We start from the raw sequence: 57,671 nt of genomic DNA on the forward strand, positions 1-57,671 counted from the left end.
CGCTTCGCCGCTTCTTCGCTTTCCTCGCCGACGAAGGCCACCGTGCCGACGATCCTGGCGCCGCACTGCCTCGCCCGGGGGCGCAGCGCCCCTTGCCCAAGGTGCTCGGCCATGACGATGTCGATCGGCTGTTCGCCGTGATCGCGGCGCGGATCGCGCGCGTGCCGCCCGATCCCAACGACCTGCGGCTCTCCGCCCTGGTCGAACTGCTCTACGGGTCGGGCCTGCGCGCGACCGAGCTGGTTTCGCTCCCGCGCAACGCCATCGCGCCCGACCGGCCCTATCTGATCCTGCGCGGCAAGGGCGGGCGTGAGCGGTTGGTGCCGATCTCGGATCGCGCCCGCGCGGCGGTGGCGGCGTGGCGCGCTCATGTCGCGCCCGACCGCCTGTGGCTCTTCCCTTCGGGCAAGAGTTTCCTGTCGCGCGTGCGACTCTATCAATTGCTCAAGGGGCTGGCGGCCGAAGCCGGCATTCCGCCCGATCGGGTCAGCCCCCACGTCCTGCGCCACGCTTTCGCGACTCACCTGCTGGCGGGCGGCGCTGACCTGCGGGCGCTGCAATCGATGCTGGGCCATGCCGACATCGCCACGACCGAGATCTACACCCATGTCGATGCCAGTCGCCTGGTCGAACTGGTCAACACCCGCCATCCTCTCGTTGACGTGAAGAGGCGCGGGGCCTAACCGACGCGACCGATGGCAAGCTTCCTCGATTTCGAGAAACCGATCGCCGAGCTCCAGGGCCGGATCGACCAACTCCGCGAGACCGCAGCCGATGGCGCGGTCGATATCGATTCGGAGGTCGCCCGGCTCCAGGCCAAGTCCGACAAGCTCCTGCGCGAAACCTATTCCAGGCTGACCCCGTGGCAGAAGACGTTGGTCGCCCGCCACGGCGAGCGCCCGCACTTCAAGGACTATGTCGCCGGACTGTTCGATGATTTCATGCCGCTGGCCGGCGACCGGGCGTTCGGCGACGATCAGGCGATTCTCGGCGGCTTCGCGCAGTTCCGCGGCCGCAAGGTGATGGTGATCGGCCATGAAAAGGGCGACGACACCGCCAGCCGCCTCCGCCACAATTTCGGCATGGGCAAGCCGGAGGGCTATCGCAAGGCGATCCGCCTGATGCAGCTCGCCGACAGGTTCGGCCTGCCGGTGCTCACCCTGGTCGACACCTCGGGCGCCTTTCCCGGCGTCCAGGCCGAGGAACGCGGTCAGGCCGAAGCCATTGCCCGCTCGACCGAACAGTGCCTCGCGCTCGGCGTGCCGCTGATCTCGGCGGTGGTGGGGGAGGGCGGCTCGGGCGGCGCGATCGCACTCGCCGCCGGCAACAAGGTGCTGATGTTCGAGCATGCGGTCTATTCGGTGATCTCGCCCGAGGGCTGCGCGTCGATTCTGTGGCGCACCGCCGACAAGGCGGCCGAGGCGGCCGAAGCGATGAAGGTCACGGCGCAGGACCTGAAGGAACTTGGCGTGATCGATGCGATCGTGTCGGAGCCGCTGGGCGGCGCGCACCGCGACCCGGCGTTGGCCATCGCCAATCTGGGCGACGCACTCGATGGGGCGCTGGCGGAACTGGACAATCAGGGTGCCGATCAGCTGCGCCGTGGGCGCCGCGACAAATTCCTGGCGATCGGCAGGCTCTGACGAAGATGGAAGCGCCGGCGGACTCCGGGGGGAGGTGCCGCCGGCGCACTCCCGACTACGATGCTTTCATGTTCGACGAGACATTCTCGAAGGTGGTCTTCAGCTGATTGCCCAGACCCTGCATCGCCGCGATGGCGGCGACGGCGATCAAGGCGGCGATCAGACCATATTCGATGGCGGTTGCGCCCTTCTTGTTGCGCAACAGCTTCCGTACAACGTTCATCGTTTCTTCCCCGGCAGGCGCCGGAAGACGAACGCCGCCGCCCGTTCCGCCTGCGCAACGGTTTTGCGCGCCGATCTGTTAACGCGATCATCTAACTCAGGGGTAACAGGGCGGAAACCAAACCGTTTCGGTTGCGTTTCTTTTTCGGGCGGGCACGAAAAGGGCGGCGGAACCGAAGTTCCGCCGCCCCGATCTCGTTAGCTGGTGAGAGCTTACGAAGCCTTCATGTTCGAAGAAACGTTCGAGAAGGTCGTCTTCAGCTGGTTGCCCAGGCCCTGCATCGCGGCGATCGCGGCGACGGCGATCAGAGCGGCGATCAGGCCGTACTCGATTGCGGTGGCGCCCTTGCTGTTCTTGATGAACTTGCGGATGGTCTGCATGATTCCGGTCTCCAATGGTTCTAAAGCTTCAGTACCCGGCTGAACCGGTTGGAACCGGACCAGCAGACTCAGGTCTAGGTGCGCTAGGTTGAGAAAAGTTTAAGCTGAGCCGAGGAATTTTACGGAACCAATCAGCCGCCCGTGCGTGCGACCTCGATTTTGGTATTGACGTTGCCCCACATGCCCGTCGTCACGTTCGCCAGTTCGACGAACGAGGCGACCATCGTGATCACGACCAGCGCGGCGATCAGGCCATATTCGATCGCGGTTCCGCCCTTGCGGTCCTTCGCCAGCTTTCTGATCATGGTGAACAGCATCAAGGGTTCGTCCCGGCCCGAATTTGTTGCCGAATGCTAATCTGGGAGCGTTAATGAATGGCGAAGACCAACCAAGACCCTGCGATTTCAACGCTTTTCCCAGTGGTCGCGGTGGCGCTGGTCGATCGTGAAAGGCGAGTGCTGGTGCAGCGGCGCCCTCCGGGCAAGATGATGGCAGGGTTATGGGAATTCCCCGGCGGCAAGGTCGAGCCCGATGAGACGCCGGAGGCCGCACTGATCCGCGAACTCGCCGAGGAATTGGGGATCGCGGTGAGCCCTGCCGCGCTCGAGCCCGCTGCCTTCGCCAGCGAACCGCTCGCCGGCCGCCATCTGTTGCTGCTGCTCTATATCTGTCGCGTCTGGCAGGGCACGCCTCATGCGCTCCATGCCGAGGAGCTTCGCTGGTGCCTGCCCGAGGCGCTGTACGACCTCGCCATGCCGCCGGCCGATCTGCCGCTGATCGCCCGATTGAAGGCGCTGGTCTGAGTCGGGGGGTCTGAATCGGGGTCCGAAACTGGGGCTGGCAGGGATTCTGTGATACGCCGACGGGGGGCGAAACGGGGGGACGGAGAATGGCGGGACGGCCGTTGCTCAAGGGGCTGCGCGCAAAGGCCTGGGTGATCCTGCCCGGGCTCGCCGTGCTGGCGGTCATGCTTGCCCTGCAGATGGTCGGGGTGCCGGCGATCGACCGCGTCGGATCGCTGCTGTTCGATAGCTATCAGCGCGCCAAGCCGCGCGCCTATCAGGATGCCGGCGTCCGCATCGTCGACATCGACGACGAGACGCTGCGCCGGCTCGGTCAATGGCCCTGGCCGCGCACCGACGTCGCCGATCTTACCCGGCGCCTCACCGAGGCCGGCGCCGCCACCGTCGCCTTCGATATCGTCTTTTCGGAGCCCGACCGCACCTCGCCCACGCGGTTGGCCGAGCGGATGAAGCGCCAGGGCGGCAATGAGGCAGCCATCGCCGCGCTTGATACGCTGCCCGACAATGATGCCGTGCTCGCCGAGACGTTCAGGAATTCGAACGTCGCGCTCGCCTTTTTCCTGACCGACGACAAAAAGGGGGGGCAAGTCGAACCGAAGATGGGCTTCGCGGTCGCCGGTTCGCCGCCGAGCACCGGCAAGGCGACCTATACCGGTGCGATCCAGCCGCTTCCCGCGCTCCGCGACGCGGCGGCCGGCCTGGGTTTCGTCAGCCTGCCGCCGGACAGCGACGGTATCGTGCGCAAGGCGCCGCTGATCTCGACCCAGAATGGCCAGTTGCTGCCGTCGCTCTCGCTGGAGGCGCTGCGCACCGCCTATCGGACCCAGTCGGTGATCGTGAAATCAAGCGATGCCAGCGGCGAATTCAGCGGCGACGGTTCCAATGTGGTATCGCTCAAGGTCGGCGATTCGGAGGTGCCGACGACCCGGTCGGGCCAGCTCGTCATGTATTTCACGGCGCCACATCCCGAGCGCATCGTGCCGGCATGGAAGGTCCTGACGGGCCAGATGTCGGCGGCTGAGATGCAGCGCAATTTCGAGGGGCAGGTGGTCTTTATCGGCACCAGCGCGCAGGGCCTGTACGATCTGAAATCGACCCCGATCGCGCAGACCGAGCTTGGCGTGGTGGTCCATGCCCAGGCGCTCGAACAGATCATCACGAAGAGCTTCCTGCGCCAGCCCGACTGGGCGAGCGGCGCCGAGCGGACCGCTTTGCTCCTGCTCGGCCTGATCATGGCCTTTTCGCTGCCCTGGCTCGGCGCGACGCGCGGTGCGATCCTTGGCCTGGTCATGGTCGGCGGCATGGCGGGCGGAAGCTGGCTGGCGTTCAGCCGTGAACAGATGCTGCTCGATCCGACCTGGCCGGTGCTCGGCCTCACCCTCGTCTATGTCATCGAGACGGCGCTGACCTATTATCGCGAGGAACGGCAGCGCGCGTACATCCACCAGGCGTTCGACCGCTATCTCTCGCCCGAGATGGTGAAGCGCATCGTCGACGATCCCGGCAGCCTGAAGCTCGGCGGCGAGGAGCGCGAGATGACCGTGCTGTTCTGCGATATCCGCGGCTTCTCGCGCCTGTCGGAGAAGCTTACCCCGCAGGAGATCATCCAGTTCCTGATCGCCTTCCTCACCCCGATGTGCGACATCTTGCTCGCCCGCAAGGCGACGATCGACAAGTTCATCGGCGATGCGGTGCTGGCCTTCTGGAACGCCCCGCTCGACGACCCCGATCAATATGCCAATGCCGCACGCGGCGCGCTCGGCATGACCAGGCGGCTGCGCGAGATCAATGTCGAGATGCGCGGGCGGAGCGGCGGCGTCTGGCCGGGCGAAGTCAGCATCGGCATCGGCCTGAACGCGGGGCCGTGCTGCGTCGGCAATATGGGTTCGGCGCAGCGGCTCAATTATTCGCTGATCGGCGACACGGTGAACCTTGCCTCGCGGATCGAAGGCATGACCAAATATTACGGCCTGCAGATCGCGATCGGCGAGGATCTCAGGCGGCACCTGCCCCAGTTCGCGATCGTCGCGCTCGACCATGTCCGCGTCGTCGGCCGCGACGCGCCGGAGGAGATATTCGCCCTGCTCGGCGACGAAAGCCTCGAGCAGGAACCGTCGTTCCGCGACTTCGCGCTGCGCCATCAGGCGATGCTCGACGCCTATCGCGCGCAGGACTGGGCCAGGGCCGACGCGCTGGCCGGGGCGGGCCAAGCGGCGGCGACCGGCTACGGCCTGCGCAAATTCTACCTGCTGATGCGCGAGCGGGTGGCGCATTTCGCCGCGAACCCCCCGGGCGAGGGATGGGACGGGGTATTCTCAGCGACGGAGAAGTAGCCGTAAAAAAAGGGGTCAGAGTGATTTATCACCGGAGCCCTGGATCAATAAATCACTCTGACCCCTTTTTTCACGGCACGCCCAAGGCGCCAGCCTCGGCCTGCAGCCGCGCCTCTTCCCCCGGATTGGCCGCCACCGCCGCCTTCAGCGCCGCGCTTGCTTTGGCCGGCTCGCCCAGGGTCATCCGGCTGCGCATCAGCATGATCCAGCCGTCGGCATTGCCCGGATTGGCCTGGAGCTTTGCCTCGAGGCTGGCGACCATGCCCTGCACCATCGCATCCTGCTCGTGCGGGGGCAGGGCGGCGGCGGCACGCATCTGCTCGGCGTTCGGCCTGGGGATCGGCGCCGCGGCGGTCGAGCCGCCCGGCACCAGCGGATGCGGCGCCGGCTGCTTCACCGCGGCCAGCCGTTCGGCCACCTCGATCGTGTTGATCTTGCCGACCTGCTCGATCGTCCGGCGCAGGTCCCGCTCCCAGGGCGCCCCCGGCGGCGTGTCCTGCAGCAGCGCGAACCAGTCGCCGATCGCGCCCCGGTGATCGCCGGCCAGGTCGCGCGCCACGGCCAGGAAATAGCGCGCCCGAGGATCCTTCGGGTCGATCGCCGCCGCCTTGCGGAAGGCTGCCAGCGCGGGGGCCGGCATCGGGCTGTCGGCGCTGGCCATCACGCGTGCTTCCCCGAGCGCGGACCAGATATCGGCACGCCCGCCGGCGACCGCTGTCCCACGCTCGTACGCGCGCGCCGCTTCGGCATAGCGGCCGGCATCGAACTGCGCCTGGCCGAGCGCGAGCCATGCGTCGGGATTACTGGGTTCGGCCCGGGTGCGTTCCTCGATCGTCGCCAGAGTGGCTGGCTGGCCGGGCAGGGGCGAAGCTGCGGGAGACGCAGTGTTTTTCTCGGGATCGGCGCCCCGGAGTGCTGCCCATGACACGGCCGCGACCAGAATCAGGCCCGCGAATACCAGCAGGATCAGTCCGGTCCTCGACTTTTGCTTGGCCGCTTCCATCGCTTTCCTTGGCTTTACCTCGTTGAGGCTGGCGCCCCACGTCCACGATGCTAGTGTGTACGCGCCGGCGGCAAATGCAATCCTGAACGGGGGCGCACCGTCCGCGGCGCGGGGTATAGGGGACAGGGCGTGACGGACAGGGTCCGCATCGCGATCATCGGTTCGGGCCCCGCGGGGCTGAGCGCCGCCGCGCGTGCCGCACAGCTCAAGCTCAGCCATGTCCTGCTGGAAAAGACCGACCACCTCTCGGATACGATCTTCAAATACCAGAAGGGCAAGCACGTCATGGCGACGCCCAGCCAGCTCGTGCTCCGCTCCGACATGCAATTTGACGCGGGCAAGCGCGAGGCGATCCTCGGCATCTGGGACAAGCTCGCCGCGAGCCATGGCATCAATGTCCGCTATCGCAGCGAGGTGAAGGCGATCGAGGGGGAGCGCGGCGATTTCCGCATCGCGCTGACCGACGGATCGACCGTCACGGCCGAGACGGTGGTGCTGGCGATCGGCACGCAGGGCAATCCGAACCTGATGCGCTGCACCGGATCGACCCTGCCGCACGTCCAGTATCAGCTCGACGATCCCGGCGAATATGTCGACGAGCATATCACGGTGATCGGCTCGGGCGACGCCGGCATCGAGAATGCGCTCGGCCTCGCTGCCGATATGGCGCAGGGCAATGTCGTCACCATCCTCAACCGCTCGGCCGATTTCGCCCGGTCAAAGGGCGCCAACGTCAAACTACTCAACGAGGCGGCGGATGCCGGGCGCATCTCGATCCGCCTGGAAACCACGCCTGCGGAGGTCCGCCCCGGCGAGCTGGTGCTCGAAACCCGCGACGGTCAGGAGACGATCCGCTGCGACCGGATCATCGCTCGCATGGGCTCGGCTGCCCCGCGCGCCTTCGTCGAAAGCTGCGGCATCGAGTTCAGCAGCGCTGACCGGGAGGCATTCCCCAAGCTCTCGCCCGTGTTTGAATCGACCAAGCCCGGCATCTTCGTCATCGGCGCGCTCGCCGGCTATCCGCTGATCAAGCATTGCATGAACCAGGGCTATGACGTCGTCGAGTTCATCAACGGCAATACCAGCCTGAAGCCCGCCGACGAACCGATCCTCGCGGCCAAATTCGCCCGCTTCAAGGCGAAGCGCTCGGTCGACGAATGGCTCGAAATGCTCCGCGCCAACGTCACCATCCTGAACGAGCTGTCGCCGCTGCAGATGCGCGAATTCATGCTCGATTCCGAGGTACGTTCCTACAAGGCGGGCGAGGTGATCTTCGAACGCGCCGACCCCGGTTCGTCGCTGTTCGCGATCGCGCAGGGCACCGCGCTGGTCCAGGTCGACAAGGACAACCCTTCGATCACCGTCCCCATCGAGCAGGGCTCGATCTTTGGAGAGGTCGGCCTGATCTCCGGCCGCCGCCGCGGCGCCACGGTGCGCGCGGGCTCGGACATGATCGCGGTCGAGGTTTCGCGCACCGCCGCGCTGAAACTGATGGCCTCGGTCCCAGCGGCGAAACGCGCGGTCACCCGCATCTCGGTCGAGCGGCAATTGCTCCAGCTGTTCGGCTCGGGCCTGACCTCGGCCGACATCGCCGAACTGCTCGACGCGTCGGAGATCCAGACGGTGCGTGCCGGCCAGCCGATCATCACGGAAGGCGAGGCGGGCGAGGACATTTTCGTCATTCGCGTCGGCAGCATGATCGTCGAGAAGAATGTCGGCGGCAAACCCGTCTTCCTCTCCTATCTCCCCGCCGGCTCCTATGTCGGCGAAATGGCGCTGATCGGCGGCGGCAAGCGCACCGCGACGGTCAAGGCAGCGATCAAGTCCGAAGTGATCAAGCTCCCCGGCACTGCCTTCCGCCGGCTGATGGAGGCAAAGCCCCGCCTGCTCGAAAAGGCCCGCGCCGACATGGCGCAGCGCCAGAACATCAATGCGTTCGTCGAGAGCCGGAAGGACAGCTTTTCCGGCGTGGTCGACATGTATTCGCAAACCGCGACCTTCCTGGTCGAGAACGGCATCGGCGAGGCGACCGACGTGCTGCTGATCGACGAGACTCTCTGCGTCGGCTGCGACAATTGCGAAAAGGCCTGTGCCGACAGCCATGAAGGCCTGTCCCGGCTCGATCGCGAAGCCGGGCGCACCTATGCCCATCTCCACGTCCCCACGAGCTGCCGGCATTGCGAGCACCCGCATTGCATGGCCGATTGCCCGCCCAACGCGATCCATCGCGGTCCCGACGGCGAGGTGGTGATCGACGATACCTGCATCGGCTGCGGCAATTGCCAGCGCAACTGCCCGTACGGCGTGATCCGCATGGACAGCGTGCCGCCGAAGAAACCGGGCCTGCTCAGCTGGATGTTCCTCGGTATCGGCCCTGGCCCGGGCGAGCCCACCAAAAAATGGCGGTACGAACACGCCAAACCAGGCATCGAGAAGCCCAAAAAAGCCATCAAATGCGACATGTGCTCGGGCATCGATGGTGGTCCTGCCTGTGTCCGTGCCTGCCCGACCGGCGCCGCGATCCGCGTCGCGCCCGAGGAGTTCCTCGACGTCGCGCGGCTCGAAGAGGGAACGCAGTCATAGCCAGCCGCGCCTCCCGAGGTTCGGCGCGCCCGGGCAAGGTCGCGCTGCACGAGGGATTCCTGCGCCACAAAAGCTTCCGCTGGCTCAAGATCGCGCTCGCCGTCAGCCTGATCGCGATCCTCGGCTATGCCCTGATCGACGTGACGCCGCGCCCCAATGGCGGCTCGCCTTATGGCTATACGCTCGGCACGATCGGCGTGCTGTTGATCCTCTGGCTCAGCCTGCTGGGCATCCGCAAACGCGCCATGACGCGCGGTCGCTGGTCATTGAAGGCGTGGACCAGCGCGCATGTCTATCTCGGGCTCAGCCTGATCGTCATCGCGACCCTGCACACCGGTTTCCAGTTCGGCTGGAACGTCCACTCGCTCGCTTATGCGCTGATGATGCTGGTCATCCTCTCGGGCCTTTACGGCATCACCGCCTATGCCGCGATCCCCGGTTATCTCAGCACCAATCGCGAGGAGATGACTCAGACCCAGATGCTCGACGCGCTCCGCGCGATCGACCGCCAGCTTCATGATGCCGCCCAGCCGCTCGGCCAGCGCCAGGCCGAGCTGGTCCGCAACTCGCTCGAACAGGACCCGTTCGGCGGCGGCCTGATTGCGCGCCTGTCGGGCCGCTACGCGCGCTGCGCGACCTTGCGCACCTTCGACACCATCCGCGAACGTACCGGGCCGCGTCCCGATGTGGGCGACGACCCGCTCGAACGGGTGGACGCGCTGCTCGAACGCAAACTGGCGATGCTGGCGCAGCTCAGGCGGCATTTGCGATTCAAGGCGATGCTCGAAATCTGGCTCTACGTACATGTGCCCTTCACCTTCGCGCTGATCGCCGCGCTCACCGCGCATATCGTCAGCGTGTTCTTCTACTGGTGACGGCGGCGTGACCTTCCTCCTCCGCCAGATCAGCTATACCGCGGACCACCGCGAGATCGTGCGCACGACCCGGATCGACAGCGATGCCGTGACGATCGGCCGCGGCGCCGAGAACGACATCTCGCTGCCCGATCTCGCCGTCGATCCACGCCATGCCCGGATCGAGCGCCGCGATGACCGGCGTATCGTCGTCGTCGCGCTCGGCACCCTGGGCTTCGAGATCGACGGCCGCACCGTGCGCCGCGGCGAGATCAATGCCGCCAAGGGCGCGGAACTCGGCTTTGGCGGCCACCGCATCACCGTGACGCGCGATGCCGAGGGGCAGATCATCCTCACCGTCGCGCGGGTCGGCGCGATCTCCGATACCGCCGAGGAACGCGAGGAAGCGACCGCCTATTCGCTCAAGGGCCTGCTCCCGGGCAAGCGCCTGACCGCCTGGCTGCTGGTTGCCGCGGTGCTGCTCGGCTTCCTCGCCTGGCCGGTATGGAGCTATCTCGACCGCGACCGCGCCGACACCCGCAGCATCTACGCGCTCAAGGCCGACCATAGCTGGTCGAGCGGCCCGCTCAGCCAGGCGCACCATGCGCTGGAGGGCAATTGTGAGGCGTGTCACGTCAAGGCATTCGTCTCGGTCCGCGACGACAGCTGCACGGCCTGCCACAAGGACGTGCACGATCACGCGCCGCCCGCGCGCCTCGCTGGTGCCCGCGAGGCGCCCGATTTCACCGGCCGGATGCTGGCCAGGGTCGCCCAGACCTTCGGCAAGCCCGGCGCCGGCGCCTGTGTCGATTGCCATACCGAGCATGAAGGCGCGGGGCCGATGCCGCCGACGCCCCAGGCGTTTTGCGCTGACTGCCATGGTTCGCTCAAGACCCGGCTGGCGGACACCAGGATCGGCAATGCCGGCGATTTCGGCACCAGCCATCCGCAATTCCAGCCGCTGGTCGCGACCATGCCCGGCGACAGGCCGGTGCTCACCCGTATGTCGCTCGATCGCCTGCCGACCGAACACAATGGCCTGAAATTCCCGCACAAGCTGCATCTCGACACGCGCGGCGGCGTGGCGCGCATGGCGCAGACGATGAAGGCGCGGAACGGCTTCGGCGATGCGCTGGTCTGCGCCGATTGCCACAAGCCCAGCGCCGATGGCGTGCGTTTCCTGCCCGTGAAAATGGAGCAGAGCTGCCAGATGTGCCACAGCCTCGGCTTCGACCGGATCGGCGGCACGGTGCGCACGCTCCGTCATGGCGACGTCCCGCAGATGATCGCCGATCTGCGCGCGACATACCGTGCAAACCCATCGAGCGGACCGGGGCCGAACGATCGTCGTCGCCCCGGTGTCTATGCCCCAGGCCAGGTCTATCACGCCTATTTCGGCCCGGGTGCTCGACCCGGCAATGCCGATGCCGCGATCAGGGCGGTCTTCACGAAGAACGGCGCCTGTTTCGATTGCCATGTCATCACGCCGCCGGGGGCGGGCGGGGCAGCCGACTGGACGGTGCTGCCGGTACATCAGCCGATGCGCTACATGATGCATGGCTGGTTCGATCACGCCGCGCACCGGACCGAAAAGTGCGAGAGCTGCCACACCGCGCAACAATCCAGCTCGGCCGACGATCTGATTCTGCCGGGTATCAGGACCTGCCGCACCTGCCATGCCGGCGAGGGTGCCGCCGCCAAGGTTCAGTCGAGCTGCGCCATGTGCCACAGCTATCATGCCGATGCGGACGCGCCCTGGATGCCGTCGAAAACCAGGGCCCGCATCCGTTCGCTGCCGATCGCCGTACCTGCCGCAGGGCCGCCATAATAAACAGGGAGGGGGGATCATGCTGATCGCGCAGGTCACCGACATTCATCTCGGTTTCGAGCCGGACAACCCGGCGGAGGCCAATCGCCAGCGCCTCGATCTGGTGCTCGCCGAGCTGACCGGGGGCCGCAACCGGCCGGACCTGATGCTCGCGACCGGCGATCTCACCGATCGGGGGGATGCCGACAGCTATGCCCGCGTCGCCGAGGCGCTGCGGCAATGCCCGTTTCCGGTCTACCCCTGCCTCGGCAACCACGACGACCGCGACACCTTCGCCCAATTCTTCCCGCAGGTGCCGCTCGCCTCGGGCTTCGTGCAATATTGCATCGCGCTGGAAGGATTGCGGATCATCGTGCTCGACACGCTCGAGGTCGGCCGTCACGGCGGCGGCTTCTGCGAGATCCGTGCGGCCTGGCTCAAGGCCCGCCTGGCCGAACAGCGCGACACGCCGACCGTGATCGTCATGCATCACCCGCCGCTCGACGTCGGCATCGCCTGGATGGACCCCGGCCCCGACCAGCCCTGGATCGAACGCTTCACCGATGCGATCGCCGGCCATCGCCAGATTCGGGCGATCTGGTGCGGCCATCTCCACCGCACGATCGTCGCCTCGTGGAAGGGCATCGCGCTGACGGTCTGCCCCGCCACGGCGGCGGAGCTGTCGCTCGATCTCAACCCGATCGACCCCGACCAACTCGATGATCGCCCGATGGTGAACGCCGACCCGCCCGGCTATGCGCTCCACCGCTGGAACCAGGGTCTGGTCAGCCATTTCGACTCGGTGCAGGACCATGTCGTGCTCGCGAAGTTCGATGATCGCATGCAGCCGCTGGTCCGGCAGATGGTCGAGGAACGCTCAGCTCGATCGTAGGGTCGGCCTGGCCGGCATTGCGCCCATGCTCTACGCCGTAACGCGGGGCCATGTGCGCACCGTGTCCGCGACATAGTCGCGCATCGCTCGATTCACCTCGCCGCCAGTAAGCCGCCCATCGCGAAAGTCGCGCGTGAGCGCCGCCGTGAACAGCGTCGCTCCTTCGCCGTCCTTGCGCTTGCCTCGTTCGGGATCGGTGGCGCTGTGCGCGCCGAATCCCCATTTCTCGACCGACAGGGCAAGCGCCGGAACCGGCTGCACGAAATGGGGGTCGTCGGGCCACAATCCCGCGCTCCAGTTCAGCAGGCGCCCATATCCCATACTCACCAGCGGATCGTCGAAACGACCGCGCACCTGATATTGGCCGAAATCGACCAGCTGCGCATCGAACGATATCCGGTCGTCCGGCGCGCGCACGGTCTGCACGTTCATGCCGTCACCGGCGAGCCGGCTGGCCCCCCGCATCCAGCCGCGCACCGTCGCCGCATCGTCGGGCGAAAGGCTCGGCACCGGCGTTCCCGCGAAGGACGCGACCAGCTCCTCCTCGTCGCTGAACAGGAAGCGCGTGCCGCGGTTCGCCGAGGTGATCCCGTAATGGCGCAGCAACAGCTCGATCTCGACCTTCACGGCCTCGTCGCGCGAGCCGCTGACGGGCAGATCGACATTGCCCCGTGCGCGACGATGGGCGCGTCGCACCATGATCCCCGCCGGCTCGACGGTCCCCGACATCGACGTCGCGCCGAAGCCCGTGTCGATAAACCCATAGACCGGCACGGTGGAGAAATGGGGCGCCGCATGCCGGAAGACGGCGTCGATCACCCACTGGAACAGGACCTCGCGCAACCCGTCGCGCATCAACAACAGGCCATTGCTGTGCACTTGAAGCGCGGGCGCACAATTCGGCTCCCGGCCGGTGCCTTTCATATCCAGCAGCCCGCACCCGGTGTCCGACAGAAAGGCGCGGCCATAGCGCGTGGGTCGCCACACCCGGCGGGGTTCGTCGCGCGTGGCGATCGGCGTGTTCGCGATGTCCTGCGCCGCTTGCGTCACGGAGACGAGCGCGGCGTGCTCGAGCAGCCACGCCTCGCGCACGGCGTCGCACTGATCGGGCGCGCAACCGCCCGCCACCAGGGCATCGTCCCGCAATGGGGGGAAGTCGTTCTGCAACAAGGCGTGGTCGGCAAAGACCAGGCGCGCGCCGGCAAGGGGAAGTGCGGTGTCGGGTCGAAGGCCATCATCATCGAGATCGCCGATGCGGCGCGGAATCATCGCGTCGCGAAACAATGGGCAAGGCGGTGGTATCGGCTCGCCCGGCATCTCGACTCTGTTTCCTTGCATGATAGGGTGGCATCCAACGTACCAATCGGGGAGCGGAACGATGGCTGAAGACGAGCAGGGTGCCAAGTCGCCCAACGATCCAGCCGGGGCCGCACGCGCGGGCGGACAGGCATTGACGGGGCAGGGCCAGACGTCAGGCACCGAACCGGCCGTCCAGTCGCTCCCGCCGATCGAGCAGTTCCAGCGCGTCTTGCTTCAGGATCCGGCATTGCAGGAAACGCTGGCGCGCGCGCAATCGCACGACGCGTTCCTCGATGCGGCGGTCCAGCTGGGCAACGACCATGGCTACGTCTTCACGAAGGACCAGCTGCAGGCGCACATCGCGACGCTGGAGCAACAACAGGCCGGCGCGGCCGGCGTTACCGCGCCGCAGGCCGACCCGATCCAATATGTGTCATTGTCGTCCGAACCCCCGCCGACACCTCCTCCGCCGCCGCCGCCGCCATCGCCGCCTTCTCCGCCGCCGCCGCCGCCATCGCCGGAACCCCCGGCGCCGCCTCCACCGCCGCCGCCACCGCCTTCGCCGCCATCCCCGCCGTCGCCTCCGCCACCGCCGCCGTCGCCCGAACCGCCTTCACCGCCGTCGCCTCCCGGGCCTGGCCCAACGCCCACCCCCGGGCCGTCGCCGTGCAGCTCGCCGAGTACGGCTTCGGGCTATTCGATGCAGTGCGGGTTCAACACGCAGACCTGCCTTTGCACGCTCTGAGCGAAAGCCCGGAGAGTGCCGATATTCCTTTTCACCACGCGCTGCGGCCGTTGCGGGAGGCGGCGCTCGCCGGGCTAGATTTCACGGCATTCCATCCCGCGGCGCGGGATGCGCTGGCCGACCATCTCGTGCGCAGGCTGTCGGCCGCCTCGGCGCCGACCTTGCAGCGCGCGTTCGAGCAATTCTCCGCCCCCGGCGCGCGCCTGGTATCGCTGTTCGTCTCGGCCGAAACGTTGCGACCCGCCGATTTCCGCTACCGCGCCTTCGTGGCGTGGCTGCTCGACGACGGGTGGAGCAACGTCCATGCGGACTATCCCGTTCTCGCGGAGGTGATGGCGGGGCTGATCCGGGACTGGACGCATTTCTGTTCGGAACTGGCGATGCGGGTGCGGAAGGATTTCCCCGCGACGGCCGTCGAGGGCCTGCGCATGGCCGGCTCGGACCCGCACAATGGCGGCCGGGAAGTCGTGCGGCTCTTCATGGCGGGCGGCCGGTCGATGATCTACAAGCCGCGCAGCGTGGCGATGGAACACGCCTTCTCCGCCTTGCTCGACTGGTGCAACCGCAATCCGGGACCGCCGGATCAGGACCGGCCGGATCTCGACTGGTACGTGCCGTGGGTCCGCAGCGAAGCCGGCTATGGCTGGATGGAATATGTCGAGACGCTCCCCTGCACGGATGCAGGCGACGTCCGGCACTTCTACCGGCGTGCCGGCGGGCTCGCCGCGCTGCTGTACCTGCTGGGAGCAACAGACTGCCATTGCGAGAATGTCGTCGCGCATGGCCGGTACCCGGTCCTCGTCGACGCGGAGACGTTGTTGCAGCCGCGCTACGTGCCGCCATTGGCTGCGACCGGCCTCTACGAGATCGCCGATCCGCGGGGCTGGGATACGGTGGCGCGGTCAGGCTATCTGCCGCGCTGGGAACTGACCGATACGGGCCGGCTCGTCGACATAAGCGGTCTGAGCGGTGGCGCGGACACCGCCGCGCGTGGCCCTGTGTGGCTCGAGGTCAACACCGACGCGATGCGGCTGACCTGGGGAGAGCTGCCGTCGCGGCCGATGCCCAACCTGGCACGGCTGGATGGCGCTCCGACCAGCGCCGCAGACTGGCAGGCCGAGGTCGAGGCGGGGTTCGAGGAGACGTGGCGCGCGCTGGAGGGCGCAAAGGACGAGCTGCCGTTGCAGGTCTTCGCCGCGCTGACGACGCGCTTCATCTATCGGCCGACTCAGCTCTATGCCGAGCTGCTCTGGCAAGCGTCCCAACCGGAGAGCCTGCAATCACCCGCAGCGCACGAAAAGGCGTTCGATCTGCTGGACAAGGCGCTGGAGGTCCTGTGCGATCCCGTGGCGGAGCGGCAGCTCGCCGAAGAGGAACGCGCGGCGCTGCGGCGGCGCGATATTCCGCTGTTCACCGTGGCGTGTCGGGCCTCGACACTCGCACCCTCGTCTTTGCCTTTTCGCGATTCGCCCTGGAATGACGTTGGTGCACGGCTCCGGCATTGGAACGACGAGGCCTTCGGCCGTCAAAAGGCGATCGTCAGGGGCGCGCTGCGCGCCCTGGCTGCCATCCCCGTCCCGTTCGTCGAACCGCCGCTGCCCTTTCCCCAGCATGATGGTTCGGCGGGCGATGCCGTCCTGCTGCGCGCTGCCCGAACGATCGCAGACCGGCTGTTGCAGGCGAGCTTCCTGGTCGATGGCGGGCGAAGCTGGATCGCCCTGCAGGACAGGTCGCCGGCACCGTGCTTCCAGGTCGAACCGGTCGGGTTCGACCTGTACGGCGGCACGTCCGGCATCGCCATATTCCTGGCGGCCGCCGGTATGGTGCTGCGCGACGACCGCTATATTTCCGCCGCCCGGGAAACGGTCGAGCCGCTGCGCCGCGCACTGACGTCCGACGACGCGACCTTGCGAGAGGCGCTCGGTCGAAGCGTGCCCGCCGGCGGTCTGAGCGGCATCGGATCGGTCGTGTACGCGCTCACGCGGGTGGGCAGCATCCTCGGTGACTCACACCTCGTCAGCGCAGCAGGCGAGGCGGCGCGCCTGATCACGCCGGAGCGGATCGAGGAAGACCGCTATTACGACATCGCCAGCGGCAGTGCCGGTACGCTGTGCGCACTGCTCGCGCTCTGGAAGATGAGACCCGACCCGGTGCTGCTGGCCCGCGCGGAGGCGTGCGGTGACCATCTGCTGCGGCACCGGACAGGCGAAGATGGCCGGCGCGCGTGGCGGACCTTCGCGTCGGTGCCGCTGACCGGCATGGGCCATGGGGCCGCCGGAATCGCGATGGCGCTGCTGCGCCTGTCGGAGGTCACCGGCGACGTGCGGATGGCGGAAGCGGCGGCGGAAGCGCGCGCCTATGAGCAGGACCTGTTCAGCGTCGATCAGGGCAATTGGCCCGATCTTCGGGATGCCGTTCGCGTTGACGATGCGCCCGGATTCTCGATGGCCTGGTGTCACGGTGCGCCGGGCATCGGCTTGTCGCGGCTGCAGGGCGACGAGGCCGGGAGCGCTCGGGAGATCGACGCGGCAATCGACGCGACGCGGCGGTTCGGCATCCAGGGACCCGATTATCTATGCTGCGGCACCATGGGCCGGATCGACTGGCTGCTGGAAGCGGGCGTGCGTCAGGGGCGCGCCGCGATCGTCGACGAGGCCGTGGCGGCGAGCGTCTTCCTGAGCCGGCGCGCGGAAGCGAATGGGGGTTTCCGCCTGCTGGCGAACGCATCGGCGGACGACGTCAAGCCGGGCTTCTTTCGCGGCTCGGCGGGTATCGGCTACAGCCTGTTGCGGTGCGCCCGTCCGGGTACGCTGCCCTGCGTGCTGGCCCTCGACTAGGTGCCGGATTCGCTCCTGCCTCTGATCGACCTTCTGCCCATTGGTCGCGATGCGCCGGGACTCCAGCGCATGGCGGCGACCCTTCCTTTCTCGTCCTACATCGCGTTCGAGCTGAAGAGCGGCGACACGGACACGATGAGCCTGTGCGCCCATGTGCCGCCGCGCAAAGGGGAGTGGCGTCGGTTCCACCCTCGAATCCTCGCCGCGTGCCTCGACGAGGATGCGGCTTGCGCGGCGTTCGTGCAGAGCGTGTATCTCGAGTTCGACGCTCCCTACAGGGATGCGCCGGGCGTGTTTGTCGGGCTGCGCAGTGATCTGCCCGCCCGCGAGGCTGCCGTGCGCGCGGTCGCGGGGACCGTCGTACCGGGAACGCAGGTCCCCGACGACCTGGCGCCGCATGTTTCGCATGTGGCGGCAATGCCGGCGCGGTCACCTTCTCTGCTTCGTCTCAACCTTCTGGCCGCAGGAATCCGGTGTGTTGCACCGTTGGAGCAACTCGCGGCGAGCGTGGCCGATGTGACCAATCATTGCGTGGGGAGCGTCGATGTGACGGGCGGTGCGCTGTCCGATCGGGTCGGCATGGAATGTTACGTGAAGGATTGGGAGCGCTTCTTCGGGATATGTCGCCGTCGCGGCTGGTGCGGCGATACGGACGTGGCGCGCTGGCTCTCCTGGCCCGGCGAGGCGGCTGGCCCCGTCGTTGACGAACTGCCTGACTGGGCGCGGTGGACCGGGCAGCTGTTGAACGCGCGAAGCGGGGTGGTGCGGACGCTCAATCACGCCAAGCTGGTCGCGCGGCCCGGCCACCCTGTTGAAATGAAGATCTACCCCGCTGTGCATCATGTCTGGCACTGAATCGGGCAAGAGCCGTGTCGAATGGCGCGGCGATCTGTTCGCGGCTGATCTTGACGAGGTCTCCGCGCGGCTGGTGGCTTGGCCGCTGATCCCGCGACCGTTCAGGCACACGCTGACCTTCTTCCTGCATCCCGTCGATGGCGACTGGGACGTTGCTACCGCGATCCGGATGCGCGCCTACCGGAATTTGCCCGAGGTGTCGGCCGACGCCGTGGCGGCGGTGCTTTCGTCCGGGGTGGAAGGCAAGCTTCAGGCAAAATCGCCCGTGGGTAGAGTCGAACAGCTGGGCCCGGTCCTGCTCCGCACGATGCCCGATGACGGCGCACCGCTTCTGACGTCGCGCGGCCGGGTGTACCGGGTCCATTCGGTGCGGGTTTCGGCGCGCGAGCATCGAAGCTTCTCGGCCGGAGCGGCGGCGCCGTTCGGGCCCGCCGCCGAGCTGCGGCGGATCACGGTCGATCGCACGCGCATGCTGTTCCGTATCGACCCGGCGGCAGGGACGGTTACGTCTCTTGGCGAGCTCGGACCGCGTCTGGAAATCAAGGCGCCGACCCGCGCCGCGGTCGATACCGTGCGGCAGGCGCTCGATCCGGGCGGTGCCATTCGCGTGCGGCCGAACGCTTCGCTGGCGCTGCTTTTCCAGGACGAGCTGCGGCAGCGGATCGACCCGGCACCCGCCGGCTTTCCGGAAATGGAGATCAAGTTCGACGTTCCCGGCGGGCTTGCGGACGACGACGCCGATGCGGTGGCGGACGCGATCGTCGACACCTTCGATGTGCTGCTGCCGGCACCGGGACGTATCGAGCGCGTGCGGCGCTACCATGTCTGCCATGATGATGACGTCGGCGCGGAGTGCACGGTGGTCGAGACTGCCTCCGGTCGCCTGTCAGCCAAGCGCAAGCGGGGCGAACGCCGGCTCGGATCGGCCTTGCTGCGTGACACGGTCGCGTCGCGCACCACCGATACCGACGGCGCGTTGTGCTCGGTCGCCCAGTTCACGGGCGAGCTTGGCTGGACATGCATGGCCATGTTCGAAAAGGCGCAGACCAAGATTCCTTTCGCCCTTCCCGAAGGGCGTGCCTATCTGGTCAGCTTGGACCGCTGCACCGCGCGGCAGCGAGGGCTGGATCAGGTCGAGATCGAATTTATCGGCACGGTGCCGGGCTCGCCCTTTCCGACGGCCCAGATCGTCGCGGATGAGCTCGCGCTCCTTGGTGCGTGGCTGGTTGCCGGCCCGCTCGGGTGCAGGCTCGCGCCCGGCTCGGGATCTAAGCACGCCTTCTTCCGCGCCACTGCCTGATGTCCTGCCGCCGGGCGTCAGCGTTCGGCCAGCGCGACATCGAGCACGGCGTGAAAAGCGCGACGCTCCTCCGCCATCGTGTGCCTGCTCGCGACCACGTCTCCACCCGCGCGTAGCCTGTCGCGAAGCGGTACATCGGACAGCGCGCGCATCACCGCGGCCTCGTGCGCATCGAGGTCGTCGCGCGGTGCGATCAGGCAGGTCACCTCATGCCGGCAATGGCCGCGATTGCCACCGGCATCATTGGTGATCACCACCGATCCCGCCGCCATTCCCTCCAGGGCGGGGAGGTAGAATCCCTCTATGATGTTGGGCAAGGCGACCAGCACATCCGTGGCCCCGATCAATGCCTCATATGCCGGCTGCGACAACCGCGGGACGGCGGCGAGAACGGGCGCAAGCCCGCGACGCCGGAGGCGCCCCGCGAGCGCCTCGGCGAGCGCGGGCTGCTTGCCGGACAGGATCGTCACGCCGATCGATTTGCTGCCCGATCGCCGGGCGAAGAATCCGTCGGCGGCGCCGATCGGGACCAGATGCATCGGCCCGCACGCCGCCGGTGCGAGCGCGTCGCGCAACGCAGGGGTCGTGCAGACGCGCCGCGCCGGCCGGGCCAGATACGCGCGGAGCACCGGGTCGGTGAGATAGCCGGGATGCTGCGTGAAATGGAGAATTTCCGGGCCCGACGCGCGTTCCGGCAGCAGCGACCAGTCCTTGCCGTTCAGGGCGACAAACCGGGCGTCGGCAAGGTCGGCGCGAGGATCGCTGACAATCGCCGCGTCGGCAACCCCGTCCCAGATGTCGCTTTCGCGGTGGCGGGACCCGGGCGAAAACCACAGGGCAGCGTCGATCAACGGGTGCGCCGCCGCGTGCATGTAATAGTCGCGCACCTTGACGTTGCCGCCGGTGGGTTCACCGAAGTGTCGGATCAGCAACAGGCGGTGTCGTGAAGCCATTGTCTCTTTCGTCAGGTCCGCTCGATTCAACGCTGGCGCGAACAATGCAGGATGCGGCCCGGCGGCGCCCTCCTCGTGCCGCCCCGCTCATTCTCATTGTTGTTTGAATGTTGGAAGCGTTTCCGCGCCGATCAGCGGTAAAATCGCGTCGTTTTCCCGCAATTTCGGCACGTTTTTCCGCTGTTATGGCATAACAGGGAAAACCCACCTCAAGGCATTGGCGCTCAACGGAAAAATATTGCTGAAAATCCAACATAACAGCGGAAGAAAAAAAACGACGCGAAAAATCGCACTTTTGTTGGATTTTACCGCTTCGGCGCGAGCATCGGCGGGCGCCAGTCCTTCATGTCCGCCGCATCGCTTACCTTCCACGGCACGCCCTTGCTGGTCAGGAACAGCCGCTCCATTTCCGGCCGGGTGAAGGGCCGGGAGCCGAGCCGTCCGAACACCGCGATCTGCCCGCCCGTCTCGTCCACCGCCCGGTCGCGGTCGAGCCCCTTGGACAGGGCAAAGGCAGGGGAGGGCGTCTTCGCCCAGGCGATCAACTCTGGCATCGGCGCGGGCGAGAAGCCGTAGAAGTTGCGCTGGCTGTCGGGCGAGGTGAGTTGCAGCACCTTCAGCCCGTTCCGCCCGTCGGCGACATAGGCGAACAGCGAGGCATTGGTGCTGCCCAGGATCACGTCCTGCGCATCGTTGAGCTGCCCGTCGAACGTCACCTTCTTGTAGATCGTCGGCCGCGTCGGGTTGGTCACATTGGCGATCACCAGACCCTCGGCCCCCGCCGCGACATAGGCATAGGTCCGTGCGACATAGAGCCGCCGCGCATCGGCCAGCGGGATCGTGGCGGATGGCACCGCGACCGGATCGAGCAGCTTCGTCACGTCGAAAAGCTTCACGCCCTCGGCATCGGTCACCCAGAGATAGCGGAACTGGATCGCACTCGCCCGCGCATCCCGGAGCGGCCGGACGGCGGCGAGGCGCGGATGGAGCGGATCGGCCAGGTCGACCACCACCAGCCCGGCATCCGTGGTGATATACGCGACCGACCCCGCCAGGACGATATGCCGCGCGCCCTTCAGCACGCCGCCCTCGTTCCAGGTCACCGCGCGCTTCAGGAAGTTGTTGCGGAACTCGCCGTCCGCCATGGTCTCGATATTGACGAGGATCAGCCCCTCGACCGCATCGGTGATCGCGGCATAGCTGTAGATCGGCAGGAACGGCTGTTCCTGGTTCATCTCGCGCATGGCGGGTGTGTTGCGCTGCGGGTTGATCGGCTGGCCCGTCGGCAGCGCCATGCAGGTCGCGTTCCTCGACGCGACACGCGTATTCTGCCCGAGCTTCGAAAAGGGCGCCGACACGATCGGTTGGGAGAAGCCCTTGTTGGCGATCGAGGCGACGTCATAGACGCGGAAACCGCCGCGCCCTTCCGCCACATACATATATTCGCCGCGCAGCTGCAGGCAGCCGACCCGGTCGGACGTGCCCTGCACCACGTTGCGGAACTCCTCCTTCGGCCTTGTCTCGCCGGAGAAGCGTTTGTCGAAGGTCTTGCCGCGCACCCAGTTCTTCAGCTCGCGCCTGTTCCCCTCGACATGCATCCGCCAATAATCGGGATAGGCATAGCGCTGCAGATAGGAGCCGATCACGGCCTGCGGCTCCTCCCATTCGGTCACCCGCACTGCCTCGAACCCGCGATCGAGCCCGGTCCAGGCGTTCAGCCCGACGAAATTGACGCTATTGGTGCCGAGCAGCAGCAGCTGCGCCATGATCGCGTTGTTGTCGTCCTTCGCCGACAAATGGCAGTCCGAGCAGGTCTTGGTCTCGGTCGTGCGCACCGTGTGCGGGAAATGCGGGGCAAAGGCCTGGCTGGAAAAGCCGATCGCGCTGATCGGGGGCTGCTGGATATAGATCCGCTCGCGATTGACGTTGGTCGAGGACAGCACCAGCGCCGAGGTGCTGCGCACCGGCGTCACCACATTGCCCTTGGTCGTCATGCCGCGCCCGAGCTGGAACATGTCGTCGCGCGCCACCTGCGGGTTATAGGTCGCGAAGTTGCGCGTTTCCTCGCCCTTGAAATGATGGGTCGTGGACTTCCAGTTCGCCTCGATCGGCAGATGGCAGCCGCCGCAGCTCGTCGTCCAGCTGAGGTGGCAGGTGTAGCAGGTGACCTTGTCTTCGCCATGCGCGCGGTCGACGGCGGGGATGCCCGGCCCGAAGGAGAATTTCCCGTCCTCCCCGCCGTATCGGCTCATCAGTTTCGCGCGCGCGGCCTTGGCGTTGAAATGGCTGTTGGCCGGATCGACGCTGTCCTTGACCAGCCGGACTTCCCAGCTGAGCTTGGGATCGACGATCGATCGCTGGATAAGGATCCGCGGGCCGAGCGGCTTGCCGATCCATTCAAAGCGGCGCTGGCCGTCGGGATTTCGCAATATAGACAGGTCATTACCCCGCGGTCTTGCCGCCGGGCCCGAAGTTCGGAGGGTCGGATACTCGTCGGCGGTACCGTGACAATCCTTGCAGCCGATCTCGACCGCATTGGCCACCTCGCCATAGATCAGGCCGTTGCCATGGCTGTCCTGAGAGAAATGGCAGTCGGCGCACTGCAGGCCCTTCTCGGCATGGATGTCCATCAGGTGGACGGCCTTGCCCGGATTGGTGCCCGGCGGCACGAACGCGCCTTCGCCTTTCTTGCGCCATTTCTCGGGGTCGTCGGGCCAGACGATCTTGCCCTCGGCATCGAGCAGATTGCCCTCGCGATCGCGCTTGAAGACGCCGCGGAAGTTCCAGCCATGGCCGTGATAATCGGCGAACTGGGTGTCCTTCAGCCCCGGGTTGAGATCGTACACGTTGCGCAGGAAATCCGGGTCGCTCCACTTGCCCAGCGCGGCCGCCGCCTCGGGATTGCGATCGTTGCTGGCGCGCACCTCGGCCGCGGTCGGGTATTTCTGCTCCTTCGGCCACATCGACGGCGCATCGGATTCATAATCCCACATCGTGTAGCCGAGGTAGGAGTTCAGGAAGATGTTGGGCTGGTGCATGTGGCAGCTCATGCACTGCGCGGTGGGGATCGCCCGGGTGAAGGCGTGGCGGATCGGGTGGCCGCTCTCGCGCATGCCGGGTTTGATCAGCCCGCCATGGCCTGCGCTGGCTGTCTTCGCGGCGATGGTCGGGTCGACCGTCGCGCTTTGCCCGTCGCGGCCGAACTCGGCATAGATCAGGCTGTGCCGCGGCTCGCGGTCGTTGGCGTAGATCACATGGCAGCCGGTGCAGCCCGATCCGCGATAGTCGCCGGGCTGCTCGTTGGTCCCCATGAACCACATCAGCGGATCGTTGAGCCGGGTCTTGTGGATGTTGAGCACTGGAATGGCGACACGCAGCCCCGTGCCGGGCCCGCGGTTCGATTGCTTCAGGTCAGGGCGCCCCGGCTCCTCCAGTCGCTGGATCGATCCGGTCGGGTTGGGCAGCCCCACTTCGGCGAACTGGGTGCTGACGTTGCGCCCGCCGCGCTCGAACACCCGGAAGACGTCGCCGGGCGGCGTCACCTGCCAGGTCGGCAGCGGATACATCGCCGCCAGCGCCCCGCGTTTCGCCTCCGCTTCGGTCACGGTGCCCGGCGGCGATCCCGGCGAGACGATCTTCGCGGGCTCGCCCTTGTCGGTATAGGCCTCGCCGAACACGTAATTCTTGAACGGCACGATGCCGTTATTGTACGCGGCGCCACCCCACAGCATCGCCCCCGACGCCATGATCGAGCGCTCGGCGGCCTCGATCACCTCGAGATGGCAGGCGCCGCAGCTGTTGCGCACCACCCGGTAATCGCCCGGGTTCACGAAGCGGATATACTCCGGCGCCTCCTTGTTGAGCAGCGTGTAGCTCCCCTTGGGATTGGCCGAGTCCGGATAGTTCCAGCTATGCGGATAGCGCGGCAGCACATGCGCCTTCTCGCGCGCCGCGACATAATCGGGGTCGTTGAATCCGAGATCGGGATTGCCCCGGATCGCCGCATCGCCGCCATGACAGTCGGTGCAGCCGAGCCGGACCGCCGGGCTGGCGTGCATCGATGGCTCGTCGGTGCGGGTATGGCAGGAGGTACAGCCCTCGGACTTGGCGGAGACCTGCTCCGGTGTCTGGCTCATCGGCGCGGCCAGCATCGGCGCATAGATCCGCGCGACCGGTTTCTCCTCATCGCTCGCGCGCAGCATCGCCGCCGGCACCAGCGCCATCGTGATCGGCAGGAGGAAGAGGAGCCTGCGCATCAGTAGCTCAGGATCACATTGGCGAGGATCGAGTAATAGGACCGATCCCGATCACTCGCCGCGAACAGGTCGCGAAAGCCGCTACCCGGCACCAGGACTGCGCCCGACAGCCGAACCACGATGTTCTGAGTCGCCTTGGGCCGCCAGATCGCCGCGGCGGACAGGTCCCAGCCGATATCCTTCGGGATGCTCCCCTCGTTGCGCAGCGTCTGCAATACGGCCGTATCGGCGAACCACAGATGGTTCACATTGGTCGACAGCCGCGTCGTCGGTGTGATGTCGAAGTCACCGCCCACGCCGACCAACGCAGTCCCCGGATTGTTGAAGTTGGATTGCCCCTGTTCCTTGGACGACCGCAGCGAATTCAGGACGCCATTGCGCCCGCTGATCGCCACCGCCCGCCCGCCGCCGGCAAAGGGAATGGTCTGGCGGATCCAGTAGCTCGTATCGGCGCCCGCGAAGATCGGGTTCTCGAAGATCGCATCGAACCCGTTCTCGACATTGTCGTACGGGCGCTTGTCGCCGCTCGCGTAGAGCCCGGACAGGCGGAAGCGCATCCAGTCCCTGTCGTAACTCAGCTCGGCCGCGCCGAAATAGGCCCTGATCTGCGCCGGCCGGCTGGTAAAGAAGCTGTTCCGATCCTGCCCGAGCGCGCCGTAGAGTGACGCCGTCAGATTGAGCCGTCCGATCCGGCCGTCGGCGTTGTAGCCGAGATAGACCACGTCATAATCCCGCCCGCGCAAGTCGCCGAGCAGGGCCGGACGGACCGGAAAGCCGTTATCATCCGCCTCGATCCGGCGGCTCTCTCGATTGCGGTTGTATACGGCGGTGACCTGACTGGTCAGGCCGGGAATGAGGAAGTCCTGACGATAGACATTGGCGATGAACACGAAATCGTCGCGCGGCCGCTCGATGACGCTGTTCAAGCCGGAATTGGTGTCCTTTTCCAGCCGCCAGAACGCCGCGAGGTTGAACTGGAAGCGGTTGTTGTCGCGATTGCCGAAGAAGCGCACGCCGAGTTGCTGATCGTTGAACAGAAAGCCACGGAAATCACTCTGAAACGGCTGTATTCCGACACGGATCGATTCGAAGTCATAGCGGTCGGACGTATTGCGCAGGTGATAGTCGACGAACAACTCCTGCACGCCGATGAAGCTGTCGGTGCGATGGCTCGGCTTGCTCGGCTCGACGAACAGCACGCGGCGCTCGGGCACGTTCACATGGTTGATGTTGAAGGCGAGGGCGACGCGATATTCGATCTCGGGCGGCTTGAACGCGGTCGATCCCTTGAACAGCGACGCGCCGACGATGAAGGTCTGCGAGAAAACATAGCTCGCATCCTCGCCGAAGATGTCGAGGCTCTGCGGTCGCTCGGTCGTCTGCACGCCGACGGGAATGGGGAAGGTGCGGGGCTCCAGCACGGTATCGCTGACCGCGCTCGCAGCGAAGAACCAGTCCTCGCCGTGGATCGGCAGCCACGGCACCTTGGCCGGGTCGATCGGCCGGTCGCCCTTCAGCGTGTTCTGGTTGTACGGGTCGAACCAGCGCTCCTTGACCAGCCCGAGCGACTGAATCAGCCGCCAGCGATCGGGCACCGGAATCTGGTCGGTCGGAAACGCCTCGGGCGGCGGCGGCCGGACCGCGCCGATGTTGTTCTGCGTGACCGGGTCGGGGAGGGGTTTCTCGTAGCCGGGCCGGCGCCGGCCCTCGATCGTCTCGACCGGGGAAGCCTCCTCCTTGCGGGGCGGCTCGGCCTGTGGCGGCGGAACGGGCGCTGATTGGTCGGCCATGCCTGCCAGCAGCAGGAAAGGGGACAGGAGGGGGCTCATGACCCAGCCTCTCCCTCTTCGTCACCCCGGACTTGTTCCGGGGTCCATCGGGCCGCAAACCAAACCGCCGCGGCTCCTGCGGAACGGTGGATGCCGGAACTAGTCCGGCATGACGATTGGAGAGGCGGCAGCACCTTAAAGCCCCGCGCAGACATTCTGCGTCGCGCTATCGAGGAACGGCGCAAACGGGCAGTTGATATAGCGCAGCCGCACATTCGAAGGAGCGACCACCATTTGGTCCGCCCGCATCGCCACCGGCGCATTGCCGATGCTCCCGACCCGCAACCCGCCATTGTGCAGCCCCAGGAAGCTGATCATGTCGTCCTGGTCGATGCCGTCGCCCGACACGCCGATCCCGCCGACCAGCACGGAACCGCGATAGATCGGCACCGATCCCGGGAAGATCTGCAAGCCATTCTGCAGCCGGTTCTGTCCCAGCGCCGCGTCGGGAATGAAGGTGCAGCGTTGCGGCGTATCCGTCCCGCTTGCGCCCGTGACGAAGTTCAGATGCTGCCCGAGATTGGTCAACACCAATGCCGATTGCAGCCCGGTCGAGAAGGGATTGAACTGCGCGACCGGTCGCGAGAACGGCCCATTGGGCCTGCCAACCTCGCCATCGGGGAAATAGGGGCGGGCAAGATTGCCGACCGACCGATCGGCAAAGGCGACAGACCCGGTCAACGCGCTCGGATTGCCCAGGAAAGTCCGCGTCGCCGCGACGAAGCTGCGCACATCGGCGCTGGGGTCACCGAGCAATTGAGTCCCGGCAAACGGGCTCGAGAGGAAAGCGGCGGTCCGCGCCTTTTGCAGCGAGACATCGGTGCCGAAGATCGGGGCATCGGGCGATCGCACCAGCCCGAGCACCGCCCCGCGCGTATCCACCAACGAGATGCTGACCTGCGCCCGGCTGTCGAGCGGCTGGCGGATCTGTGCTCGGGCCCGGCTCATCACCGCGAACGCCTCTTCCATCACCGTCCGGACCTCGGCTGCGGTGAGCGGCTGGGCGATATCGGCGCCATCCGTGCCGGCGCGGATCGGGAAACGGTCAACACCCGATCCGTCAGTCAGGACAAAGGCATCGCGATTAGAAAATTCAGCTGCAGTAGAAGTTCTTATCCCAGAACTCTCGCTCCCATAGGTAGATCCAGCAAGAACCACCGGAGTCGGTATGCCGAAATATCCCCGCACCGCGACCAATGTCCCTAGGCCAGGATTGGTCGCCGCGTAGCTGGGGGTGCCCGTCGCGATCAGCCCGGCATAGCTCACGTCCGTGAAACGCAACTGAGTCCCGTCGACATAGATTCGGTCGGCACGGATCGCGGTCGGCGCTTCGAACCCGACCGTCCCGGCCAGCGCGATCGCTTCCTCCGGATCATTGTCGCCATCGAGGATGTTCGGGTCGAAGCCGTACACGCCGTCCGCCATCACCCCGATGCCGCCCACCACCATCCCGTTCTTGTAGAGCGGAAAGCCCCCCGGGTCGGCGGAAAGGCCCAGCGGCGAGCGCTTCGGCCCGATTGACGCCATGGCGCCAGCCGCGCCGTAGCGCGCGACGAGATCGGAACAGGGTAGCTGGCTGAACTGCACCCCGAACAGCGGCCCGCTCTCCAGCCCGACCGTCGAGGGCGCCGGCGGGAAATGCGTCTGGACGATCTGACTGGCGGTGCGCGTGGAAAAGGCGTTGCCGCCGCTCGACAGATAGGCGCCCGTGATGGCTTTGGCGATCGCCCCGGCCTCGGCAGGCACCGTCAGGTTCTGCGCGTCGATATTGGCGCCGTTCGGCGCCGCACTGGTGGTCGCGCTCGCCGCGGCGCCGGTCATGCGGAACACCGCCAGCACATTGCCGACCCGGTCGACCACGGCGATCACAGCGGGCAGATGTCGTGCATTGGCCTCGGCGGCAGCGCGAGCGATCACCGTCTGCACATCGGTGACGCTCAACGACTCCGCCGCCGGGACAGCGTAGAGGGTCGAGGTCGGGGCTGGGGCGGGCGCCGGGGTCGGTGCGGGCGATCCACCGCCCGAGCTGCCACCACTGCCGCCACACCCCGACAGGATCAGCGCGGCGCTCGCCAACAGGCCGGTGAGCCTCCTCCTCATCGCAATGCCCGGATGCTGCGCACGGCCTGGCCGAGCGACGCGCGGAAGTCGGCGGGGCGATAGGCGTTCGGTTCCTTCACCGCGGCATAGGCGCGGTTGATATTGGCGCGGATTCCAGCGGCCGCGCCGATCGTCACGCGCTTCTCCTTGACCAGCGCATTGAGCAAGGTGTCGATCGCCATCACGCCCTGCACCGACCCCTCATAGTCGGTGAAGCGCGGCGCAATGCCCGGCCCGGCGATCGCATCGACCATCGCAAAAGCAGTATCGCCCCCGCCGGCCGAGGACAGTGCGGATGCCAGGGCCGTGGCGGTCGCTGCCAGCCGCCCACCCGCCGCCACGGCCGCGCCGCGATCCCTGGCCAGCGCCGCATGGAACGCCCGGCTGTCGCTGTCGAACCGCACCGCCATGCCCGGTGCCGCGACCTTCGCGGCGGCGGCAAGCAGGATCATGTTCTCGTCGTTGAACGGCGGCATGCCTGCCGGGATCGGCCGTCCGGGATTGCTCTCCCAGGTTCTGGTCCGGTCCTCCCCGTCATAGATGCGGCGGTGGCAGCTATGACAGTCGAAGAAATAGAATTCGGGAAAGGCGCCCTCGGTGCCCTTCGGCGTCGCATAGAGAGTCAGCATGCGGTTGACCGCCATCGCCTGGCCGACCGCCCACATGCGCACGCTGTCCGTCCGGCCCTTGCGCTGGATATAGTCCGCGTCCTCGTCGTGATGCTGCTGCAGGGTCGAGAACAGATCGAGCTCGAACGAGACGCGCGGATGCCCCGCCGCCATCATCCGATGCGAGACGAACTGGCCCGGCTTGCCGCTGCCGAAATGGCAATCGAGGCACACCGCCGCCCGTATCGCTGGCCGGTCGAGTGCCGTCATGCCTCGCGAGACATTGGCGGCATGGCTCGCCCCTACCGTGTAGTGCGACGCGATCCAGCCTGCTGCGGGGCCATGGCACGCTTCGCACCCCACGCCGTCCCCGGGCAGGAAGCGCCGCGCCGTCGTCCCGCTGGCCGGCGTGGTATGGCAGCCGAGACAGGCGGGCGCGGCGGTCGGTTCGCCGAGGCCGAGCGTCGCGGTGATCTGGCGTGCCCGCGGATAGGAGAGGACGGCGAAGGCCCGGCTATGCGCGCCGCCGGGCGTCGAGGGCTCCTGCCAGCGCATCAGTTCGTCCTGGCGGACGATGACGCCGTCCGCCTCCATCCGGCCGTGGCAGGTGGTGCCGGCACAACTCGCCACGCCTTCCAGGCCGCTGGTCTCGCGCGCGGTTTGCCCCGCCAGCGAGGCCGAGGAGCCGATGATCAATGCCAAGCCAAGCGCGGCCGCAGCGGCGACGCTCGTGACGAGCGCGCCGATCCGCAATCCGACGATATGGCCCCCGATCGCCATGCAGCGCCTAGTCCCCTTGGCCACCCGCGCCATGCGCTTTGGCGGCGTCTCTCGAAACGCGTGCAACCCGCTCTACGTCTGCCCGAAACGGTCTGATCAGAACAGCGTAAAACGTGTCTGTCAGCGGGACAAAGGGGCGGTTCAGCGTCGGCGGATCACCAGATTGCGGATCTCGGTCATGTCCTCCATCGCAAAGCGGATGCCCTCGCGACCCAGTCCGGAATCCTTCACGCCGCCATAGGGCATGTTGTCGACGCGGTAGCTCGGCACGTCGTTGATCACGATCCCGCCCACCTCGAGCCGGTCCCAGGCATCGAACATCTTGAACAGGTCGCGGGTGAAGATGCCGGCCTGAAGCCCGAACTTGCTATCATTCACCTCGGCAAGAGCAGAGCTGAAATCACTGAATTTACTCAGCAAAGCGACGGGGCCAAAGGCCTCTTCGCGATACACGGCGCTCGACCGGTCGACATCCTCGAGCAGCGTCGCCTCAAGCATCGCACCCTCGCGCTTGCCGCCGCAGAGCAACCGTGCGCCGCCCGCCACCGCCTGCTGAATCCATCCGTCGAGCCGCCGTGCCTCGCCCTCGGAGATCATCGGCCCGATAAAGGTCGCCCGGTCTTTGGGGTCGCCCGCGACCAGCGTCTTCGTCTTCGCGACGAGCATATCGCGGAACCGGTCATAGACCGCTTCATGGATGATGATCCGCTGCACCCCGATGCAGCTCTGGCCCGATTGGTAGAAGGCGCCGAAGATCACCCGCTCCAGCGCATCGTCGAGATCCGCGTCATGGTCGATAATCACCGCGGCATTGCCGCCAAGCTCGAGCACGACCTTCTTCTTGCCTGCCCTGGCCTTCAGGTCCCAGCCGACGCCAGGCGACCCGGTGAAGCTCAGCAGCTTCAGCCTTTCGTCCTCGGTGAACAGGTCGGCGCCCTCGCGGTGCGCCGGCAGGATCGAGAAGGCGCCTTCGGGCAGATCGGTCTCGGCCAGCACCTCGCCGATGATGATCGCGCCCAGCGGCGTACGGCTCGCCGGCTTCATCACGAAGGGGCAGCCGACCGCGAGCGCGGGCGCGATCTTGTGCGCGGCCAGGTTCAGCGGGAAGTTGAAGGGCGAGATGAACGAGCAGGGGCCGATCGGCACGCGCTTCCAGATGCCCTGATAGCCCTTGGCCCGTGGGGAAATGTCGAGCGGCTGGACTTCGCCGGTCATGCGCACCGATTCCTCGGCGGCGATGCGGAAGGTGTCGATCAGCCGCCCGACCTCGCCCTCGCTGTCCTTGATCGGCTTGCCCGCCTCGACGCACAGCGCATAGGCGAGTTCGTCGAAGCGCTGCTTGAACCGGTCGACGCAGTGCTGGAGCACTGCCTGGCGCTCATACGACGCCATCCGCGCCATCGGCTCGGCCGCGCGGACCGCACCTGCAATCCCCGCATCGATCGTCGCCGCATCGGCCTGCGCCACGCGGAAGGCGACCGCGCCGGTGAACTTGTCGGTGACTTCGAGATCGGTGTTAGGTTGTGCCGCCTGGTTATTGAGATAGAGCGGATAAATGTCCTTGAGAAGGGGCATTGGAAGCTCCTGATGGCCCTCTCGAGGAAGAGGGCAGGAAGGTCACAGCGCCGCGCTCAGTTCCTTGATCTCGCGGTTCAGGATCCGGTCGTTGTCGGCATAGTCCACCGGGCAGTCGATCAGATGCACCCCCGGTGTTGCCAGCGTGTGCTTCAACAGCTCAGGCAGATGCGCCGCACTCTCCACCCGGTGCCCGATCGCCCCATAGGCCTCGGCATATTTGACGAAATCGGGGTTGCCATAGGTCAGGCCGAAATCGGCGAACCCCATATTGGCCTGCTTCCAGCGGATCATGCCGTAACTGCCGTCGTTGAGGATCAGCACGGTCAGGTCGAGCTTCAGCCGGACCGCAGTCTCCATCTCCTGGCTGTTCATCATGAAGCCGCCATCGCCACAGATCGCCATCACCTTGCGCCCCGGACACACCATTGCCGACGCCATGGCGGAAGGCAGGCCGGCGCCCATCGTCGCCAGCGCATTGTCGAGCAGCACGGTATTCTGCTTGCGCGCCGGATAGTTGCGGGCGAACCAGATCTTGTAGACGCCATTGTCGAGCGCGATGATCCCGTCGCTCGGCATCGCCGCCCGTACCGCGCGCACCAGGCTCGCCGGGAAGATCGGGAAACGCTCGTCGCCGTCGAGCGAGGCGGTATGCGCCACCTCGGCCGCCCGCGCCGCCTGCATGGCCTCGAACGACCAGCCGGCGGAGGGCACGATATCCTCCTTCATCTGCCAGATGGCATTGGCGATATCGCCCAGCACCTCGATCTGCGGGAAATAGACCGGGTCGACCTCGGCCGACCGGCTCGAGACATGGATCACCTCGGCCCCGCCCGCCTTCATGAAGAAGGGCGGCTTCTCGATGACGTCATGGCCGATATTGACGATCAGGTCGGCCGCCTCGATCGCGCGATGGACGAAATCCCCGGCCGAAAGCGCCGCGCAGCCGAGGAATTTCGGATGCAACTCATCGATCACACCCTTGCCGAGCTGCGTGGTGACGAAGGGAATCCCCGTCTTCTCGACGAATTGGAGCAGCATTCGCCCGGTCATCTTGCGGTTCGCACCCGCGCCGATCACCAGCACCGGCGACCGGGCGTGCTCGAGCCGCTTCACCGCGGCGCGCACCGCCTTTGGCTCGGCCGAGGGGCGGCGGCACAGGCTTGCCTTGATCGGGCGGCTCTCGGTCAATTCCTCGGCAACGTCCTCGGGGAATTCGAGATGAGTCGCGCCCGGCTTCTCCTCCTCGGCCAGGCGGAAACTCTCGCGCACCCGGCTCGGGATATTGTCGGCGCTGGCGAGCTGATGGGTATATTTGGTGATCGGCCCCATCATCGCGACCACGTCGAGGATCTGGAACCGGCCCTGCTTGGATTTCTTGATCGGCTTCTGCCCGGTGATCATCAGGATCGGCATGCCGCCCAGCGTCGCATAGGCCGCCGCGGTGACGAGATTGGTCGCGCCCGGGCCGAGCGTCGCCAGGCACACGCCGGTCTTGCCGGTATGCCGGCCATAGGTCGCGGCCATGAACCCCGCGCCCTGTTCGTGCCGGGTGAGGATCAGCTTGATCGAGGAACGTGACAGGCTGTCGAGGAAGTCGAGATTCTCCTCGCCCGGCACGCCGAAGACATACGCGACGCCTTCTTCCTCGAGGCACTTCACGAAAAGGTCCGAGGCTTTCATCGATCGTTCCCCCGTGGCGGTTGAATCACCGAACAAAACGACCAGTGCTCGAGCCGACTCTGCCGGACGACTTGCCTCGCTGAAATAGTGTATTCTTTGGCCAATAGAAAGCCGCGACTCGAAGCGGCCGGTCGCGTCAACCTGGGCTGATCAGCCGAAAAGGGAGGACGGAAATGGCAATGACCGACCATGTCGACCTGTCGACATTCATGGAGGGCGTAAAGAAGCGTAACCCCGGGCAGTCGGAATTTATTCAGGCGGTTCAGGAGGTAGCGCAGGATATCTACGAGTTTATTGCCGACAAGGAAGAATATCACCACTACCAGATCCTCCGCCGCATCGCGGAGCCCGACCGGATCGTGTCGTTCCGCGTCTGCTGGGAGGACGACAACGCCAATATCCGCGTCCAGCGCGGCTGGCGGGTCCAGAACAACAATTCGATTGGGCCGTACAAGGGCGGCATCCGCTTCCACCCTTCGGTCACCGAGAGCGTATTGAAGTTCCTAGCCTTCGAGCAGACCTTCAAGAACGCGCTGACCGGCCTGCCCATGGGCGGCGGCAAGGGCGGCGCGAACTTCAACCCCAAGGGCAAGAGCGATCACGAAGTGATGCGCTTCTGCCAGAGCTTCATGACCGAGCTCTACCGCCATGTCGGTGCCGATGTGGACGTGCCGGCCGGCGATATCGGCGTCGGCGGGCGCGAGATCGGCTATATGTTCGGCCAGTACAAGCGCATCACCAATCAGTTCACCGGCGTGCTGACCGGCAAGGGCCTTGAATATGGCGGCTCGCTGATCCGCACCGAGGCGACCGGCTATGGCGCGGTCTATTTCCTGCAGAACATGCTCAGGACGCGCGGCATGGACCTGGAGGGGAAGACGGCGGTGATCTCCGGATCGGGCAATGTCGCTACCCACGCGGCGGAGAAAGTCACCCAGCTCGGCGGCAAGGTGCTGACGCTCTCCGACAGCGAAGGCTTCGTCCATGATCCCGACGGCATCGGCCAGGAAAAGATCGACTGGGTGAAGGCGCACAAGACCAGGCGTCGCGGCCGTATCTCTGACTATGTGGCGGAATATCCCGGCGCGAGCTTCCATGCCGGCATGACGCCATGGGGTGTGCCGTGCGATGTCGCCTTGCCCTGCGCGACCCAGAACGAGCTGCTCGGTATGGACGCGCGGGCGCTGGTCGCGGGCGGCTGCATCGCCGTGGCGGAGGGTGCGAACATGCCGACCAACCTGGAGGGCGTGCATGTCTTCAAGGAGGCGCGCATCTTGTTCGCGCCGGGCAAGGCAGCCAATGCCGGTGGCGTTGCCGTGTCGGGGCTCGAGATGAGCCAGAACAGCGAACGCCGCGCCTGGAAGGAGGCGGAGCTGCAACAGCTCCTGCTCGACATCATGGAGGGCATCCATGATCGCTGCGTCGCTTATGGGCGCGAGCCCGACGGCTATATCGATTATGTGAGGGGCGCGAACATCGCCGGTTTCAAGAAGGTCGCTGACGCGATGCTGGCGTTCGGCGTGGTGTGAGTCGCGTCGGGGCGATCCACCTGACCGCCCCGACTGGACCGAATGCTATGGGTTGACCGGATCCTGACCTTGGCCCGGTTGCGGCGTATCCTCCCGATTCCGCTCGAAATACTGGTCGATGATCGGGTTCGAGACCAGCGGATCGTCGATTGACCCGGCTTGTGGACGGGCGTCGCGGAGCAGGCCGGCAAGCGCATCGGAGCCCGTATCGGACAGGGCGAACGGCCCGATCGGCACCTGGCCCGGCCCGGGCACGAACACAGCGAAGCCGGATGACGTCACCGCCACGGTCGTGCCGCCGCCTGCGACATCGATCGCACCGGGGGTTTCGCCCTGAGCGTTCGGGCCCGGGCCGCGCAGCAGGATCAGCGACGCGGTTTCGGGGTCGGCGGTGAAGCCGGCCGGCACACCCGCTTCGGCACGGGCGATGCGGATCGCATCGGGGCCGATCGCACCCTCGACGATCGTGCCGCGGATGCCGATCGATGCCACGGGCGTGCGGATCGACGACTGACCGGGATTGGCGTGGAGTGGCTTGCCCGACATGAAGCGGAACGCGCCCTTCGCCACCGACAGGCCGACCGAACTCGCCTTGCGGTCCGGATCATAGACGAACCGATCGACCTTGATCCGGGCATTGCCGCCGACGGTAAAGGTCGTGCGGTCGAGCAGCATCACCTGCAGCACGCTCGCGCGCCCGGTCTGGATATCGTTGCCCAGCGAGACGCGCTCCTTCAGCACTGCCTTATGCAGCGTGGGCTGCGCCTGGGTGGTCATGCGCACGTCGTTCACGACCGCTGCGTTGACACCGACCGTCTGCGCCGATGCCGGAGTTGCGGTCAGCGCCAGCGTGGCGACCGCGAGAGGGGTGATATGGCGGATCATCTGGAGCACTCCTCAGCGGCCGAATGTGTAGATGAGGCGAAGCTCGCCGCCGACATTGTCATAGTCGTGCAGGAAGCTTGTCCGGTTATAGTCGCGGCGCGCATAGCTGGCGGCCGCTTCGATATCGAAGCCGGTGTCGCCGATCGGCGTGCCGATCGCGGCGCGGCCGAACAGCCGGGTCTCGATCTGGCGATTGCCAAGCGGGTTGGTGCGATAGGCGAGGTGGCGGATCGTGGCCGACAGGCCGGCATAGGTGCCGCTGTCGTCGATCGGCAGCCGCGCGGCCGCATAGATCCTGCCGCCGGTATAGCCGAGATAGACGGTTTCCGCGGTCTTCTGTTCGAAGGCGCCGCCGATCATGTAGCTCGCCTTCGCGCCCGCCTCGGCCGCATAGTCCAGCGCCAGATCGTAGCGCGTGCCGTCACGGTCGAAGACCGGGCGGGAGCCGGCATAGTCCTGGTGCACGACCTCGCCGCGCAGCGTGATACGGTGCGTGTCGCCGGGCATGGCAATGGCGATCTGGCCGCCATATTCGCCGACGAATTCCTTGCCGGCGATGCGGCCATAGCGGCCGACGGCGCCGAACGAGACGTCGAGACCGCCAAGCTGGTTGCCATAACCGATCCGGCCGGTGCCGATCTGATAATCGAGCTTCGGGCCCGACACCGAGTCCTTGGCCTGCGCGCTGACCCCGCCATAGACATAGCCGCTGCCGGCCTGGGCCCGCCCGTCGAGCCGCGCCGAAGCGATGAAGGAAAGGCCATCGTCGCGAACGGCCGGCGTGCCGAGGTCGAACTGGGCGAGCAATGCGCCGAACGCATCGCTGTCATAGGCGATGCCGGCGGTGATCTCGCCGGTCAGGCCGTTCGCCGAGCGCGCCGGCGCGCTGGCCGGCACGGTGATTGCTCCGCAAGCCTGTTGCGCCTCGCCTAGGCTGGCATCGCTCACCTTCAATCCGGCGAGCTTGGTCATCTCGATCCGCGCCCGCTGCCGATCATCGAGCTTGCACAGGACGGCGATATAATAGAGCCGCGCCGCCACATTCTTCTGATCCGCCTGGCGGAGCAGGACACGTTCCAGCGTCGCCGCGGCGCCGGGCAGATCGCCCTGACCCTCCTGGCTGCGGGCAAGCGCGAGGGCCTGGTCCGGTGTGGCGGAGGCGTCGATCAGCGCGTCGATGGCGCCGGCATCCTGCGCCATCGCCGGCGTAGCCGCCGCGATCGCGGCGACGGCCATGACGGCGGCCATGCATTTACGCAAGATATCGTCCGAAAGCATTCATATTCCCCCTTAAATTCGATATTACCTGGCCTTTAGAGGGCCGGAGAACCAAGATCTGCCGATGAAAGGCCGGGCAACGAGTGCAGGCAATACTCGCCGGTTGCCGGGCCGTTAGCATCGCGAAACGATATCCGTAACGCCTGTTCGTTGCATTTCCGTCATCGCTGACGCGTGGTGATCGCGATAATGTCCCTTGCCGGGATGCCGAACGGACTGAGCGGCACGGGCGCGCGGCGCATTAGCGCTGCTCGCGGAGCTGCCGTAACAGGCACGGCCCAGGCACGGTATTTACAATCGCTGTTAAGGAATCGCCGGGATGATCGCCGCGCGGCGCGTTTGCGCCTCCCTGGAAGACGGAAGAGAGTGAGCGCGATACGGTCGCCGATCTCAAGCGAGCCGAATCAGTCGCTAAAGGAAGTGGAGGCCCGACCGGGAATCGAACCCGGGTGCAAGGATTTGCAGTCCTCTGCGTCACCACTCCGCCATCGGGCCAGAGGCGGGCGCAGATGCTTCCTTTTTGTCGCGGGGTCAACCGTGCTTGGGTCGACAGGAGCGATTCACCATCAAGCCATGGAAAGGACACCGATCTCGCTTGACGCGGGTCATGCGGGCACGGGATGATCGCACCATGTTCTCGATCTTCCTGACGCCGGACTATTTTCCCTTCGCGGTCGCTTTCGTCGTCATGCTGGGCATCGGCCTGGTCGAGGCGGTCGGCCTGGGGCTGGGGCATCTCGATCTCCACCCGGGTATCGATGGCCATGCCGAACTGGATGCGCATGGCGTGCTCGAGTGGCTGGGCCTGGGCGGCGGGCTGCCGCTCCTGGTCTGGCTGACCTCGCTGCTATGCTGTTTCACAATAGCCGGCATCGCGGTTCAGCAGATCGCGACGGGGGTCCTTGGGGCGCCGTTGCACTGGGGCGTCGCGTCGGCGGCCGCGCTCGGGGCCGGTGGTCTTGCCAATGTCTTCGCCGCGCGGGGGCTCGGGCGGATCCTGCCCGGCTACGAATCCAGCGTCATCGATCCAGGGGATCTGCTCCGCCGCCGCGGCACCATCCTGGAGGGTACCGCGCGCCGCGGCTTTCCGGCCCGCGCCCGGATTGTCGATCAGCATGATCAGGCCCATTACGTCATGGTCGAGCCACATGACGATGCCGACACCATTGCCCAGGGCGAAACGGTCCTGCTCGTGCGCCGCGAAGGCGTGATCTTCTATGCATTGCCGGAAAACCATCCGACCCTGCGTCCGCTGCTATAACAAATCTTCCCTAGGAGAATCCCGTGCCCGCATCCCTGCTGAACATCCTGATCTACGCAGGCATCGCCATTGTCGGCCTGATCGTGATCATGTTGATCCTGACGCGGCTCTATCGCCGCGCCACCAAGGACGTAGCGTTGATCCGCACGGGCTTTGGCGGCGAGAAAGTCGTCCTCAATGGCGGCATTCTTGTCTTTCCGGTGCTGCACGAACTGATGCAGGTCCGCCTGACCACGGTGAAACTCGAAGTGTCGCGTCTTAACAAGGACGCGCTGATCACGATGGACAAGCTCCGCGTCGACGTGGTCGGCCTGTTCCACATCAAGGTGAAGCCCGACGCCCAGTCGATCGCCGCCGCGGCTCAGACGCTGGGTGAATCGGTCAACAGCCCGGATGCGGTGAAGGCGTTGCTCGACGGCAAGCTGGTGTCGGCGTTGCGCTCGGTCGCGGCGACGATGACGATGGAGCATCTCCACGCCAACCGCGCCGACTTCATCCAGAAGGTGCAGGAAGCGCTGATGACCGATCTGGACATGAACGGCTTCCAGCTCGAATCGGTCTCGATCACCCATTTCGACCAGACCGCGTTCGAGCATTTCAACGAGAACAACGCGTTCGACGCCGAAGGGCTGACCGTGCTCACCCGCACGATCGAGGAGCGCAAGAAGATCCGCAATGACATCGTCGCGACCAACCGGGTCGAGATCGAGCAGCGCAACCTCGACGCCAACAACCAGTCGCTCGAAATCGCCCAGGCGGCGGAACAGGCCCGGCTGACCCAGGAACAGACGCTCGCCGCCCGCCGTGCCGAGCAGGCGACCGCGATTGCCACCGCCGAGGCCGAACAGACCCGCCTCGCCGAGATCGCCCGCATCACCGCGGAACAGGCGCAGACGGTCGCGCAGACCGAGGCCGACAAGGTCATCCAGACCGCGACCATCGCCCGTGACGGTGCGGTCCAGACCGCGACGATCGAGCGCGACCGCAATATCGAGCTCGCCCGTATCACCACGGCGGTGCAGACGGCGCAGAAGTCCGAGGAGGAATCGACCGCCACCGCCGCCGCCAACGAGGCGCGCGCCCACGCCGTCCGCGCCGAGGAAAGCGTTGCGACCGCCAAGGCGACCGAAATCGCCAACCGCACCAAGAACGTGGCGGTCATCGCCGCCACGCAAAAGGCCGAGGAAGAGGCGGTCGGCATCACCGTCGCCGCCCGTGCCGAGAAGGAAGCCGCCGAAGCCCGCGCCATCGCGTTGCGGACCGAGGCAACGGCGGACGCGGACGCCGAAAAGGCCCGCGCCGAGGGCCGCGCCGCCGCGTTCAAGGTCGATGCCGCTGGCCAGACCGCGATCAACGAGGCCACCAACGTCCTCAACGATGCGCAGACCGCCTTGCTGATCCGCAAGGCGATGCTCGAGGCGCTGCCCGGCATCATCGCCGCCGCGAGCAAGCCGATGGAGCAGATCGACAAGATCAGCATCCTCGACGCGCGGGGCCTGCACGGCAATCCGGGCGGCACGGATGGCGGTGAAGGGGGTAACCTCGCCGACGCAGCGGTCGCCGCGGCGATGCGCTACCGCGTCGGCGGCCCGCTGATCGACGCGCTGATGGCGGAACTCGGCATGGGCGGGAACACGCTCAATGGCCTGCTCGGCGGTGCCGCACCCGCGCCGGTGGCGCCGGTGATCGTCACGGAAAAGGATTCGTCTGAATAGGAGCAATCAGGATGAAGGGGCGGTCGGCGGCCGAAATTACCGCGCGTCCCTACCCCTGCCGCCGTCTCCCGCATCAAGCAGCCGAGTCGCGAAGTCGTCCTTCACCATCCGCCGCCCGCACCCGCGACACACGCTTTCGCGGCGGCCGTCGACGAGGCGCGAATGCCTGCTCGATCGGACATGACGCCCCGTTGCGCATCGAATGAGCTGCAAAAGGTGCATCCGGAGTCCTCCTGGTGCCTGACTCGGCCACCCTGTTCCTGCTGCAATGACGAATGACATGATGTGATCGCAGGAGGATCACATCGCCTCCTCGGCGATCGAACGGTGACAAAGACCGACCGTCGTCGCGACCGCCCTGCGTCCGACGCTCCGTCTCGCCATTATTTCTACGATGCCGAAAACGATCCCCATATCGCTAGAAATAGCGACACGATCGCCAACGCCGCTATTCCGGCACCATGATCCACGAACCCGTCTACGCCGATAAGGCCCGGGACTGCGGCAACGCGCCGTCTTTCGTGCCTGAAGCTACCGCGCGTCCGTACCTCTGCCAGTGACGCCGTCTCCGGCACCAAGAAGCCGAATCGCAAAGTCGTCCCTCACCATCCGCCGTCCGCAGCCGCGGCACACGCTTACCCGGCGGCCGTCGACGAGGCGCGAGTGCCTGTTCGATCGGACATGATGCCCTGTTGCACATCGAATGAGCTGCATGAGGTGCACCTTGAGTCCTCCTATTGCCTGACTCACCCACCCTGTTCTTGCTGCATAGCACAATAGAGATGACATGCGATTGACGATCGAATGAATTCGTCCCGGGAATCCCTGCATTCGCCCCGCTGTGGCTCTGCGGTCGCGCTTTGATAATATCGCCTCGGCTGCGCTTGGCGCGGGCGCCAGCGCGCGATACAAGCCGCGCAGCGAAACATGTGTATTGCATGACTAAAACAGTTGTGCGACAGGGTGACCCGATGGAAATGACCGGACTCGATTCAGCCCGCTTCGAGGCGATGCGCCACGCGATGGTGGCGAGCCAGCTGCGCACCAACGCGGTGAGCGATCCGCGCATCGTGACGGCGATGGCGCGCGTGCCGCGCGAGGCGTTCCTGCCGGCCGAGGTGCGCGCGATCGCCTATCGCGATACCGCCGTTCCGCTTGGCCATGGACGATATCAAAACGTGCCGATCGCGACCGGCCGGCTGCTGACCGAAGCCTATCTGCTGCCGGCCGATCGCGTGCTGCTGATCGGCGCGGCGGGCGGCTATACCGCCGCCGTGCTCGCCGAGCTGGTCGCGCATGTCGTCGCGGTGGAAAGCGATCCCGTGCTCGCCGCCCAGGCGCGCGCGGCGCTCGCTGGCCAGGCCAATGTCACGCTGATCGAAGGCCCGCTCGATGTCGGTCATGAGGGCGGGGCGCCCTATGACGCGCTGGTGATCGACGGCGCCGTCGAGCATGTGCCCGAGGCCCTGATCGCGCAACTCGCCGCAGGCGGCCGCGTCGTCACCGGCATCGCCGATCGCGCCGTTACCCGGCTCGCCTCGGGCCGCAAATCGGGTGGCGGCTTTGGCCTGCTCGATTTCGCCGATATCGACTGCGTTCCGCTGCCGGGATTTTCCCGGCCCAAGACCTTCACCTTCTGAAAGATGCCGCGAACCATGCGACGGACCCATTTGCTAGCCGGTGTTGCGGTGATGCTGACAACGACGGCACCGGTGGCGGCGGAGACGCTGCGCGGCGCGTTGGTGAAGGCCTATAACACCAACCCGACGCTGGCGGCGGAGCGCGCCAATGTCCGCGCCATCGACGAGAATGTGCCGATCGCGCGTTCCTCGGGCCTGCCGGGCGTCAATTTGACCAGCGGCTATACCGAGAATGTGCTCGATTCGGCGCCGAGCATCACCTCGCCCGATCGCCAGCTCACCGCGGCGACCACCCTCACGGTGCCGGTGTTCAGCGGCGGCGCGGTGCGCAATTCGGTGCGCGCGGCCGAGACCCGCGTCGATGCCGGCCAGCTCGGCCTGCGCGGGACCGAGGCGGACCTGTTCACCAACGTCGTCGGCGCGTACATGGACGTGATCCGCGACGAAGCGATCGTCTCGCTCAACGAGCAGAATGTGAAGGTCCTCGACGTCAATCTGCAGGCGTCGAAGGATCGCTTTCAGGTCGGCGACCTGACCCGCACCGACGTCGCCCAGTCCGATGCCCGCCTCGCGGTCGCGCGCAGCCAGCTTCAATCGGCCCAGGCACGGCTGATTTCGAGCCGGGAAAGCTATATCCGCCTGGTCGGTACGCCCCCGGGCGAGCTGGAAGTGCCGCCCGAATTGCCCAACCTCCCGGGAAGCCCGGACGCAGCGGTCGATGTCGCGCTGAAGAACAATCCGACCCTGCTCGCCGCGCAGAAATCGCGCCAGGCGGCCGGTTACGACATCGATGTCGCGCGCGCCAACCGGCTGCCGCGGGTCAACCTCAATGTCGGCGGCAATTATTACAATTATTTCGATTCGGTCGGGGCCTCGGTCGGCCTGCCCAATGCGGGCTCAGCCGGCACGGTCGGCGTCGGGCTCACGATGCCGCTGTTCCAGGGCGGTCGCCCCGCCGCGCAGATCCGCCAGGCGCAGGAGCGCCGCGCCCAGGCGAACGAGCAGGTGACGGAAACCGAGCGCGGCGTGATCTCGCAGGCCCGTTCGGCCTATGCCGTCTGGCGGTCCTCACTCGAAGTGATCGCCTCGTCGGAAGTCGCGGTGAACGCCAACAAGCTCTCGCTGGAGGGCGTCCGCGCCGAGAACAGCGTCGGCAACCGCACCATCCTCGATATCCTGAACGCCGAGCAGGAACTGCTCAACTCGCAGGTCACCCTGGTGACGGCGCGCCGCGACGCCTATGTCGCCGGCTTCGCGCTGCTCGCCGCGATGGGCGACGCCGAGGCCAAGGACCTCGGTCTGGAGGGCGGCCCGCTCTACGATCCGGTCGCCCACTACAAGAGCGTGCGCGGCAAGATCTGGGATTATGGTTCGCAGCCGGACCCGGTTTCAACCAGCACCAGCACTGCGAATACGCCCGCCCAGGGCTCGGTTGTCACGCGCCCGCTCGATCCGATCCTCGACGCCCCTGTATATCCCGCAGTTGACACAGGGACGCCGAATCCCGCAGGTGGCGTCAAGTAAAGGCCGCTGACGAGCGGTCTTCGGTCACGAGGTTCGTTCGATGGGGGATATCAGCGCTGAACCGTCGATGGAGGATATCCTCTCATCGATCAAACGCATCATCGCCGAAGAGGGCGAGAGTGCTACGGCGAGCCGCGCCCGCCGCACCACGGCGCGGACGGTTGCGCCCAGGATCGAGCCCGGTTCGTTCGGGCATGACGAGATCCTGGAACTCAGCGATCCAGTACGATTCGTCGAGGATGAAGAGGAAGAGGCGCCCATGGCTGCCGAGGAACCCGCCGTCCGTTCACCCGTTGTGCCAGCGTCGATGGCACCCCCTCCCAAGAACCCCGCCGCCGCGCCTGTCGCTCCCCCAGCGGATCCGATCCTGTCGCACCGCGCGGCCGAGGCGAGCCGCGGCTCGCTCGACGCATTGTCGCGCATGATCATCAAACCGGAGGTCCAGGGCAGCGACACGCTCGAGGCGCTGGTGCGCGAGATGCTTCGCCCGATGCTGCGCGATTGGCTCGACACCAATTTGCCCGCGATGGTCGAGACGATGGTCTCGCGCGAGATCGCCCGGATCACCGGCGCGCGGTAACCGGATTTCGCGCCCGCCCGATTGCGGGCGGCGCGGCCTTCTGCTCTATCGGCGGGCATGAAAATGCTCCTATCCGCGAGTGTCCTCGCGCTCACCGCCGCCGCTGTGCCCGCTCATGCCCGCCAGCTCACCATCGACGACGTCACCATGCTCTCGCGGGTCTCGTCGCCCACCGTGTCGAAGGACGGCCATTGGCTCGTCTGGCAGCAGCGCGAAACCGATCTCGTCGCCGATCGCGGCCGGTTCGACCTGTGGCGGCTCGACCTGACGAAGAAGGGCGCCGTCCCCGAACAACTCGTCGCCGAGCCCGACGTCAACGAAACCAGCCCGCAATTCTCGCCTGACGGCGCGTCCGTCTATTTCCAGTCCGACAAGAATGATGCCGACGCCGTGTGGGTCGTCGCGGTGACCGGCGGCGCGCCGAAGAAGGTGACGAATTTCGAAGGCGGCTTCAGCGGCTTCAAGATCGCGCCGACCGGCGACAAGCTGCTCGTCTGGGCCGATCGCCGCCCCGGCGCGCCGAGCCTCGAGCCGGCGATGGTCAAGAAGGACCCAAACGCCGGCGCCGGCCGCACCTATGACCAGCTGTTCGTGCGCCATTGGGATACATGGGCGGACGGCACCCGCTCGCAGCTCTTCGTCCTGCCGCTGACCGCCGAGGGTGCCACCGGCAACGGCGTCGCGATCGAGGGCGGACTCGTCGGCGACACTCCGTCAAAGCCGATGGGCGGCGGCGAGGAAGTCGACTGGTCGGCCGACGGCAGGACGGTGTTCTTCGCCTTGCGCGAAGCCGGCCGGATCGAGGCGACCTCGACCAATCTCGACATCTTCTCGGCACCGGCGGACGGCTCCGCCGCGCCGACCAACCTGACCCCCGACAATGACGGCATGGAGAACCTCCCGACCGCATCGCCCGACGGCAAATGGCTGGCCTATTTCTCGATGAAGCGGCCTACCTATGAAGCCGATCGCCAGGTGCTGATGTTGCGCGATCTCGCCACTGGCCAGGTCCGCGCGTTGACCGAAGGCTGGGATCGCTCGGTCGCGTCGATCGCTTGGGCTGACAACGGCAAAACCATCTACGTCACCGCCGACGATACGCAGGAAACCCCCGCCTTTTCGGTCGACGTCGCCAGCGGCAAGGTCGTGCGGCTGACCCAGGAAGGGCATGTCTCCTCGCTCAACGTCACGCCCAAGGGGCTGGTGCTGGCGATGAACAGCCTGACCGCGCCGGATGATTTCTACCTGCTCTCGGGCAAGAAGACCGCACGGCTCACCTCGGTCAACGCGTCGAAGCTGGCGGATATCGAGATGCCGACCGTCACCCGCTTCAGCTTCGCAGGGGCGAACAACGACACGGTCTGGGGTTATGCGGTCAAGCCCGCGGGCCTTGTCGAGGGTGCGAAGGTGCCCGTCGCCTATATGGTCCATGGCGGTCCGCAGGGGTCGAGCAACAACAGCTGGTCCTATCGCTGGAACCCTGCGGTGTTCGCCGGTGCCGGTTACGGCCTTGTCGCGGTCGATTTCCACGGGTCGACCGGTTACGGCCAGGCCTTCAGCGACGCGATCCGCGACAATTGGGGCGGTTGGCCGCTGGAGGATCTGCAAAAGGGCCTCGCCGCCGCGACGACCAAATTCACCTGGCTCGACGGCGACAATGCCTGCGCGCTCGGCGCTTCCTATGGCGGCTATATGATGAACTGGTTCGAGGGCAAATGGCCCGACCGGTTCAAGTGCATCGTCCAGCATGACGGCGTGTTCGACGCCCGCGCCATGGCGTACGAGACCGAGGAACTGTGGTTCGACGAATGGGAACATGGCGGCAAGACCTATTATGAGGATCCCGCCGCATTCGAGAAATGGAACCCGGTCAATCTCGTCGACAAATGGAAGACCCCGATGCTGGTCATCACCGGCGAGAAGGATTTCCGCATCCCCTATACCCAGGGCCTCGCCGCCTTCACCGCGCTCCAGCGCCGCGACATCCCGTCGCGCCTGCTGGTCAACCCGAACGAGAATCACTGGGTGCTGAAGCCCAGGAACAGCCGCCAATGGTATCGCGAGGTGCTCGGCTGGATGGACAAGTGGACGGGGAAGAAGGCGGAGTAAGCGAATAACGCTTTGCTATCCACCTGTCCGATACTATCTTGAGCCAGGAGTTTTTGTGATGTCGAAGCAACTTGCCAAGGTCCGCCCGAGCGATCTGGAAACCAAGCGCCTCCGTGCGCCCGATGGCACCCTGATCACGGTGAAAGTTGTGAAATCGGATAGCGACACGCTTGAATGGGATTTCCTTGCCGCGTTCCGTTCGAACGTGCGCCGCGTAAGGCAGGAACGGCGCGAGCGAGCGGGTGTCGCAGCAATCTCTCCGGAAGCTTGAAAACCCCATATTGTGGATCATTGCCGGGCCCAATGGGTCCGGCAAGAGCACCCTGTACAACCGGACGGACGTCGAGGGATGGGGTGGTTCGGTCTGGATCATCAATCCGGATCTGTTGACCGCACGGCTTCAGCAGGTCGAACATCTCGATCTGAACGCGGCGAATGGCGCGGCGCTGGACAGGATCCAGACCTGGCTGGAAGCCTCTATTGCCGTGCATCAGACGATCGGTGTTGAAACGGTGTTGTCGACGCCAAAATACCGCGATCTGATCGAGCGTGCCCAGGACAACGGCTTCGAAATCCGAATGCTCTACGTCGTCCTGGATACGGCCAAGCGACAGATCGATCGCATCCGCATACGCGTTGCGGAGGGGGGCCATGACGTCCCGACCGACAAAGTGATCGATCGACGCCGGAGATCATTCGAACAGCTTGCGCTCTTTGCCAAACATGTCGACCGGCTCATGATTTTCGACAATTCGACCGGCGCGCCCGATCTTATTGCCTATAAGCGCAAAAAGCAGCCACTCAGCATAATAGGGAATTTGCCCGCCGATCTGATGAGGGCGCTTGTCGAAGGTCAGGTTGCAATGGTTTCGGCTGCCTCTGATTGACCGCTACGTCATGGTCGCTAAAGCCACCCCACCATGACCGAACTCCCGAAAACCTTCGACCCCGCCGACATCGAATCCCGCTGGTACGCCCATTGGGAAGGCGAAGGCCTGTTCCACCCCGACCGCCCGGGCGCCGAGCCCTGGACGATCGTCAACCCGCCGCCCAACGTGACGGGCAACCTCCATATCGGCCATGCACTCGACAACACGCTGCAGGACATCCTCGTCCGCCACGCCCGGCTGAAGGGTAAGGACGCGCTGTGGGTGGTCGGCACCGACCATGCCGGCATCGCGACCCAGATGGTGGTCGAGCGCAACATGGCGCTGCACCAGCAGAAGCGCACCGATTTCACCCGCGAGGAATTCATCGCGAAGGTTTGGGAATGGAAGGCTGAGAGCGGTGGGGTCATCACTCAGCAGCTCCGCCGTCTCGGCTGCTCGATGGACTGGGCGAACGAGCGCTTCACCATGGATCCCGGCTTCAGTCAGGCAGTGCTGAAGGTGTTCGTCGATCTCTACAACCAGGGCCTGCTCTACCGCGACAAGCGGCTGGTGAACTGGGATCCGGGCCTCGGCACCGCCATCTCCGATCTCGAGGTCGAGACGCGCGAGATCAACGGCCAGTTCTGGCATCTGCGCTATCCGCTCGAGGACGGCAGCGGCTTCATCTCGGTCGCAACCACGCGCCCCGAGACGATGCTCGCCGACATGGCGGTCGCGGTGAACCCGACCGACGCGCGCTACACCGCGCTGATCGGCAAGAATGTGAAGCTGCCGATCACCGGCCGCCTGATCCCGATCGTCGCCGACGAGCATGCCGATCCTGAACTGGGTTCGGGTGCGGTGAAGATCACGCCGGGCCATGACTTCAACGATTTCGAGGTGGGCAAGCGCGCCGGCTTCAAGCCCGCCGACATGCTCAACATGCTCGATGCCAAGGCGCAGGTCTCGCAGACCGCGGACGAGCTGATCCCGGACGATCTGATCGGCCTGTCCACGGCCGACGCCCGCAAGCGCGTCGTCGCGCTGCTCGAAGAGGCAGGCCTGCTCGAACGCGTCGAGGATCGGGTGATCCAGACCCCGTTCGGCGACCGTTCCGGCGCCGTGATCGAGCCCTGGCTGACCGACCAATGGTATGTCGACGCAGCGACCCTCGCGAAGCCCGCGATCGAGGCGGTCAAGACCGGCGCGATCAAGGTCGTCCCCAAAACCTGGGAAAAGACCTATTTCAACTGGATGGAGAACATCCAGCCCTGGTGCGTGTCGCGCCAGCTCTGGTGGGGTCACCGCATCCCGGCATGGTTCGCCGAGGACGGCCGCATCTACGTTGCGATGGACGAAGCCGGTGCGCAGGCGCAGGCAGGCGAGGGCGTCGAACTTCGCCAGGACAGCGACGTGCTCGACACCTGGTTCTCCTCCGCCCTCTGGCCCTTCGCCACGATGGGCTGGCCCGAGGACGGCAACCCGACGCTCCACGGCCGTTACCCGAATGACGTGCTGATCTCCGGCTTCGATATCCTGTTCTTCTGGGATGCGCGCATGATGATGCAGGGCATGCACTTCATGAAGGACGTGCCCTTCCGCACGCTCTACCTGCACGGCCTGGTCCGCGCGGCGGACGGGCAAAAGATGTCCAAGTCCAAGGGCAACACGGTCGATCCGCTTGGCCTGATCGACCAATATGGCGCGGACGCGCTGCGCTTCTTCATGGCGGCGATGGAAAGCCAGGGCCGCGACATCAAGATGGATGAGGAGCGGGTAAAGGGCTATCGCAACTTCGCGACCAAGCTCTGGAATGCCGCGCGCTTCTGCCAATCCAACGGCATCGGTGCGAGCGCCACGCTGGAAGCGCCCGAAGCAAACCTTGCGGTCAACCGCTGGATCATCGCCGAGACGATCCAGACGGTGCAGGCGGTCGATCTGGCGCTGGCCGACTACCGCTTCGATGGCGCTGCGAACGCGGTCTACCAGTTCGTCTGGAGCCGTTTCTGCGACTGGTATCTCGAACTGATCAAGCCGCTGCTCGGCAATGCCGAAGGCCCGGCCACCGGCCCCGAGGCAGAAGAGACGCGCAAGGTCGCGGGCTGGGTGCTCGATCAGATGCTGGTCCTGCTCCACCCGTTCATGCCGTTCATCACGGAGGAGCTGTGGCACGCCCTGGGCCAGCGCGACTCCGATCTGATCGTCGCGAAATGGCCGATGGCCGATGCGCGCGCGATCGATCCGGAAGCGAGCAAGGAGATCGACTGGCTGATCCGGCTGGTCGGTGAGGTTCGCGCGGCGCGGAACGAGCTGAACATCTCGCCCGGCGCGCGTATGACCTTCCATGTTCGCGACGCCGACGCCTCGACCCTTGCACGGCTGGACCGCCAGGCCCCGGCAATTGCGCGGCTCGCTCGCATCGACCGTGCCGCAGGCGAAGCGCCGGCAGGCGGAGCGGTGCAGGTCGTGATCGACGAAGCGACCTTCGTCCTTCCGCTTGAAGGCGTGATTGATCTCGACGCCGAACGCGCACGCCTGACCAAGGCGATCGAAGCGGCTGCGAAGAACCGCGACATGCTTGCCGGCAAGCTGGCCAACGCCAACTTCGTGGAAAAGGGCAAGCCCGAAGCGGTCGAGAAGACCCGTGCGGATCATGCCGAGAAGTCGGCCGAAGCCGAACGTCTCACGGCAGCGCTGGCGCGGCTTGGCTAACCTCTTCCCCTCCCTGCAAGGGAGGGGCTAGGGGTGGGTCAGGAAAAGTCGGGGTCGATCCCCGGCTTTTTCTTTCTGTCCCGTGCGAGACGCTCGCTGCGCTCGCACCCACCCCCGACCCCTCCCTTGCAGGGAGGGGAGTGAGAGAAGCGATGGCACCACCACCCTCCCGTCCCGGCCAGCGCGACCTCACCACGGGGCCGATCGCCGCGACCCTGCTCGCCTTCGCGCTGCCGACGCTCGGATCGAACATCCTTCAGTCGCTCAACGGGTCGATCAACTCGATCTGGGTCGGGCGATTCCTCGGCGAAAGCGCGCTCGCGGCGACGTCGAACGCCAACATCATCATGTTCCTGATGTTCTCGGCCGTGTTCGGCTTCGGCATGGCGGCGACGATCCTGATCGGCCAATCGGTCGGGCGCCGGGATATCGAGGCGGCACGCCGCGCCTTCGGATCGACCGTCGGCCTGGTGGTCGGCGCGGCGGTGGTCATCTCGATCCTCGGCTGGCTGTTCACACCTCAGATCCTGCGCCTGCTCGCCACGCCCGGCGAGGCGCAGAACATGGCGCGCGACTATCTGCGCGTGATCTTCCTCGGCCTGCCTTTCTCGATGCTCGGCGTGCTGATCCAGATGAGCCTGCGCGGTACCGGCGATTCGCTGACGCCCCTGTGGTTCATGCTGCTCAGCGTGGTGATCGACAGCAGCTTCAACCCGCTGCTGATCGAGGGCATCGGGCCGTTCCCACGCATGGGCATCGCTGGCTCAGCGACGGCGACCCTGCTGGCCGGCATCGTCTCCTCCGCCGGGCTGCTCATCTATGTCTATTGGCGCGATCTTCCCATCCGCCTGCGCGGCCCCGAACTGCGTTATCTCATCCCCGAAGCGGCACTGGTGAGGACGATCGTCGCCAAGGGCCTGCCGATGGGCGCGCAGATGCTGGTGATGTCGACCGCGGGGCTCACCATGGTCGGCCTCGTCAACCGCCTCGGCGTCGATACCGCGGCGGCCTATGCCGTGTCGCAGCAGCTCTGGACCTATATCCAGATGCCGGCGATGGCGATCGGCGTCGCCGTCAGCAGCATGGCGGCGCAGAATATCGGCGCCGGCAAATGGGAACGCGTCAACGCGATCACCCGCGCCGGGATCATCTACAACACCGTTATCACCCTGGTCGTGATCGTCGCGATCATCCTGTTCGACCGGGAAGTGATGGCGCTGTTCGTCGGCAGCCAGAGCCCGGCGATCCCGATTGCACGGCACATCCAGCTCATCGCGAGCTGGACCTTCGTCATGTTCGGCGCGACCATGGTGCTGTTCTCGACCGTGCGCGCCAATGGCGCGACCATGGCGCCGCTGATCATCCTGGCGATCGCCTTCTATCCTATCCGGATCGGCTTCGCGTTGATTGGCCCACGCTTCATCGGGCATGATGCCCTGTGGTATTCCTTCCCGCTCGGCTCGCTGGTCTCGCTGTCGCTCGCCATCCTCTATTATCGCGGTGGCCATTGGCGCGAGCAGGTGTTGATCGTGCCGCCTGACCCGGCCGAGGCAGGGGAACAGGCGCACGCCGCGGGCGAACCGGCCGGGCGGCAGCATCCAAACGGCTGAGCGAGGCAATGGCGAATGGCGTGCGCGTAAAGTCGTTGCACTTGCACGCTGACGGCTGATCCAGCACAAGCCGCGCATGTCAGCCCAATACCCCGCACTCCGCCTCCGCCGCACCCGCGCTTCCGCGTGGAGCCGGCGCATGCACGCCGAGACCGTGCTCACGCCCGCCGACCTGATCTGGCCGCTGTTCATCGCTGAAGGGCAGGGGGTCGAAGAACCGATCCCGAGCCTGCCCGGCGTCTCGCGCTGGTCGGTCGACGGCATCGTCGCGCGGGCGAAGGAAGCGCGCGATCTCGGCATTCCCTGTCTGGCGCTGTTCCCCAACACCCAGCCCGATCGCCGCTCCGACCGGGGCGAGGAAGCGCTCAACCCGGACAATCTGATGTGCCGCGCGATCCGCGCGCTGAAGGATGCAGTGCCGGAAATCGGCGTGCTCACCGACGTCGCGCTCGATCCCTATACCAGCCACGGCCATGACGGGCTGCTCGACGAGACCGGCTATGTGCTCAACGACGAGACTGCCGAGGTACTGGTGGGCCAGGCGCTCAACCAGGCGGCGGCGGGCGCCGACATCATCGCGCCCAGCGACATGATGGACGGCCGCGTCGGGCTGATCCGCGCGGCGCTCGAGGGCGATGGCCGCACCAACGTCCAGATCATGGCGTATTCGGCCAAGTACGCCAGCGGCTTCTACGGTCCGTTCCGCGACGCGGTCGGCTCGCGCGGCCTGCTCAAGGGTGACAAGAAGACCTATCAGATGGACTCGGCCAATGCCGAGGAAGCGTTGCGCGAGGTCGCACTCGACCTGGCGGAAGGCGCGGACAGCGTGATGGTCAAGCCCGGGCTGCCCTATCTCGACATCATCCTGCGAGTGAAGAGCGAGTTCCAGGTGCCGGTCTTCGCGTATCAAGTGTCCGGCGAGTACGCTATGATCGAGGCAGCGGTTGCGGCCGGGGCGGCGGAGCGCGACGCCGTGGTGCTGGAGACGCTGATGGCGTTCAAGCGCGCCGGCTGCTCGGGCGTGCTGACCTATCACGCGGCACACGCCGCGAGGCTGCTCGCGCAGTGATCGAGACCGAACGCCTGATCCTGCGGCCCTGGGAAGAGCGTGACCGCGCCGCGCTGCGCGCGCAGTGCGACGACCCGGAGGTCATGCGCTTCCTGCTGCCGGTGCCGGACGATGCCGCATTCGAGACGATGCTCGGCCGGCTCACGACCTGGCTCGACGAACACGGCTTCACCTTCTGGCTCCTCGAACGCCGCAGCGATGGCGCGGTGCTGGGCATGTGCGGACTGAAACCCGGCGCGCCCGGCACGCCGATCGAGAACGAGGTCGAGATCGGCTGGCGCCTCGCGAAGGATCATTGGGGCCAGGGCTATGCCCGCGAGGCGGCGCAGGCCGCGCTCGACTGGGCCTGGGCCAATCTCGACACGCCGGAAGTAGCGGCGATCACGGTGGAGGCGAACGGCGCGAGCTGGGGCCTGATGGAAAGGCTCGGCATGACGCGCGACAGGGATAGCGACTTCGACCATCCGCTCGTGCCGGAGGGCGATCCGCTCCGTCGCCATATCCTCTATCGTATCGCGCGGCCGGCTTGATGGCGCGCATCGCTGTGCCGGCGAGCGTCGCCCGGCCCTTGTTCGTGGTGACGATCCTGGCGGGATCCTTCCTGCTGTTCCTGGTCCAGCCGATGGTCGCGCGCATGGCGCTGCCCCGGCTCGGCGGCGCCCCCGCCGTTTGGAATTCGGCGATGCTGGTCTATCAGGCGCTGCTGCTCGGCGGCTACGCCTATGCGCACTGGCTCGGCCGGGTGACGCCGCGGCTTCAGGCGGCGATCCATCTCGCGGTGCTGCTGGTCGCCGCGCTCTGGCTGCCGATCGGCCTGATGGCGACCCAGCTCCCCGCCAATGCGCAACCCGCGATCTGGGTGCCATGGCTGCTCGGCGCGTCGATCGGGCCCTTGTTCTTCGCCATCTCGGCCCAGGCGCCCTTGCTCCAGCGCTGGTTCAGCGTGTCGAGCAAGGGGCAGGATCCCTATGCGCTCTACGCCGCCTCCAATTTCGGCAGCTTTGCCGGGTTGATCGCCTATCCGATCTTCGTCGAGCCGGGCCTGGCGCTGAACGGCCAGAGCCGGCTCTGGACCTTCGGCTATATCCTGGTCGGTCTGCTCGTCGCGGTCTGCGCGATGACCTTGCCGAAGATGAAGATGCGGATCGTCGAGGGGCCGGTCGCCGAAAGCCCGGCACCGAGCCGCGGGCGCGTCGCGCACTGGATCGTCCTGGCCTTCGTGCCCTCGGGCCTGATGCTGGCGACCTCGACCTATATCACCACCGATGTCGTCGCGATGCCGCTGCTCTGGGTGCTGCCGCTCGGCCTTTATCTGCTCAGCTTCACCGTTGCCTTCGCGACCAGGCGCGGCCCGGCTGACCTGCTCACCCGGCTTGCGCCCGTTGTCATCCTGCTGATCGGCGGGGTGCTGGTCGGCGGATTGCAGGGCAAGCCATGGCTCAACGCCGTGCTCGCCCTCATCCTGCTGTTCATGGCGGCGGTCGCGCTCCACACCGCGATGTACCGGCTCCGCCCCGAGGTCGATCGCCTGACCGGCTTCTACCTTGCCATGTCGGTCGGCGGCGTGCTGGGCGGCGTGTTCGCTGCCTTGATCGCGCCTCTGGTGTTCGACTGGACCTATGAATATCCGCTGCTGGTCCTCGCCGCCGGCGCGCTCGCGCCGCAGCGCTTCCTGATCCCGGAGATCGGCATGTTGTGGGACAGGGTCGCGCAGTACCGGCGGGTCATCACGATCGCCGTCGCGCTGCTGATGTGGCTCATGATCCTGATCGTGATGAACAGCCCGGGCGCCGGATCGGAGGGTTCGGGGCCGGTCCAGGGCATGGTGTTCGTCGTGATGGTCGTGGTGGGCGTTTTCACCATCGGCGCGCGCGGCGCCTTCATCGCCGCGCTTGCTGGCGCGCTGATCGTGTTCGGCGGCTATCGCTCGATCCTGTTGTCGCTCGAGCCGGGCGCGCGCACGCGAAGCTATTTCGGCGTCTACACGATTCGCGGCAATCAGGAGGTGCGCCAGCTCCAGCACGGTACCACCGTGCACGGCACCCAGTTGCTCGGCAGTGTCGACCGCGAGCGCAAGCCGACCGCTTATTACGTCACCGGCTCCGGCGTCGGCCAGGCGATGCAGGCGGTGCCGGCGCTGTTCGGCGACCATGCCCGGATCGGTGTCGTCGGCCTCGGGGCCGGGACGCTCGCCTGCTATGCACGGCCCGGTCAGAGCTGGCGCTTCTACGAGATCGACCCCGTCGTGGTGCACATCGCGCGCGATACGGGCCAGTTCACCTTCCTGAAGAATTGCCTGCCCAACCCGAAGATCGAGGTTGGCGACGCCCGGCTCAATCTCGCGACCGAGGCGACCGGCTCGCTCGACCTGCTGACGCTCGACGCCTTCTCGTCCGATGCGGTGCCGATGCACCTGATGACGCGCGAGGCGTTCGACACCTATGGCCGGGTGCTGTCGCACGACGGCGTGCTGCTCTTCCACATCTCCAACAAATTCCTCGATCTGGAACCTGTGGTGTCGGCCGCGGCGAAGGCCGGCGGGTGGAGCGCGGCAAAATTGCTCTATTTCCCGGGGCCGAATGTGGAAGAGCCCCGCGCCGTATCCTTCTGGGTCGCGCTGTCGCACGATCCGGCGACGATCGAGGCGTTGAAGGCGCGTGATGCCACATGGGGCCCCTTGAACAGCTATCCCGAGTTCACGCCCTGGACCGACGATTATTCGACGATCGTCCCGCTGGTGAAGCTGTTCCGCAAGCCATAGCGGCTGCTCGATTCAAGTCGGAGCCGGGAGATCGCAGGATGAGACCGGACGGGCATCGGCATTGCCTCGTTCGGTTCTTTCTCATGGTCGATTGCACAAGCGTTCCGCGCCTGTCTAACAGCGGAAAATTCCTCTGCTTTTTCCCCTGTTATGCGTAACAGGGAAAAGGTGGCCCAAGTCGTGGGAATCGCGCCGCTAATCCGACCGCAAAATCCAACATAACAGCGGAAGAAAAAATAAATCCGCTGCTGATGTCGAGGACCCGGAAAATGGCGCCGTCGCCCCGCGATTCACGCCCCAAGGCCGTCAGGCTTCGGGCAGCATCGCCTGGATAGCGGCGATTCGCGCCGATTGTGCCTGAAGCTGGGCGTTGGCCTCGGTCCGCAATGCCTCGATCCCGGGATAGTCCGGCTGGCCGGCGGTGGCGCGTTCGATCGCCATGTCTTCGATATCGGTCAGCGTCGCCGAGGTGATCGCGCGATAGCCGTCAAGTTCGGCCAGCGCCGACTGGGCGGTGATCCAGCCCTCGCTGCCGGCCGGCTGGCCCTTTGCCGCCACCGCTGCCTGTTCGGCACGCTCCGCGGCTGGCGCAAAGTCCTTGGTCGATTCGTCCAGGGCCCCTTTCAGCGTCACCAGCTTCGCGTCGACCGCCGGGTCGGCCAACACCGGCGCGGGCGGCGGTGATTCGGGTTCGGCGACGCTGGTCGCCTCGATCGGCCGTGGCAGCAACGAGGGATAGCGGCCGGTCGACTTCTCGGCGCAGCCGCACAACAGGGCCAGGCAGGTGAGGGGGAGGGCGCGTTTCATGCGCCTCCGCTCTATGCGGCAAATAAGAGGTGTGCAACGCACGCAACGCACTTGCGCCCCGCGAAAGACGCCTCTATGTGCCCACTTCCCAAGCGCCCGTAGCTCAGCTGGATAGAGCATCAGACTACGAATCTGAGGGTCGGACGTTCGAATCGTTCCGGGCGCGCCATTTTCCAAAATCGACTTTCCCTTCGGGGTTCCCTCACGGCTCCCGTCCACGGCGGCTGCGATCCGTCAGCCCGGGAAGGGCGACGGGAAGATCAGCGTCACCGCGACATAGGCACTTGCGCCGAGCAGGAATATTCCGCTGATCAGCCACAGCTTCAGATCGGTCGATACCGGCACCGGCTCCAGTACGGATTGCTCCGGCCTCGCCGGGTCGTAATGGACCCGGACCCGGGCGCCGGCCCGATAGGGCGCGACGGCCGCGCGAATCATCGTCTCATCCGAGGATTTGAGATGCGCTCCGACGCGGAGGCGATCGCCAGTGAAACGGCGCCCAGCGGCATGATAGGCGTAGCGGACGCGGGCTTCATAATCGTCGTCGTCGATGCTGGTGGTTACGATCACCTCGGCCGACAGGATCTCGCCGGCGACCGAGGCCCAGTCCTTCACACGTTCGGCTGCGCGCGCGCGGCGATGCCAGGCAAGGGCGCTGTACCCGGTGCACAGGCAACCGCCGACGATCATCGCGGCCAGCACGGCGATGTTGGAGGGGCTGAACGGTTCAGGAGGCAAAACCCGTCTCCGGCAAGCATGCTGTCACGCGTTTGGTAGGCCCAAGGCGTTGCGAAGTCGTGACGTGCGACGGGATCCTTCAGGCCGTTGCGACGGGTACGAATTCGAGCGTGAACACGGCCCCGCCCTCGGCATGATTGCCCGCCCGGACGCCGACCCGCATCGCATCGGCGAAGCCCTTCACGATGGCGAGGCCGAGCCCGCTGCCGCCCTCGCGGTCGCTGCCCGCGCCGCGCGTGAAGACCTCGAACAGGTCGCGGTCCGGCACCGGCAGGCCGGGACCGTCGTCGCGAATCGCGATCGTCACGGCGTCGGCGGTCCGGCGGCCCTCGATCGTGATCGTGCCGGTGGCCCCGCCATGCTGAGCCGAATTGACCAGCAGGTTGATCAATATGTGGTGCAGCAGGGTCGCGTCCGCCTGGACCAGCGGCAAATTAGCCGGCACCTGGAAATCGATATGCTTGCCGCGCAGCAGATCCTTCAGGTCATGGATCGCACCACTGACCGCGTCGGTCAGGTCGATCGGCTCGATCGACAGCTTGAGCGCCCCGGTATCGAGCCGCACCATGTCGAGCAGATTGTCGAGGAAACGGCGCAGACGCTGCATCTCGGCCCGGGCGACGGGGATCGCCGCCGAATCGGGGTGCTCGGCGGACACGCTCTCGATCGCGGTCGTCACGGCGGTCAGCGGGGTGCGCAGATCGTGGCCGATCGAGGAAAGCAGGGCGGCGCGCAGCCGGTCGCGTTCCTTCAGCACCGACAATTCGCGCATTTCGTCCTCGAGCCGCAGCCGCTCATGCGCCAGCGAAGCCTGGCCGACCAGGGTGGAGAGCAATACCGCCCGGTCGGAGGGTACCGGGTCGCTCCCATCGTTCCGCGCGACGCCCAGCACCGCCAGCACGCCCATCGACGTCTTGAGCGGATGGAACTGCCAGTCCGAGGCGTTGAGCGTGACCGTGCCGTATCCGGCGGTCTCGCCGCGTTTGAACGCCCAGTCGGCGGCGGCGACGTCGATCGGGGTCAGCTCGCTGGCCGGCGGGGCCGCCGCGACGATCTCCGGCTGGCCGCTTCGCTCCGCAAGCAGCACGGCGTTCACATCCAGCAGGCGCGATACCTCGATGCAGACGGTGTCGGCGGTCGATTGCGCGTCGGACACCCGCGTCAGCGCCTGGGCAAAGGCAGCGAGCGCCGCATTCTCATGCGCGCTGCGGACGCCGATCGCGGCGCGCGATCGCATCCCGCC

At 66.2% G+C, this 57,671-nt stretch carries 43 protein-coding genes, 2 tRNA genes and 1 pseudogene (2 of these 46 cut by a window edge); 27 read left to right on the forward strand and 19 right to left on the reverse strand.

What is annotated here, in order from left to right:
* On the forward strand, positions 1-683 hold the 3' portion of the coding sequence (locus AC1RT8_RS00295; RefSeq protein WP_493072947.1) for a tyrosine-type recombinase/integrase. It extends 235 nt beyond the left edge of the window; only the last 683 of its 918 coding nucleotides appear in the window; its start codon lies off the left edge, out of view; it ends in the stop codon at positions 681-683.
* A gap of 12 nt (positions 684-695) precedes the next feature.
* Positions 696-1,643 carry an acetyl-CoA carboxylase carboxyltransferase subunit alpha gene (locus AC1RT8_RS00300; protein ID WP_493072950.1) on the forward strand — a complete coding sequence of 316 codons (948 nt, stop codon included), beginning with the start codon at positions 696-698 and terminating at the stop codon, positions 1,641-1,643.
* Between the two features lie 55 nt (positions 1,644-1,698).
* On the opposite strand, the gene AC1RT8_RS00305 is transcribed toward AC1RT8_RS00300, so the two are convergent.
* The 3 genes from AC1RT8_RS00305 to AC1RT8_RS00315 form a co-directional block, all read right to left on the reverse strand.
* A complete protein-coding gene (locus AC1RT8_RS00305; RefSeq protein ID WP_493072952.1) occupies positions 1,699-1,866 on the reverse strand; it encodes a Flp family type IVb pilin in 168 nt (55 codons plus the stop codon).
* Positions 1,867-2,078: 212 nt separating this feature from the next.
* Positions 2,079-2,246: a Flp family type IVb pilin gene (locus tag AC1RT8_RS00310; protein WP_493072954.1), complete on the reverse strand. Its 168-nt coding sequence runs from the start codon at positions 2,244-2,246 to the stop codon at positions 2,079-2,081.
* A 131-nt stretch (positions 2,247-2,377) separates the two neighbouring features.
* Positions 2,378-2,551 carry a Flp family type IVb pilin gene (locus AC1RT8_RS00315; RefSeq protein ID WP_493072956.1) on the reverse strand — a complete coding sequence of 58 codons (174 nt, stop codon included), beginning with the start codon at positions 2,549-2,551 and terminating at the stop codon, positions 2,378-2,380.
* 69 nt (positions 2,552-2,620) lie between these two features.
* On the opposite strand from AC1RT8_RS00315, the gene AC1RT8_RS00320 reads away from it, so the two are divergent.
* On the forward strand, positions 2,621-3,049 hold the full coding sequence (locus AC1RT8_RS00320; protein ID WP_493072959.1) for a (deoxy)nucleoside triphosphate pyrophosphohydrolase: 429 nt from the start codon (positions 2,621-2,623) through the stop codon (positions 3,047-3,049).
* A gap of 86 nt (positions 3,050-3,135) precedes the next feature.
* A complete protein-coding gene (locus AC1RT8_RS00325; RefSeq protein ID WP_493072962.1) occupies positions 3,136-5,382 on the forward strand; it encodes a CHASE2 domain-containing protein in 2,247 nt (748 codons plus the stop codon).
* A 70-nt stretch (positions 5,383-5,452) separates the two neighbouring features.
* On the opposite strand, the gene AC1RT8_RS00330 is transcribed toward AC1RT8_RS00325, so the two are convergent.
* Positions 5,453-6,385 carry a tetratricopeptide repeat protein gene (locus AC1RT8_RS00330; RefSeq protein ID WP_493072965.1) on the reverse strand — a complete coding sequence of 311 codons (933 nt, stop codon included), beginning with the start codon at positions 6,383-6,385 and terminating at the stop codon, positions 5,453-5,455.
* Between the two features lie 129 nt (positions 6,386-6,514).
* Here AC1RT8_RS00330 and AC1RT8_RS00335 point away from each other — a divergent pair, with 129 nt between their 5' ends.
* The 4 genes from AC1RT8_RS00335 to AC1RT8_RS00350 are packed head-to-tail and all read left to right on the forward strand — an operon-like array spanning position 6,515 to position 12,521.
* Positions 6,515-8,968 (forward strand): cyclic nucleotide-binding domain-containing protein, encoded by a 2,454-nt coding sequence (locus AC1RT8_RS00335; RefSeq protein WP_493072966.1) that lies wholly within the window; start codon positions 6,515-6,517, stop codon positions 8,966-8,968.
* Positions 8,965-9,843 carry a hypothetical protein gene (locus AC1RT8_RS00340; RefSeq protein ID WP_493074652.1) on the forward strand — a complete coding sequence of 293 codons (879 nt, stop codon included), beginning with the start codon at positions 8,965-8,967 and terminating at the stop codon, positions 9,841-9,843. The genes AC1RT8_RS00335 and AC1RT8_RS00340 overlap by 4 nt, the downstream gene beginning before the upstream one ends.
* A 7-nt stretch (positions 9,844-9,850) precedes the next feature.
* A complete protein-coding gene (locus AC1RT8_RS00345; protein ID WP_493072968.1) occupies positions 9,851-11,650 on the forward strand; it encodes a cytochrome c3 family protein in 1,800 nt (599 codons plus the stop codon).
* A gap of 19 nt (positions 11,651-11,669) precedes the next feature.
* Positions 11,670-12,521, forward strand: a complete 852-nt coding sequence (locus AC1RT8_RS00350) for a phosphodiesterase (RefSeq protein ID WP_493072969.1) — start codon at positions 11,670-11,672, stop codon at positions 12,519-12,521.
* A 30-nt stretch (positions 12,522-12,551) separates the two neighbouring features.
* Here the strand turns inward: AC1RT8_RS00350 and AC1RT8_RS00355 are convergent, their stop codons facing one another.
* Positions 12,552-13,790 (reverse strand): hypothetical protein, encoded by a 1,239-nt coding sequence (locus AC1RT8_RS00355; RefSeq protein WP_493072971.1) that lies wholly within the window; start codon positions 13,788-13,790, stop codon positions 12,552-12,554.
* Between the two features lie 109 nt (positions 13,791-13,899).
* Here AC1RT8_RS00355 and AC1RT8_RS00360 point away from each other — a divergent pair.
* Positions 13,900-14,103, forward strand: a pseudogene (locus tag AC1RT8_RS00360) (hypothetical protein); the annotation flags it as partial.
* A 115-nt stretch (positions 14,104-14,218) separates the two neighbouring features.
* Here AC1RT8_RS00360 and AC1RT8_RS00365 read toward each other — a convergent pair.
* Positions 14,219-14,464, reverse strand: coding sequence for a hypothetical protein (locus AC1RT8_RS00365; protein ID WP_493074688.1), 246 nt, complete (start codon positions 14,462-14,464; stop codon positions 14,219-14,221).
* Positions 14,465-14,552: 88 nt separating this feature from the next.
* Between AC1RT8_RS00365 and lanM the strand changes: the two genes are divergently transcribed.
* From lanM to AC1RT8_RS00380, 3 genes are all read left to right on the forward strand, one after another.
* The gene (gene lanM, locus AC1RT8_RS00370; RefSeq protein WP_493072972.1) at positions 14,553-17,402 is read left to right on the forward strand and encodes a type 2 lanthipeptide synthetase LanM; all 2,850 of its coding nucleotides are present in this window, start codon (positions 14,553-14,555) and stop codon (positions 17,400-17,402) included.
* A 69-nt stretch (positions 17,403-17,471) separates the two neighbouring features.
* A complete protein-coding gene (locus AC1RT8_RS00375; RefSeq protein WP_493072974.1) occupies positions 17,472-18,257 on the forward strand; it encodes a hypothetical protein in 786 nt (261 codons plus the stop codon).
* Entirely contained in the window at positions 18,244-19,557 is a 1,314-nt protein-coding gene (locus AC1RT8_RS00380) for a hypothetical protein (RefSeq protein ID WP_493072979.1), read from the forward strand. Before AC1RT8_RS00375 ends, AC1RT8_RS00380 begins: the two co-directional genes overlap by 14 nt.
* A 17-nt stretch (positions 19,558-19,574) precedes the next feature.
* Here the strand turns inward: AC1RT8_RS00380 and AC1RT8_RS00385 are convergent, their stop codons facing one another.
* The 7 genes from AC1RT8_RS00385 to AC1RT8_RS00415 form a co-directional block, all read right to left on the reverse strand.
* Positions 19,575-20,510 carry a glycosyltransferase gene (locus AC1RT8_RS00385; protein ID WP_493072982.1) on the reverse strand — a complete coding sequence of 312 codons (936 nt, stop codon included), beginning with the start codon at positions 20,508-20,510 and terminating at the stop codon, positions 19,575-19,577.
* A 305-nt stretch (positions 20,511-20,815) separates the two neighbouring features.
* Positions 20,816-24,766 carry an LVIVD repeat-containing protein gene (locus AC1RT8_RS00390; protein WP_493072986.1) on the reverse strand — a complete coding sequence of 1,317 codons (3,951 nt, stop codon included), beginning with the start codon at positions 24,764-24,766 and terminating at the stop codon, positions 20,816-20,818.
* The gene (locus AC1RT8_RS00395; protein ID WP_493072990.1) at positions 24,766-26,595 is read right to left on the reverse strand and encodes a hypothetical protein; all 1,830 of its coding nucleotides are present in this window, start codon (positions 26,593-26,595) and stop codon (positions 24,766-24,768) included. The genes AC1RT8_RS00390 and AC1RT8_RS00395 overlap by 1 nt, the downstream gene beginning before the upstream one ends.
* A gap of 135 nt (positions 26,596-26,730) precedes the next feature.
* Complete coding sequence (locus tag AC1RT8_RS00400) at positions 26,731-28,695, reverse strand: heme-binding protein (protein WP_493072992.1); 1,965 nt, start codon at positions 28,693-28,695, stop codon at positions 26,731-26,733.
* Positions 28,692-30,083 carry a multiheme c-type cytochrome gene (locus tag AC1RT8_RS00405; RefSeq protein WP_493072996.1) on the reverse strand — a complete coding sequence of 464 codons (1,392 nt, stop codon included), beginning with the start codon at positions 30,081-30,083 and terminating at the stop codon, positions 28,692-28,694. Before AC1RT8_RS00405 ends, AC1RT8_RS00400 begins: the two co-directional genes overlap by 4 nt.
* Before the next feature lie 141 nt (positions 30,084-30,224).
* A complete protein-coding gene (locus AC1RT8_RS00410) occupies positions 30,225-31,658 on the reverse strand; it encodes an aldehyde dehydrogenase family protein (RefSeq protein WP_493073001.1) in 1,434 nt (477 codons plus the stop codon).
* Positions 31,659-31,700: 42 nt separating this feature from the next.
* Positions 31,701-33,341 (reverse strand): acetolactate synthase large subunit, encoded by a 1,641-nt coding sequence (locus AC1RT8_RS00415; RefSeq protein ID WP_493073004.1) that lies wholly within the window; start codon positions 33,339-33,341, stop codon positions 31,701-31,703.
* Positions 33,342-33,514: 173 nt separating this feature from the next.
* Here AC1RT8_RS00415 and gdhA point away from each other — a divergent pair, with 173 nt between their 5' ends.
* A complete protein-coding gene (gdhA, locus tag AC1RT8_RS00420) occupies positions 33,515-34,870 on the forward strand; it encodes an NADP-specific glutamate dehydrogenase (RefSeq protein ID WP_493073008.1) in 1,356 nt (451 codons plus the stop codon).
* 45 nt (positions 34,871-34,915) lie between these two features.
* Here gdhA and AC1RT8_RS00425 read toward each other — a convergent pair whose 3' ends face one another.
* The 3 genes from AC1RT8_RS00425 to AC1RT8_RS00435 form a co-directional block, all read right to left on the reverse strand.
* Complete coding sequence (locus AC1RT8_RS00425) at positions 34,916-35,755, reverse strand: FecR family protein (RefSeq protein ID WP_493073012.1); 840 nt, start codon at positions 35,753-35,755, stop codon at positions 34,916-34,918.
* Between the two features lie 12 nt (positions 35,756-35,767).
* On the reverse strand, positions 35,768-37,003 hold the full coding sequence (locus tag AC1RT8_RS00430) for a hypothetical protein (RefSeq protein ID WP_493073016.1): 1,236 nt from the start codon (positions 37,001-37,003) through the stop codon (positions 35,768-35,770).
* Between the two features lie 451 nt (positions 37,004-37,454).
* Positions 37,455-37,528 (reverse strand) — tRNA-Cys (locus tag AC1RT8_RS00435).
* 112 nt (positions 37,529-37,640) lie between these two features.
* Between AC1RT8_RS00435 and AC1RT8_RS00440 the strand changes: the two genes are divergently transcribed.
* From AC1RT8_RS00440 to AC1RT8_RS00500, 13 genes are all read left to right on the forward strand, one after another.
* Positions 37,641-38,294 carry an OB-fold-containig protein gene (locus AC1RT8_RS00440; protein ID WP_493073020.1) on the forward strand — a complete coding sequence of 218 codons (654 nt, stop codon included), beginning with the start codon at positions 37,641-37,643 and terminating at the stop codon, positions 38,292-38,294.
* Positions 38,295-38,317: 23 nt separating this feature from the next.
* Complete coding sequence (locus AC1RT8_RS00445) at positions 38,318-40,009, forward strand: flotillin family protein (RefSeq protein WP_493073024.1); 1,692 nt, start codon at positions 38,318-38,320, stop codon at positions 40,007-40,009.
* Positions 40,010-40,980: 971 nt separating this feature from the next.
* The gene (locus tag AC1RT8_RS00450) at positions 40,981-41,649 is read left to right on the forward strand and encodes a protein-L-isoaspartate O-methyltransferase family protein (protein WP_493073029.1); all 669 of its coding nucleotides are present in this window, start codon (positions 40,981-40,983) and stop codon (positions 41,647-41,649) included.
* Between the two features lie 51 nt (positions 41,650-41,700).
* Entirely contained in the window at positions 41,701-43,173 is a 1,473-nt protein-coding gene (locus AC1RT8_RS00455; RefSeq protein ID WP_493073034.1) for a TolC family outer membrane protein, read from the forward strand.
* A 40-nt stretch (positions 43,174-43,213) separates the two neighbouring features.
* On the forward strand, positions 43,214-43,753 hold the full coding sequence (locus tag AC1RT8_RS00460) for a DUF2497 domain-containing protein (RefSeq protein WP_493073036.1): 540 nt from the start codon (positions 43,214-43,216) through the stop codon (positions 43,751-43,753).
* 57 nt (positions 43,754-43,810) lie between these two features.
* Entirely contained in the window at positions 43,811-45,862 is a 2,052-nt protein-coding gene (locus AC1RT8_RS00465) for a S9 family peptidase (RefSeq protein ID WP_493073041.1), read from the forward strand.
* 58 nt (positions 45,863-45,920) lie between these two features.
* Positions 45,921-46,133, forward strand: a complete 213-nt coding sequence (locus AC1RT8_RS00470; RefSeq protein WP_493073044.1) for a hypothetical protein — start codon at positions 45,921-45,923, stop codon at positions 46,131-46,133.
* Positions 46,134-46,143: 10 nt separating this feature from the next.
* Positions 46,144-46,749 (forward strand): ATPase, encoded by a 606-nt coding sequence (locus AC1RT8_RS00475; RefSeq protein WP_493073045.1) that lies wholly within the window; start codon positions 46,144-46,146, stop codon positions 46,747-46,749.
* A gap of 33 nt (positions 46,750-46,782) precedes the next feature.
* The gene (locus tag AC1RT8_RS00480) at positions 46,783-49,443 is read left to right on the forward strand and encodes a valine--tRNA ligase (RefSeq protein ID WP_493073048.1); all 2,661 of its coding nucleotides are present in this window, start codon (positions 46,783-46,785) and stop codon (positions 49,441-49,443) included.
* Between the two features lie 152 nt (positions 49,444-49,595).
* Positions 49,596-51,053 (forward strand): MATE family efflux transporter, encoded by a 1,458-nt coding sequence (locus AC1RT8_RS00485; RefSeq protein ID WP_493073053.1) that lies wholly within the window; start codon positions 49,596-49,598, stop codon positions 51,051-51,053.
* A gap of 76 nt (positions 51,054-51,129) precedes the next feature.
* Positions 51,130-52,122, forward strand: coding sequence for a porphobilinogen synthase (gene hemB, locus AC1RT8_RS00490; protein WP_493073058.1), 993 nt, complete (start codon positions 51,130-51,132; stop codon positions 52,120-52,122).
* Positions 52,119-52,652, forward strand: a complete 534-nt coding sequence (locus AC1RT8_RS00495) for a GNAT family N-acetyltransferase (protein WP_493073061.1) — start codon at positions 52,119-52,121, stop codon at positions 52,650-52,652. Before hemB ends, AC1RT8_RS00495 begins: the two co-directional genes overlap by 4 nt.
* On the forward strand, positions 52,652-54,883 hold the full coding sequence (locus AC1RT8_RS00500; RefSeq protein WP_493073063.1) for a spermidine synthase: 2,232 nt from the start codon (positions 52,652-52,654) through the stop codon (positions 54,881-54,883). Before AC1RT8_RS00495 ends, AC1RT8_RS00500 begins: the two co-directional genes overlap by 1 nt.
* Positions 54,884-55,189: 306 nt before the next feature.
* On the opposite strand, the gene AC1RT8_RS00505 is transcribed toward AC1RT8_RS00500, so the two are convergent.
* Complete coding sequence (locus tag AC1RT8_RS00505) at positions 55,190-55,690, reverse strand: hypothetical protein (RefSeq protein ID WP_493073065.1); 501 nt, start codon at positions 55,688-55,690, stop codon at positions 55,190-55,192.
* A 92-nt stretch (positions 55,691-55,782) separates the two neighbouring features.
* Here AC1RT8_RS00505 and AC1RT8_RS00510 point away from each other — a divergent pair.
* Positions 55,783-55,859, forward strand: a tRNA-Arg gene (locus AC1RT8_RS00510).
* Between the two features lie 65 nt (positions 55,860-55,924).
* On the opposite strand, the gene AC1RT8_RS00515 is transcribed toward AC1RT8_RS00510, so the two are convergent.
* Together AC1RT8_RS00515 and AC1RT8_RS00520 are read right to left on the reverse strand one after the other, a co-directional pair.
* Complete coding sequence (locus AC1RT8_RS00515) at positions 55,925-56,428, reverse strand: DUF3592 domain-containing protein (RefSeq protein ID WP_493073067.1); 504 nt, start codon at positions 56,426-56,428, stop codon at positions 55,925-55,927.
* Between the two features lie 79 nt (positions 56,429-56,507).
* Positions 56,508-57,671, reverse strand: the 3' portion of a protein-coding gene (locus tag AC1RT8_RS00520; RefSeq protein ID WP_493073070.1) for a DUF4118 domain-containing protein. Its footprint extends 1,485 nt past the window's final position; the window shows 1,164 of its 2,649 coding nt (coding positions 1,486-2,649); its start codon lies off the right edge, out of view; its stop codon occupies positions 56,508-56,510.

The organism is Sphingomonas sp. GW821-FHT10F11, assembly GCF_058809095.1.

Excerpts from the sequence above, each read along its gene's own strand:
- AC1RT8_RS00300 (WP_493072950.1), top strand. The coding sequence starts at position 696 with ATGGCAAGCTTCCTCGATTTCGAGAAACCGATCGCCGAGCTCCAGGGC.
- AC1RT8_RS00305 (WP_493072952.1), bottom strand. The coding sequence starts at position 1,866 with ATGAACGTTGTACGGAAGCTGTTGCGCAACAAGAAGGGCGCAACCGCC.
- AC1RT8_RS00310 (WP_493072954.1), bottom strand. The coding sequence starts at position 2,246 with ATGCAGACCATCCGCAAGTTCATCAAGAACAGCAAGGGCGCCACCGCA.
- AC1RT8_RS00315 (WP_493072956.1), bottom strand. The coding sequence starts at position 2,551 with ATGATCAGAAAGCTGGCGAAGGACCGCAAGGGCGGAACCGCGATCGAA.
- AC1RT8_RS00320 (WP_493072959.1), top strand. The coding sequence starts at position 2,621 with ATGGCGAAGACCAACCAAGACCCTGCGATTTCAACGCTTTTCCCAGTG.
- AC1RT8_RS00325 (WP_493072962.1), top strand. The coding sequence starts at position 3,136 with ATGGCGGGACGGCCGTTGCTCAAGGGGCTGCGCGCAAAGGCCTGGGTG.
- AC1RT8_RS00330 (WP_493072965.1), bottom strand. The coding sequence starts at position 6,385 with ATGGAAGCGGCCAAGCAAAAGTCGAGGACCGGACTGATCCTGCTGGTA.
- AC1RT8_RS00350 (WP_493072969.1), top strand. The coding sequence starts at position 11,670 with ATGCTGATCGCGCAGGTCACCGACATTCATCTCGGTTTCGAGCCGGAC.
- AC1RT8_RS00355 (WP_493072971.1), bottom strand. The coding sequence starts at position 13,790 with ATGATTCCGCGCCGCATCGGCGATCTCGATGATGATGGCCTTCGACCC.
- AC1RT8_RS00375 (WP_493072974.1), top strand. The coding sequence starts at position 17,472 with ATGGCGGCGACCCTTCCTTTCTCGTCCTACATCGCGTTCGAGCTGAAG.
- AC1RT8_RS00380 (WP_493072979.1), top strand. The coding sequence starts at position 18,244 with ATGTCTGGCACTGAATCGGGCAAGAGCCGTGTCGAATGGCGCGGCGAT.
- AC1RT8_RS00385 (WP_493072982.1), bottom strand. The coding sequence starts at position 20,510 with ATGGCTTCACGACACCGCCTGTTGCTGATCCGACACTTCGGTGAACCC.
- AC1RT8_RS00390 (WP_493072986.1), bottom strand. The coding sequence starts at position 24,766 with ATGCGCAGGCTCCTCTTCCTCCTGCCGATCACGATGGCGCTGGTGCCG.
- AC1RT8_RS00395 (WP_493072990.1), bottom strand. The coding sequence starts at position 26,595 with ATGAGCCCCCTCCTGTCCCCTTTCCTGCTGCTGGCAGGCATGGCCGAC.
- AC1RT8_RS00400 (WP_493072992.1), bottom strand. The coding sequence starts at position 28,695 with ATGAGGAGGAGGCTCACCGGCCTGTTGGCGAGCGCCGCGCTGATCCTG.
- AC1RT8_RS00405 (WP_493072996.1), bottom strand. The coding sequence starts at position 30,083 with ATGGCGATCGGGGGCCATATCGTCGGATTGCGGATCGGCGCGCTCGTC.
- AC1RT8_RS00410 (WP_493073001.1), bottom strand. The coding sequence starts at position 31,658 with ATGCCCCTTCTCAAGGACATTTATCCGCTCTATCTCAATAACCAGGCG.
- AC1RT8_RS00415 (WP_493073004.1), bottom strand. The coding sequence starts at position 33,341 with ATGAAAGCCTCGGACCTTTTCGTGAAGTGCCTCGAGGAAGAAGGCGTC.
- gdhA (WP_493073008.1), top strand. The coding sequence starts at position 33,515 with ATGGCAATGACCGACCATGTCGACCTGTCGACATTCATGGAGGGCGTA.
- AC1RT8_RS00425 (WP_493073012.1), bottom strand. The coding sequence starts at position 35,755 with ATGATCCGCCATATCACCCCTCTCGCGGTCGCCACGCTGGCGCTGACC.
- AC1RT8_RS00430 (WP_493073016.1), bottom strand. The coding sequence starts at position 37,003 with ATGGCCGCCGTCATGGCCGTCGCCGCGATCGCGGCGGCTACGCCGGCG.
- AC1RT8_RS00440 (WP_493073020.1), top strand. The coding sequence starts at position 37,641 with ATGCGGGCACGGGATGATCGCACCATGTTCTCGATCTTCCTGACGCCG.
- AC1RT8_RS00450 (WP_493073029.1), top strand. The coding sequence starts at position 40,981 with ATGGAAATGACCGGACTCGATTCAGCCCGCTTCGAGGCGATGCGCCAC.
- AC1RT8_RS00455 (WP_493073034.1), top strand. The coding sequence starts at position 41,701 with ATGCTGACAACGACGGCACCGGTGGCGGCGGAGACGCTGCGCGGCGCG.
- AC1RT8_RS00460 (WP_493073036.1), top strand. The coding sequence starts at position 43,214 with ATGGGGGATATCAGCGCTGAACCGTCGATGGAGGATATCCTCTCATCG.
- AC1RT8_RS00465 (WP_493073041.1), top strand. The coding sequence starts at position 43,811 with ATGAAAATGCTCCTATCCGCGAGTGTCCTCGCGCTCACCGCCGCCGCT.
- AC1RT8_RS00470 (WP_493073044.1), top strand. The coding sequence starts at position 45,921 with ATGTCGAAGCAACTTGCCAAGGTCCGCCCGAGCGATCTGGAAACCAAG.
- AC1RT8_RS00480 (WP_493073048.1), top strand. The coding sequence starts at position 46,783 with ATGACCGAACTCCCGAAAACCTTCGACCCCGCCGACATCGAATCCCGC.
- AC1RT8_RS00485 (WP_493073053.1), top strand. The coding sequence starts at position 49,596 with ATGGCACCACCACCCTCCCGTCCCGGCCAGCGCGACCTCACCACGGGG.
- hemB (WP_493073058.1), top strand. The coding sequence starts at position 51,130 with ATGTCAGCCCAATACCCCGCACTCCGCCTCCGCCGCACCCGCGCTTCC.
- AC1RT8_RS00500 (WP_493073063.1), top strand. The coding sequence starts at position 52,652 with ATGGCGCGCATCGCTGTGCCGGCGAGCGTCGCCCGGCCCTTGTTCGTG.
- AC1RT8_RS00505 (WP_493073065.1), bottom strand. The coding sequence starts at position 55,690 with ATGAAACGCGCCCTCCCCCTCACCTGCCTGGCCCTGTTGTGCGGCTGC.